At 71.9% G+C, this 57,671-nt stretch carries 45 protein-coding genes and 1 pseudogene (2 of these 46 cut by a window edge); 28 read left to right on the forward strand and 18 right to left on the reverse strand.

All coding sequences use genetic code 11. The features are described 5' to 3' along the window. The 5 genes from AB0I71_RS03560 to AB0I71_RS03580 form a co-directional block, all read left to right on the forward strand. On the forward strand, positions 1-1,469 hold the 3' portion of the coding sequence (locus tag AB0I71_RS03560; RefSeq protein WP_357581672.1) for a glycoside hydrolase 43 family protein. It extends 901 nt beyond the left edge of the window; only the last 1,469 of its 2,370 coding nucleotides appear in the window; its start codon lies off the left edge, out of view; the stop codon is at positions 1,467-1,469. Between the two features lie 150 nt (positions 1,470-1,619). After that, positions 1,620-3,968 carry a carbohydrate binding domain-containing protein gene (locus AB0I71_RS03565; protein ID WP_357581673.1) on the forward strand — a complete coding sequence of 783 codons (2,349 nt, stop codon included), beginning with the start codon at positions 1,620-1,622 and terminating at the stop codon, positions 3,966-3,968. 36 nt (positions 3,969-4,004) lie between these two features. Beyond that, positions 4,005-4,637, forward strand: coding sequence for a hypothetical protein (locus AB0I71_RS03570; protein WP_357581674.1), 633 nt, complete (start codon positions 4,005-4,007; stop codon positions 4,635-4,637). A 92-nt stretch (positions 4,638-4,729) separates the two neighbouring features. Continuing rightward, on the forward strand, positions 4,730-5,764 hold the full coding sequence (locus tag AB0I71_RS03575) for a hypothetical protein (protein ID WP_357581675.1): 1,035 nt from the start codon (positions 4,730-4,732) through the stop codon (positions 5,762-5,764). Between the two features lie 118 nt (positions 5,765-5,882). Then, positions 5,883-7,859 carry a copper resistance CopC family protein gene (locus AB0I71_RS03580; protein ID WP_357581676.1) on the forward strand — a complete coding sequence of 659 codons (1,977 nt, stop codon included), beginning with the start codon at positions 5,883-5,885 and terminating at the stop codon, positions 7,857-7,859. Here AB0I71_RS03580 and AB0I71_RS03585 read toward each other — a convergent pair. Next, the gene (locus tag AB0I71_RS03585) at positions 7,846-8,826 is read right to left on the reverse strand and encodes a helix-turn-helix transcriptional regulator (RefSeq protein WP_357581677.1); all 981 of its coding nucleotides are present in this window, start codon (positions 8,824-8,826) and stop codon (positions 7,846-7,848) included. The genes AB0I71_RS03580 and AB0I71_RS03585 overlap by 14 nt on opposite strands. A gap of 73 nt (positions 8,827-8,899) precedes the next feature. Between AB0I71_RS03585 and AB0I71_RS03590 the strand changes: the two genes are divergently transcribed. From AB0I71_RS03590 to AB0I71_RS03605, 4 genes are all read left to right on the forward strand, one after another. Continuing rightward, positions 8,900-10,120 carry an MFS transporter gene (locus AB0I71_RS03590; RefSeq protein WP_357581678.1) on the forward strand — a complete coding sequence of 407 codons (1,221 nt, stop codon included), beginning with the start codon at positions 8,900-8,902 and terminating at the stop codon, positions 10,118-10,120. A gap of 9 nt (positions 10,121-10,129) precedes the next feature. Continuing rightward, on the forward strand, positions 10,130-10,519 hold the full coding sequence (locus tag AB0I71_RS03595) for a hypothetical protein (protein ID WP_357581679.1): 390 nt from the start codon (positions 10,130-10,132) through the stop codon (positions 10,517-10,519). 55 nt (positions 10,520-10,574) lie between these two features. Continuing rightward, positions 10,575-11,456 (forward strand): hypothetical protein, encoded by an 882-nt coding sequence (locus AB0I71_RS03600; protein WP_357581680.1) that lies wholly within the window; start codon positions 10,575-10,577, stop codon positions 11,454-11,456. A gap of 102 nt (positions 11,457-11,558) precedes the next feature. Next, positions 11,559-12,092 (forward strand): AAA family ATPase, encoded by a 534-nt coding sequence (locus AB0I71_RS03605; RefSeq protein ID WP_357581681.1) that lies wholly within the window; start codon positions 11,559-11,561, stop codon positions 12,090-12,092. On the opposite strand, the gene AB0I71_RS03610 is transcribed toward AB0I71_RS03605, so the two are convergent. Then, the gene (locus AB0I71_RS03610; RefSeq protein WP_357581682.1) at positions 12,078-12,959 is read right to left on the reverse strand and encodes a TIGR03560 family F420-dependent LLM class oxidoreductase; all 882 of its coding nucleotides are present in this window, start codon (positions 12,957-12,959) and stop codon (positions 12,078-12,080) included. The two genes, AB0I71_RS03605 and AB0I71_RS03610, sit on opposite strands and share 15 nt — an antisense overlap. 97 nt (positions 12,960-13,056) lie before the next feature. Here AB0I71_RS03610 and AB0I71_RS03615 point away from each other — a divergent pair, with 97 nt between their 5' ends. After that, the gene (locus AB0I71_RS03615) at positions 13,057-13,752 is read left to right on the forward strand and encodes a class I SAM-dependent methyltransferase (RefSeq protein WP_357581683.1); all 696 of its coding nucleotides are present in this window, start codon (positions 13,057-13,059) and stop codon (positions 13,750-13,752) included. 84 nt (positions 13,753-13,836) lie between these two features. Here AB0I71_RS03615 and AB0I71_RS03620 read toward each other — a convergent pair whose 3' ends face one another. Next, a complete protein-coding gene (locus AB0I71_RS03620; RefSeq protein ID WP_357581684.1) occupies positions 13,837-15,051 on the reverse strand; it encodes a S8 family serine peptidase in 1,215 nt (404 codons plus the stop codon). 204 nt (positions 15,052-15,255) lie between these two features. Here AB0I71_RS03620 and AB0I71_RS03625 point away from each other — a divergent pair, with 204 nt between their 5' ends. After that, entirely contained in the window at positions 15,256-15,780 is a 525-nt protein-coding gene (locus AB0I71_RS03625; RefSeq protein WP_357581685.1) for an NUDIX domain-containing protein, read from the forward strand. A gap of 55 nt (positions 15,781-15,835) precedes the next feature. Further along, positions 15,836-17,056: a low temperature requirement protein A gene (locus tag AB0I71_RS03630; RefSeq protein WP_357581686.1), complete on the forward strand. Its 1,221-nt coding sequence runs from the start codon at positions 15,836-15,838 to the stop codon at positions 17,054-17,056. Positions 17,057-17,077: 21 nt separating this feature from the next. On the opposite strand, the gene AB0I71_RS03635 is transcribed toward AB0I71_RS03630, so the two are convergent. Continuing rightward, positions 17,078-18,958, reverse strand: a complete 1,881-nt coding sequence (locus AB0I71_RS03635) for a Xaa-Pro dipeptidyl-peptidase (RefSeq protein WP_357581687.1) — start codon at positions 18,956-18,958, stop codon at positions 17,078-17,080. Between the two features lie 548 nt (positions 18,959-19,506). Between AB0I71_RS03635 and AB0I71_RS03640 the strand changes: the two genes are divergently transcribed. Next, positions 19,507-20,832, forward strand: a complete 1,326-nt coding sequence (locus AB0I71_RS03640) for a cellulose binding domain-containing protein (RefSeq protein ID WP_357581688.1) — start codon at positions 19,507-19,509, stop codon at positions 20,830-20,832. Between the two features lie 135 nt (positions 20,833-20,967). Further along, positions 20,968-21,810 (forward strand): DUF4184 family protein, encoded by an 843-nt coding sequence (locus AB0I71_RS03645; protein WP_357581689.1) that lies wholly within the window; start codon positions 20,968-20,970, stop codon positions 21,808-21,810. Here the strand turns inward: AB0I71_RS03645 and AB0I71_RS03650 are convergent. The 4 genes from AB0I71_RS03650 to AB0I71_RS03665 all read right to left on the reverse strand — a co-directional run bounded on the left by AB0I71_RS03650 (position 21,800) and on the right by AB0I71_RS03665 (position 24,184). Then, complete coding sequence (locus tag AB0I71_RS03650; protein WP_357581690.1) at positions 21,800-22,207, reverse strand: RidA family protein; 408 nt, start codon at positions 22,205-22,207, stop codon at positions 21,800-21,802. The two genes, AB0I71_RS03645 and AB0I71_RS03650, sit on opposite strands and share 11 nt — an antisense overlap. A gap of 39 nt (positions 22,208-22,246) precedes the next feature. Further along, a complete protein-coding gene (locus AB0I71_RS03655; protein WP_357581691.1) occupies positions 22,247-22,621 on the reverse strand; it encodes a transposase in 375 nt (124 codons plus the stop codon). Between the two features lie 15 nt (positions 22,622-22,636). Continuing rightward, positions 22,637-23,581, reverse strand: coding sequence for an acyltransferase domain-containing protein (locus AB0I71_RS03660; protein WP_357581692.1), 945 nt, complete (start codon positions 23,579-23,581; stop codon positions 22,637-22,639). Positions 23,582-23,647: 66 nt separating this feature from the next. Next, positions 23,648-24,184, reverse strand: coding sequence for a cupin domain-containing protein (locus tag AB0I71_RS03665; protein WP_357581693.1), 537 nt, complete (start codon positions 24,182-24,184; stop codon positions 23,648-23,650). Between the two features lie 309 nt (positions 24,185-24,493). Between AB0I71_RS03665 and AB0I71_RS03670 the strand changes: the two genes are divergently transcribed. The 10 genes from AB0I71_RS03670 to AB0I71_RS03715 are packed head-to-tail and all read left to right on the forward strand — an operon-like array spanning position 24,494 to position 34,665. Continuing rightward, on the forward strand, positions 24,494-26,101 hold the full coding sequence (locus tag AB0I71_RS03670; RefSeq protein WP_357581694.1) for an ABC transporter substrate-binding protein: 1,608 nt from the start codon (positions 24,494-24,496) through the stop codon (positions 26,099-26,101). A 10-nt stretch (positions 26,102-26,111) separates the two neighbouring features. After that, on the forward strand, positions 26,112-27,197 hold the full coding sequence (locus AB0I71_RS03675) for an ABC transporter permease (protein WP_357581695.1): 1,086 nt from the start codon (positions 26,112-26,114) through the stop codon (positions 27,195-27,197). Further along, positions 27,194-28,111: an ABC transporter permease gene (locus AB0I71_RS03680; protein ID WP_357581696.1), complete on the forward strand. Its 918-nt coding sequence runs from the start codon at positions 27,194-27,196 to the stop codon at positions 28,109-28,111. The genes AB0I71_RS03675 and AB0I71_RS03680 overlap by 4 nt, the downstream gene beginning before the upstream one ends. A 1-nt stretch (position 28,112) precedes the next feature. After that, complete coding sequence (locus tag AB0I71_RS03685) at positions 28,113-29,093, forward strand: ABC transporter ATP-binding protein (protein WP_357581697.1); 981 nt, start codon at positions 28,113-28,115, stop codon at positions 29,091-29,093. Further along, entirely contained in the window at positions 29,090-30,055 is a 966-nt protein-coding gene (locus tag AB0I71_RS03690; RefSeq protein WP_357581698.1) for an ABC transporter ATP-binding protein, read from the forward strand. The genes AB0I71_RS03685 and AB0I71_RS03690 overlap by 4 nt, the downstream gene beginning before the upstream one ends. A gap of 10 nt (positions 30,056-30,065) precedes the next feature. Then, positions 30,066-31,304, forward strand: a complete 1,239-nt coding sequence (locus AB0I71_RS03695) for an amidohydrolase family protein (RefSeq protein ID WP_357581699.1) — start codon at positions 30,066-30,068, stop codon at positions 31,302-31,304. After that, on the forward strand, positions 31,301-32,974 hold the full coding sequence (locus AB0I71_RS03700; protein WP_357581700.1) for a DUF885 domain-containing protein: 1,674 nt from the start codon (positions 31,301-31,303) through the stop codon (positions 32,972-32,974). Before AB0I71_RS03695 ends, AB0I71_RS03700 begins: the two co-directional genes overlap by 4 nt. A 4-nt stretch (positions 32,975-32,978) precedes the next feature. Continuing rightward, positions 32,979-33,353, forward strand: a complete 375-nt coding sequence (locus tag AB0I71_RS03705) for a nuclear transport factor 2 family protein (protein ID WP_357581701.1) — start codon at positions 32,979-32,981, stop codon at positions 33,351-33,353. Further along, positions 33,350-33,676, forward strand: coding sequence for a TIGR04076 family protein (locus AB0I71_RS03710; RefSeq protein ID WP_357581702.1), 327 nt, complete (start codon positions 33,350-33,352; stop codon positions 33,674-33,676). The genes AB0I71_RS03705 and AB0I71_RS03710 overlap by 4 nt, the downstream gene beginning before the upstream one ends. After that, positions 33,673-34,665 (forward strand): LLM class flavin-dependent oxidoreductase, encoded by a 993-nt coding sequence (locus AB0I71_RS03715; RefSeq protein ID WP_357581703.1) that lies wholly within the window; start codon positions 33,673-33,675, stop codon positions 34,663-34,665. The genes AB0I71_RS03710 and AB0I71_RS03715 overlap by 4 nt, the downstream gene beginning before the upstream one ends. A 21-nt stretch (positions 34,666-34,686) precedes the next feature. Here the strand turns inward: AB0I71_RS03715 and AB0I71_RS03720 are convergent, their stop codons facing one another. The 6 genes from AB0I71_RS03720 to AB0I71_RS03745 form a co-directional block, all read right to left on the reverse strand. Continuing rightward, on the reverse strand, positions 34,687-36,438 hold the full coding sequence (locus tag AB0I71_RS03720; protein ID WP_357581704.1) for an ABC transporter ATP-binding protein: 1,752 nt from the start codon (positions 36,436-36,438) through the stop codon (positions 34,687-34,689). Continuing rightward, positions 36,435-38,111: an ABC transporter ATP-binding protein gene (locus tag AB0I71_RS03725; protein ID WP_357581705.1), complete on the reverse strand. Its 1,677-nt coding sequence runs from the start codon at positions 38,109-38,111 to the stop codon at positions 36,435-36,437. The genes AB0I71_RS03720 and AB0I71_RS03725 overlap by 4 nt, the downstream gene beginning before the upstream one ends. Positions 38,112-38,199: 88 nt before the next feature. Continuing rightward, entirely contained in the window at positions 38,200-39,141 is a 942-nt protein-coding gene (gene nudC / locus AB0I71_RS03730) for an NAD(+) diphosphatase (protein ID WP_357581706.1), read from the reverse strand. A 142-nt stretch (positions 39,142-39,283) separates the two neighbouring features. After that, entirely contained in the window at positions 39,284-39,487 is a 204-nt protein-coding gene (locus AB0I71_RS03735; RefSeq protein ID WP_357581707.1) for a cold-shock protein, read from the reverse strand. Between the two features lie 206 nt (positions 39,488-39,693). Then, entirely contained in the window at positions 39,694-40,476 is a 783-nt protein-coding gene (locus AB0I71_RS03740) for an SDR family oxidoreductase (RefSeq protein ID WP_357581708.1), read from the reverse strand. Between the two features lie 68 nt (positions 40,477-40,544). Next, the gene (locus tag AB0I71_RS03745) at positions 40,545-43,409 is read right to left on the reverse strand and encodes a condensation domain-containing protein (protein WP_357581709.1); all 2,865 of its coding nucleotides are present in this window, start codon (positions 43,407-43,409) and stop codon (positions 40,545-40,547) included. 137 nt (positions 43,410-43,546) lie between these two features. On the opposite strand from AB0I71_RS03745, the gene AB0I71_RS03750 reads away from it, so the two are divergent. The 4 genes from AB0I71_RS03750 to AB0I71_RS03765 are packed head-to-tail and all read left to right on the forward strand — an operon-like array spanning position 43,547 to position 54,058. Next, positions 43,547-49,150 (forward strand): amino acid adenylation domain-containing protein, encoded by a 5,604-nt coding sequence (locus AB0I71_RS03750; RefSeq protein ID WP_357581710.1) that lies wholly within the window; start codon positions 43,547-43,549, stop codon positions 49,148-49,150. Further along, positions 49,150-50,634, forward strand: a complete 1,485-nt coding sequence (locus AB0I71_RS03755; protein ID WP_357581711.1) for an AMP-binding protein — start codon at positions 49,150-49,152, stop codon at positions 50,632-50,634. Before AB0I71_RS03750 ends, AB0I71_RS03755 begins: the two co-directional genes overlap by 1 nt. Positions 50,635-50,651: 17 nt before the next feature. Beyond that, positions 50,652-53,771, forward strand: a complete 3,120-nt coding sequence (locus tag AB0I71_RS03760; RefSeq protein WP_357581712.1) for an amino acid adenylation domain-containing protein — start codon at positions 50,652-50,654, stop codon at positions 53,769-53,771. Between the two features lie 2 nt (positions 53,772-53,773). Beyond that, entirely contained in the window at positions 53,774-54,058 is a 285-nt protein-coding gene (locus AB0I71_RS03765) for an acyl carrier protein (RefSeq protein ID WP_357581713.1), read from the forward strand. 101 nt (positions 54,059-54,159) lie between these two features. Here AB0I71_RS03765 and AB0I71_RS03770 read toward each other — a convergent pair whose 3' ends face one another. The 4 genes and pseudogenes from AB0I71_RS03770 to AB0I71_RS03785 form a co-directional block, all read right to left on the reverse strand. Beyond that, positions 54,160-55,839, reverse strand: coding sequence for a CotH kinase family protein (locus AB0I71_RS03770; RefSeq protein WP_357582004.1), 1,680 nt, complete (start codon positions 55,837-55,839; stop codon positions 54,160-54,162). A gap of 12 nt (positions 55,840-55,851) precedes the next feature. Beyond that, a pseudogene (locus AB0I71_RS03775) lies at positions 55,852-56,295 on the reverse strand (chitobiase/beta-hexosaminidase C-terminal domain-containing protein); the annotation flags it as partial. Beyond that, on the reverse strand, positions 56,286-57,116 hold the full coding sequence (locus AB0I71_RS03780) for a polyphosphate polymerase domain-containing protein (RefSeq protein ID WP_357581714.1): 831 nt from the start codon (positions 57,114-57,116) through the stop codon (positions 56,286-56,288). The pseudogene AB0I71_RS03775 and the gene AB0I71_RS03780, both read right to left, overlap by 10 nt. Beyond that, on the reverse strand, positions 57,113-57,671 hold the 3' portion of the coding sequence (locus AB0I71_RS03785) for a DUF4956 domain-containing protein (protein WP_357581715.1). Its footprint extends 41 nt past the window's final position; 559 of the gene's 600 nt are visible here — the last part of the coding sequence; its start codon lies beyond the right edge, outside the window; its stop codon occupies positions 57,113-57,115. The genes AB0I71_RS03780 and AB0I71_RS03785 overlap by 4 nt, the downstream gene beginning before the upstream one ends.

A 57,671-nucleotide genomic window follows, 5' to 3' on the forward strand; every position in this document is an offset into this window, starting at 1 on the left:
GGTACGGCATGTTCTTCCGGGACACCTTCCCGATCGGCCGCATCCCGGCGCTCATTCCCGCCACCTGGTCCGACGGCTGGCCGACCTTCGGCGCCAACGGGGTCGTGGCGGTGGACGGCACCTTCGCCAAACCGATCCGGCTCAGCCCCGCCGAGGAACTGTTCGCCCGGCAGCAGAGCATCGTGCTCTCCGACGACTTCGCCAACGACGCCCCGCACAAGCCCTACCTGGACGAACAGTGGACGGCGCCGACGGGAGGCGCGGAGGAGATCGCGCCGAACGGGTCGCGGCTGGACCTGGCGTGGCAGTGGAACCACGCCCCGGACAACAGGTACTGGTCGCTCATCGACCGCGCCGGGTGGCTGCGACTCACCGCCGGCAAGGTGGTCACCGGCGACTACGTCTACACCAAGCTCGCGAACCGCGCCGAACTGGCCTGGTTCGAGGAGGCCCGCAACACCCTGTCACAGCGGACGTTCGGGCCCCGGCAGTCGGTGGAGACCAGGATGGACATCTCCGCGATGAAGGACGGCGACGTCGCCGGCCTGGCCGCCTACAACCGCGGCTTCTCGTACGTCGCGGTCAAGCGGACCGGCGGCGTCAACACCGTAGGCGTGGTGAACCGGGGACAACCGTTCGCGGTCGACCTGGACCAGGCGACGCTGGAGAACTTCCTGCCGGGCAGCACCGCGCCGCTGGGCGAGGCGACCGAGGTGCACCTGAAGGCGGACCTCGACTTCGCCGCACCGACCGGTCAGCTCTGGACCACTTTCCACTACAGCCTCGACGGGCGTCAGTGGTCCCAGTTGGGCAGCCGGGTCGGTCCGCAGACGCTCGACGGCAGTCTCGCCCACTTCATGGGGCACCGGGTCGGCCTGTTCAACTACGCGACCCAGCAGACCGGCGGCCACGTCGACTTCGACCACTTCCTGCTCAGCGACACGCTGACGGCTCAGGGACGGCCGCTGGACACCGGCCGGCTCGACGCCGCCATCGCGTACGCCGGGTCGCTGGACGAAGCCGACCACCCGGCCGACGCCTGGGCCGCGATGCTCGCCCGGCTGACCGAGGCGCAGACGGCGCGGGCCGGCGGCTTCGGCACCCAGAACCAGATCGACGCACCGGAGCGGGCACTGAGCTACCAACTCGCCCGGCTCGGCGTCCTCCGGACCGACCAGGCCGAGCTGCCGGTGACCGTCGACGCGCAGGCCCGCTGTGTCGGTGGTAGCGCATACGTGGCCGTCCAGGCCCGTAACGACCATGACGCGCCTGTCGACATCGTGCTGGAGACCGCGTACGGCAGGCGGTCGGTTCCGGACGTCGCGCCGGGTGCCCACGCCTACCAGCAGTTCAACACCCGGGCGGCGGCGGTGCCGGCCGGCACGGTGACCGTCCGGGTCAGCGGGTCGGTCGACGGCCGGACGGTGACCACCGTGCGTACCGCGAACCACCCGGCCGCGGACTGCTGACCTGCCCGACGACCACGACGGCTGGACGGCACCCGCCCCGTCGGCACCGAACCCCCGGATCCACCGCAGTGATCAAGGAGGATGTCAGTGACACATCGCGTGCGAAGGGCAGCCCTACGGCGGGCCGCCGCTGTCGTCACGGTCGGGCTCATGCTGGCCACGGGGCTCGCCGCCGCGTCGCCGGCCCAGGCGGACGACACCGACCTCGTCGTCAACGGCGGATTCGAGGACGGTCTCACCGGCTGGTTCGTCAACAACGGCAACGCCACCGACAGCGCCACACTGTCGCTCACCGCGGACGCCCACTCGGGATCGAACGCCGTGCTCGTCACCAACCGGGCGACGACCGGGTCCGGCCCGATGCAGGACCTCAGCGGGCGGGTGCAGGCCGGGCAGACCTACACCCTGACGGCCCGGATCAAGTACGAGAACCCGAACGGACCGGCGACGAAGCAGTTCTTCGCCACGATGCACTACGGCGCGGCGAACTACACGAACCTGGTGAGCGTGGTGGCCACGAAGGGACAGTGGGCGCAGTTCAACGGGACCTTCACCATCCCGGCCGGGCAGAACGTGTCGACCGCCCGGCTGTTCTTCGAGACGCCGTGGACGAGCACGCCGTCCTCGGACCCCGAGGTGCACCTGATGGACTTCAAGCTGGACGGTGTGTCGGTGGTCGGCGCCGCGCCGCCGCCCGCCCCGTCGAAGACCATCGAGGTCGTCGGCAAGCTGCCCGGCGAGCACAACCCCTTGATCGGGCACAAGTTCGGTGCCGACGGCTTCGGCTTCGTCCACGACGGCCGGGTGTACCTGTACCTGACGAACGACACCCAGGGGTACGCGCCGAACCCGAGCACCGGCGTCTCGCCGGGCATCAACTACGGCGACATCAACCAGATCACCGTGATCTCCACGACGGACATGGTCAACTGGACCGACCACGGCGAGGTTCAGGTCGCCGGACCGAACGGGGTAGCACCCTTCACCACCAACTCGTGGGCACCCGGCATGGCCAGCAAGGTGGTCGACGGTCAGGAGAAGTTCTTCCTCTACTACGCCAACAACGGCAGTTCGAGCAACGTGATCACCGGAGCGTCGCCGGTCGGTCCGTGGACCAGCGAACGCACCAGCACGCTCATCGACGGCCGCACTCCCGGCGCCGAGGACGTGGCCTGGAAGTTCGATCCGGCTCCGTTCGTGGATGCCGACGGGGAGCCGTACCTCTATTTCGGTGGTGGTCCCGCGTCGACGAGCATGCCGCCGGCCGAGCGCTTCAACAATCCGAAGAACCTGCGGTCGATCAAGCTCGGTGACGACATGGTGTCGACCGAGGGCACGGCGGCGGTGGTGGACGCCCCGGTCGCCTTCGAGGCGGCGCACGTCTTCGAGCGCGAGGGCAGGTACTACCTCTCGTACTCCTCGCACTTCGGCGGCAACGACTTCGGCGGCAACCAGACCCCGCTGCCCGGCTACCCCGGCGGCGGCCAGATCGGCTACATGATCTCCGACGACCCGATGGAATGGCCGAAGGAGACCTACGCCGGCGTGCTGTTTCCGAACCAGTCGCAGTTCTTCGGCGCCGGCACCGGCGGCAACAACCACCAGTCGGTCTTCGAGTACGAGGGTCGGTACTACTTCACGTACCACGCCCCGACGTTGAACAAGCGCATCAACGGCAACACCACCCAGGGATACCGCAGCCCGCACATCCAGGAACTGGCCTTCAATCCGGACGGCACGATCCAGCAGGTGGTGGGCACCTATGCCGGCGTCGACCAGGTGCGCGACTTCGACCCGTACCGGGTGTTCGAGGCGGAGACGTTCGGCTGGAGCAAGGGCATCGCGACCGCCAAGGTGGACGGCGGGTCCGCGCAGTTCGGCGACGCGGCACCGAACCTGGTCGTGCGAGACGTGGACAACGGCGACTGGACGGCGTTGTCGTCGGTGGACTTCGGCGACAGTGCCGGCAGCGTGACGGCGAAGGTGCGGCCGCTGGCGAGTGGCGGGGCGATCCAGATCCGGCTGGGTGAGGTCACCGCGCCGGTGGTCGCGACCATCCCGGTCGACGCACCGCTAGGTGAGTGGACGGAACTGACCGCCGAACTCGACGGTGTCGCGGGCGTGCACGACGTCTACTTCACCTACACCGGACCGGACGGCGCCGACCTTTTCGAGCTCGACACGTGGGCCTTCGAGGCCGGGGCCGGGGCCGAGGTGCCGGTCACGATCAGCGCGCAGGCGCGGTGCGTGGGTGCAAACGCGTACGTGGCGGTGCAGGCACGCAACGACCACGACACTCCTGTGGACATGGTGCTGGAGACGGCGTACGGGCAGCGGTCGGTGACCGGCGTGGCGCCCGGTGCCAACGCGTACCAGCAGTTCAACACGCGGACGCCGGCAGTGTCGGCCGGGGCGGCGACTGTCCGGGTCACCGCCGACGGTGTCGAGGGGACGACCGTACGCACCGCCGACTACCCCGCCGCCACCTGCGGCGGCTGACTCCCAGTCCTTCCACCCACGACAACGGAGCAACGGATGAGCACATGGAATCGCAAGCGGCTGGTCGCGGCCGGGGCCGCGGGCGTCCTTCTGGTCGGTTCGGCGGTGGTGCCGTCGCCGGCACTGGCCGAGCCGGGTGACAGCGGCGAGGTGAAGGTCACCGTCGACATAGAGGAGATTCAGGAGCCGGGAGTGCTGGCGATGTCGATCGCCGGTGACTCGGTGGCGTTGACCGAGGACGGATCGACGTTGCTGGTACGCCAGTTCGTGGGCGGGTTGCCGACGGTCACCGTCACCGACACGCGCACGGCGGAGGAGGCGCCCGAGGGCGCGGCGTGGGCGGTGTTGGGCAGCGCTACCGATTTCGTCGGTAGCGCCGGTCAGGCACCGATCGGTGCCGACCATCTGGGCTGGACGCCGCGGTTGCTCGACGGTGGTGCCACCGGCCTGGTCAGCGCGGGTGAGGAGGTCGTGACGGTGTTGGACGAGCCGACACAGCCGGGCAACAACGTCGGTCTGGTCGACCAGGAACTGCTGGTGTCGACGTTCGACTCGGGTGCGGTGGCCGGGGATTCGTACTCGGTCGACGCCGACCTGTTCCTGCGGACCCCGGCGGATGTCGCGGCCGGTTCGTACACCTCCACCCTGACCCTGTCCCTGTTCGAGTGATCTCCCGGTGCGGTGGCCGGGCCACCGCACTCCCCGGGGGTCGCCGCTCGGCGGCCCCCGGGTCCGCACCGTTCCAACCTCGAAGGGCCGTGATGATCCGATTTCTGCCGCGGTGGGCGTCCGTGCTGGTGGCGGTGTCGGCAATCGTGTCGAGCACCCCGGTCGCGGCGTCGGCGGAGCCGACCGGTGCGACGGTGACCTGGGCGGTGCAGCCGGCGGACGCGCGGGGGCCGGACGGCCGTCGGTGGATCGAGCACACGCTGGATCCGGGTGCGGAGGTGACCGAGCACCTGGCGGTGCGGAACTTCAGTGACGCACCTGTGGTGTTCGCGTTGCAGGCCGCCGACGGGTACCTGACCGACAAGGGGCGGTTCAACATGCTGACCTCCGGCCAGAAGTCGGTGGACGGTGGTACCTGGATCACGCTGCCCGAGTCGGTGACCGTCGGGGCGAAACAGACGACTGTGGTGCCGTTCACCATCAGCGTGCCGCGGGACGCGACGCCGGGGGACCATCCGGCTGGTGTCGCGGCCACCGTGACAAGCACCGGCGGGACGGTGGCGGTGCAGAGCCGGGTCGGGTTCCGGGTCATGCTGCGGGCCAGCGGCACGGTCACCGCCGCGATCGCGGTCGAGGACCTGGCCGTCAGGTACGAGAGGTCGTGGAATCCCTTCACCGCGGGCAGTGTCCGACTGACCTACACCGCGAGGAACAACGGCAACGTCGCGGTGACCGGCGACAGCAGGGTGCGGGTGGGCGAGATGTTCGGCCTGACGGGCCGGGACGCGTCCACCGAGGTGCCGGAACTGTTGCCGGGCGACGGCCGCCAGGTCGAGGCCCGGGTCGGCGGGGTCTGGGGGCTGGGACGGCTCACCACGACCGTCGAGGTGACACCGGCGGTGCTGTCCGGTGACCCGGCCGGCGCCCAGGTCCGGCCGACCACCACCACCGTGACCGTCTGGGCGGTGCCCTGGCCACACCTGGTTCTCACGATCCTGATCGGCACGCTGGTCCTGGGCTGGCTGACCATCACCCGCCGACGTCGCCGGCAGCTCGCCCGACTGCTCGACGAGGCCCGCGCCCAGGGTCGTGCCGAGGGCCGTACGTCCGTGCTCACCGCCGACTGATCCGGCGACGGCAGTGGCCCTCCACATCGGAATCGGCCAGAGCGGCCAGAACTTTTCCCATCTGAACAAAAAGATGACGGCCTATTGCGAAAAGCGGCGTCATCGCGAGGATGATTCGATGCGTCATCTCCCTCGGGCCCTCGGTCGCGTGGCCGCCGGTCTGCTCGCGCTGGTCCTCGTCGCGAGCGTCGTCGTTCTCGGGTCCACGCCCGCCTCGGCACACGGCACCCTGGCGACGTCCACACCGGCCGAGGGCGCCACCGTCGACGAGGCGGTGACGGCCGTGCAGCTCTACTTCACGGAGCGGGTCCGCGAGGACGCGTACTTCACCGTCACCGCACCCGGGGGCGGGCGGGTCGACAACGGCTGGACCCATGGTGAGCCCCGCGAACTGGACCGCCCGGTGCGAGAGTACTTCCTGGTCGACGGCGTTTTCGAGCCGCGCGAGTACACCATCGGATTTCCCGCTGTGGTGACCCTCGCCCACCTGCCGGCGGCCGGCCAGTACTCGGTCAGCTACCTGTCGGTGGCCTCGGACGGTGACCCGGTACGCGGCACTGTCACCTTCCGGTACACCGGAAAGCCGACGGCCGCGCCACCGAACTGGCAACCGCCCACCGGTCAGCCGGACCCGAGTCTGCTCGCCGCCGCAGAGCAGCACGGGGACACCGGATCGCAACCGGTGCCCGGGGTGACGGGCGACGCCGGAGCAACACCCGTCGCCCCGGCGGCACCGGTGCCCTCGGTGGCCGCCGCGCCGTCCAGCTCGGACGACTCGGGCGGGACCGGCCCGCTGGGCTGGGTCGCCGTGGCGGTGGCAGTCGTCGCGGTCGCCGGCTTCCTCGCCTGGCGGCGCCGCCCGGTCCGCGTCCAACAGAGTCGCAAGGCGGTACGTCGGCCCGGTGCCACCCGCCCGCGCGCCAATCCCACCACCAAGGGAGGTCGTACCACGGCAGCCGCCACGGGTCGCGGCGGCACGGCGGCCGGCCCGGCCGCCCGGCGAGGCGCGAAGGCTGGCTCGGTACCGGCGGCGGCCCCGGCCCAGCGGGCGGTGACCACCACCCCGGTGGCGACCGCCGAACCTGCGAAAGCCGCCGCAGCCGCCGTGCCCGGGACTCCAGCGGACGGCTCCGCGTCGACCGGCTGGTGGCACCGTGCGGGTGATACCCGGCTCGCGTTGCTTGTCGGTGGACTCGTGCTGACGCTGTTGGCCGGTTTCGCGCTCGGCCGGATCGGCACGTCCGACGAACCCACCTCCGTGGCGCAACCGCCGGGCGCGGCAGCGGGCGGTGGCAGCCGGGACGCGGCCCAGGCGGTGGCGGCAGGTGACGGCCATCAGCACCCGGCGGGTACCGGCCCACACACGCATCCGGGTGACGGCCAGGACCAGGCCACCGGTACGACGGTAAGCGTCGCCGGGTACACGCTGAAGCCGGTGCTGCGCTCCCAGCCGGCCGGCGCGAGCGGGGACTACCGGTTCCGGGTCGTGGGCGTCGACGGGCAGCCGGTGACCCGCTTCGCAGTGGTGCACGACAAGCCGCTGCACCTCATCGTGGTCGGCCGCGACCTCGGCGGGTACCAGCACCTGCACCCGACGATGGCGGCCGACGGCACCTGGAGCGTGCCACTGAAACTCACCCGGCCCGGCGGCTACCGCATCTACGCGGACTTCACCGTCACCACCGACGACGGACGACAGCTGCCGTTGGTGCTCGGCGTCGACCATGACGTGCCGGGCAGCTACGAACCGGCCGGGCTGCCCCCACCGCAGCCGCAGGCGATCACCGGCCCGTACGCGGTGTCCATGGCCGGCGCGCCCACCATCGGCATGACCGTTCCGCTGACCTTCCGCGTCGACCGCGAGGGGGCGACCGGTCCGGCGCAGCTGGAGCGCTACCTGGGCGCGTACGGGCATCTGGTCGTGGTGCGGGAGGGCGACCTGGGTTACCTGCACGTCCACCCGGAACCGGAACTGGTCGACGGTGCGGTGAAGTTCTGGCTGACCGCGCCCAGCACCGGCCGGTACCGGGCGTTCTTCGACTTCCAGGTCGACGGGAAGGTGCGCACCGCGGCGTTCACGATCAACCTGGCCTGACGTCCTCGTCCGCCCGGGAAGTCCCCGTGACCGGGTCACCGGCCGCCAGGGCGGCACCCCGTGGGGTGTGCCAGTAGAGCACCTCCCGCCCCGAGCGGCGCTTGGTCACCATGCCCGCGTCGAGCAGTACCCGCAGGTGGTCACCGACCGCCCCCAGGGACAGCCCGGTGAGCGCGGCCAGGTGCGAGGTGCTCAGCGGCGTGCCCAGCCGAACCAGGATGGCGGCGCGGTTCGGGCCGATCAGTCGGTCCAGCCCGTCCGGCGTGGGCGGGGACACCTCGGCGAGGATGCCACGGGCCGGGTAGACCATGCCGAAGCGGTCCTGATCCCACACCACCCAGCCCCGGGCGCAGTGCGCCGGGACGAACACCAGTTGTTCGGCCCGGTCGAGGGGCAGCGGGGCGGCGGGGTGGTCGTTTACCTGGAGCCAGCCGTCACCCAGCCAGCGCATCCCGGGGTTGAGGTCCGCGAAGAGCCCCGCCCACCCCTGGGCGCTCAGCCGCGAGGTACGGGCCACCACGTCGGCCCGCAGCCGGCGTTCCCGGTCCGGCCACTCCGGACGCACCGTGTGGGTCCAGACCCAGTCGAGCAGGTACACCACCTGCTCGGTCAGACCGTCGTGACCAAGCACCTCGGCCAGTGGTCCCGGGCGGGTCGCCCGCAGATCGGCGCGGATCCGCTCGTCGGGACGGGCGGCCACGACGGCCAGCTCCTCGGCGAAGGTCGGCGTCGCCGTCGCGGGCGGCAGGGTGAGGAAGTCAGCGATCCACCGGGGCGCGAAAGCCGCCGCCAGCAGCGCCGGGAGCACCGGCCGCCGGGCCAGCATCCGTTGGTACGCCGCGAGGTGTGGCCGCTGCCAGGAGCGTTGCCACGGATGGCGGGGGTTGTGCAGCGTCTTCAGCGCCGCCACCGTGTCGGTCATCGGCGAGATGACGAAGCGGCTGCCCGCGAGCAGATCCACTGGCACCCGCCACACCGACACGTTTCGCCCCCAGCCGTAACTCTACGCCGTCCGCGTCGACAGCCCGACGATCGTCGACGTGAGGACGTACTCGGAACTGTTCGCCGTGACCGAATTCCGCAATCTCTTCGTGGCCAACTGCGCTGCCATCGCGGCGCACACCACGTCGTCGCTGGCCCTCGGCTCACTTACCTACGCCATGACCGGTTCGGCGCTGCTCACCGCGCTGAGCATGTTCGGCGCACCGCTGGCCAGCGTGCTCGGCAGCCTGACCCTGCTCTCCGCGGCCGACAGCCTGCCGCCGCGCCGGGCGTTGACCATTGCCGCGCTCGTCGGCCTGGCCGGCGCGGTGCTTCAGGCCGTTCCCGGTCTGCCGCTGTCGGTACGCTTCGCGCTGATCCTGCTCGTGGCGTACGTCGGATCGGTAACCGGTGGTGCTCGCTGGGCGCTGATCAACGACATCCTGCCGGCCGAGGCGTACGTGCTGGGCCGGTCCACGATGAACGTCAGCGTCGGAGTCATGCAGATCGCCGGCTTCGGGGCGGGCGGGTTGCTGCTGGTCTGGCTGAGCCCGTACCAGGTGTTCCTGGTGGCCGCCGCGCTGCGCGCGCTGGCCGTGGCGGTGACCTGGTTCGGGCTGCGGGAGCGGCCGGCGCGGGCCGGGGAGCGGACCTCGACGGCCCGCACCATGCGGGTCAACCGGGAGCTGTGGGCGGATCCGGGACGCCGATCGCTCTACCTGAACCTGTGGCTGCCCAACGGGCTGATCGTCGGCTGCGAGGCGCTGTTCCTGCCGTACGCGGGCGACCGGGCCGGATTCCTCTTCGCCGCCGGTGCCCTCGGCATGCTCGCCGGTGACGTGCTTGTCGGACGGTTCCTGCCGGCCGCCGCGCGGCAGCGGTGCGTGCTGCCGCTGCGGGTGCTGCTTCCGGTGCCCTACCTGGTCTTCCTGATCCATCCGGGGCTGCCCCTGGCGATGCTCCTCGCGCTTGTCGCCTCGGTCGGGTTCGCGGTCTCGTTGCCGTTGCAGGAGCGGCTGATCGCCTGTTCCCCGCCGCGCGCCCGGGGCCAGGTGCTGGGCCTGCAACAGAACGGCATGCTGGCCGGACAGGCGGTGTTCGCGGCCCTGGCCGGTACGGTCGCCGACCTGCTGCCGACTCACCGGGCGGTGGCCGTGATGGCGGGGCTGTCGCTGGTCACGACGCTGGTGCTCACTCGGGGACTACGGCTCACCCGGCGGGCGGTGGTGGTGGGTCGGCTGAGTACGCCGACTCAGGCCGCGATCCGCAGCCGGCGGTAGCGTTCGGGCATGCCGGGCGAGATGAGCTCCGATGTTCCCCCGCCCGTGCGGCCGCGCACCGGTGCCCCGCCGGTAGGACGGGCGGCCGCGGTTCTGGTCGGCTGGTACGCCGTCGTCCTGGTCGGCTTCGCTCTCTGGATCGCCATGCTCCCGACGGAGAACACCGACGGCTCGTGCGAGGGGATCGGCTTCGGCTGCACCCCGGCTCCCCGTGACGGGGCACTGCTGCTGGCGATCTTCTACGGCCTGCCGCTGCTCGCGGGGAGCTTCCTGGTTTCGCTTATCGCGCTCGGGATCGGCGCTGCGGCACGGTTCCGCTCCGCTGCGGTGGCGGGCACCCTCGCCGCGTTCGTCGGTCTCGTCCTGGCCGCGTCAGTGATGGTCGCCCTGGCGGGCTGACCGTTCGGATGGCGGTGGGATGCAACCGATCCGGATCCTGCCACGTCCGATCGGCATGAGCATTCGTCGAAGCGGACGACTGGCGGTCGTCCCCCTGCTGTTGCTGACGTCCGCGGCCTGTGGCCAGCAGGCCGGCGGCGTCGTATCGGGCGGGGAGGACGCACCCGAGCGGTCCTACTCCGTCGAAACTGTGGTGTTCCGGATGGACCACACAGGCGGTTTCGTCACGCCGGCCATGCTGGCCACCCGGCTACCCGCGATAAGTGTCTACGGTGACGGTCGGGTGATCACGCCGGGGCCGGTGCCGATGATCTATCCCGGCCCGGCGCTGCCCAACCTTCAGGTGGGCACGATCAGCGCCGCTGAGGTGGACGAGCTGGTCAAGGCGGCCCGAGCCGCAGGGGTGGGCGGCGCGGCGGACCTGGGCACGCCACCGGTTTCCGACGCCCCCTCGACCCGCTTCACCATTCTCGGTGACAACGGGGTCGAGGAGTTCGAGGTGTACGCCCTCGCCGAGTCCGGCGGCGTGGAGACCGGCCTCACCGCCGACCAGCGGGCGGGCCGGGACAAGCTGCGCACGTTCGCCGAGTCGCTGACCGCCGAGTCCGGTCCGCTCGGCGCCGCGCAGGCGGACCAGCAGCCGTACGCGCCGACCGCCGTCGCGGCCGTCGCGGAGCCCTGGGTCGCCAACTCCGAGGCCGGCCAGCAGCCCGAGGTGGTCTGGCCCGGGCCGGCGCTGCCCGGTGCCGATCTCGGCGAGGGCGTGGGGCTGGGCTGTGTCACGGTGACCGGTGACGAGGCGCAGCAGGTGCTCGACGCCGCGGCGGCGGCGAACGCGGCGACCCCGTGGGCCTCGGCCGGCAAGCGGTGGACGGTGACCCTGCGGCCGCTGCTGCCGGACGAGACCGACTGCGGCGACCTGGCCACCAACCGCTGAGCCCGGATCCGGGCGGTCGGTCACCGGCCACCACCGGACGCCTCCGGCGGGCCCGGTGGTGGCGGCCAGCCCGCTGGTGCCGGCCGGTTAGGCTGCCGCGCGATGAGCAAGAGGCTGTCTCGCGTCCTGGTCTACGGGGTCCACGGCTCCGGCAAGTCGACTCTTGCGCAGCGCCTGTCCGAGCGGCTCGGGCTGCCCTGGTACCCGGTCGACGACCTGCTCTGGGAACCCAACTGGGTCGAGGTGCCGGTGGCGCGGCAACGCAGCCGGATCGAGGCGATCTGCCGTCGGGACCGCTGGATCCTCGACGGGGCCTACCACGGTTGGCGGGACGTGCCGTTGGCCCGCGCGGACCTGGTAGTCGGCCTGGACTACCCGCGCGGGTTGTCCTTCCGGTGGTTGCTGCGGCGCACGCTGCGCCGGCTGTCGACGGGCGAGGAGATCTGCAACGGCAACCGTGAGTCGCTGGGCAGCGTGCTGTCCACCGAGTCGGTCCTGATGTGGCACGTGACCGAGTTCGGCCGGGAACGGCGTCGGCTGCGGGCCTGGCACGCCGATCCGAGCGGGCCGCCGGTGCTGCTGCTCGATTCTCCGCAGGCCCTGGAACGCTGGCTGGCCGGACTACCGCCCCGGTGAGAGGTCGGCCAGCCGGTTGACCACCCGCCGCTCGGCCAGCCGTTCGGCGAACTCGACCGGGTGCCGGTCGGGCATCGTCTGCACCTCGGTCACCCCGAGGGCCGCGTACTCGGCCACCTCGGCGACGAACGCGTCGACGTCGTCCAGCGGCGGACGGGTGACCAGTACGGTCTTGGCGACGCTGTCGTAGTCACGCCCCTCGGCGGCGCAGTGCTCCCGCAGCACGTCGAGTTTGCGCGCCACCTCGGCCGGACTTGTGCCGAAGAGGTTGCACAGGTCGGCGTGGCGGGCCACCAGCCGCAGGGTCTTCTTCTCCCCGCCACCGCCGATCATGATGGGCGGATGCGGCCGGCTGATCGGCGCCGGGACGTTCAGCGTCTCGGTCAGCTGGTAGTGCCGGCCGTCGAAGCGGCCGTTGTCGTCGCTCCACATCTGCCGGCAGATCCGCAGCGTCTCGTCGAGACGCTCGAAGCGTTCCGCCACGGGGACGACAGGCACACCGAGGCCGCGCTGCTCCCGCTCGTACCACGAGGCGCCGATGCCGAGCCGGGCGCGCCCGCCGGAGAGCACGTCGAGCGTGGTGACAATCTTGGCGAGCAGGCCCGGATACCGGTACATCACGCCGGTGACCAGGACCCCGAGGGTCATCCGTTCGGTGCGGGCCGCCAGGTAGCCCAGCGTCGTGTACGCCTCCAGCATCGGCTCCTCGGCCGACGCCATGCCCTCCATCTGGAAGTAGTGGTCCATGACCGTGAACGCCGAGAATCCGGCCTCCTCGGCGATCTCGGCGGTCCGTGCCAGCGTCGGAGCGATCTCCGACGGCGCGTCCGGTGTGGAGAAGTTCCAGTAGTGCAGGCCCAGCCTCATCGCCTGTCCTCCCCGTCGGTCGTCGACCACCCAGCGTACGGCGGCAGTGGCGGGCGACGTACCTGTGCGGCAACGGGCCTCGTGACACCATCGTCCGGTGAACCACCGAGGCCAGCCGATGTACGAGCCGTTCGCGGCCGAGTTCGAGGCACACGCCCGCGATAGCGCCTACAACGCCCACTACGACCGACCTGCGGTGCTCGATCTGCTCGGCGACGTCACCGGAGTACGGCTGTTGGACGCCGGCTGCGGGCCGGGCCTGTACGCGGAGGAACTGCTCGCCCGGGGTGCCGCCGTCACGGCGTTCGACGCCAGTCCGGAGATGGTGAGGCTGGCCAGGAGGCGCCTGGGTGGGCGGGCGGACGTGCGGGTGTGGGACCTTGAGCGGCCGCTGACCTGGTTGCCGGACGCGACGCAGGACATCGTTCTCATGGCCCTCGTGATCCACCACGTCGAGGATCGGCCCGCGGCGCTGTCCGAGCTGCACCGCGTGCTCCGCCCGGGCGGTCACCTGGTCGTCTCGACCACTCACCCGACCTGCGACTGGCTGCTCACCGGGGGCGGCTATTTCGACCGGATGCGGGTGGAGGAGACCTGGCAGACGCGGTGGCGGGTGCGCTACTGGCGGCAGCCGCTTCAGGCGTGGTGCCGGGAGTTCACCGACGCGGGATTCCTCATCGAACGGCTGGTCGAGCCGCAGCCGGCCGGGACCATGGCAACCCGTCATCCCGAGGCCCACGACCGGCTGGTCCACTCGCCGGGTTTCATCGCGTTCCGACTGCTCAAACCGTGAGGCCGGGGTGCGAACCTGTCCCGGACGCGGCAGGGGACCGCTGCCGCGTCCGGGACGGTTCCGATCAGGGATCGCCGTAAGGCGCTAGAGGTTGCGCTTGTTGAGCAGCAGGTTCGGGGTGCCGGAGAGGCTGCCGGTGATCACCCCGCTGACCCCGTTCGCCACGATCCAGTTGTGCACCGTGGCCTGGCTGGCATCGCCGTAGGTCGCCTTGTAGAGCGCGGCGGTGCCGGCGGCGTGCGGGGTGGCCATCGAGGTGCCGTTCAGGCTGGACGTCGTCGAGGTGGGGTAGGTCGACACGATCGCCGACCCGGGAGCGTAGATGTCGACGCACGATCCGGTGGACGAGTAGCTGGCCCGCGCGTCGGTGTTGGTGGTCGCGGCCACGACCAGCGCGGCGGAGAGGTTGCGGGGGAGTCGGTCGCACGAGTTGCCGCCGGTGTTGCCGGCGGAGGCGGCCAGGAAGACCCCGCTGTTCATCATGTTCGTCAGCGCGGTGGCCAGCGTGGAGCTGTAGGTGTAGTTCCAGGAGGCGTTCGCCACCGCCGGCTTGTTGGCGTTGCGGGTCACCCAGTCGACGGCACCGACGGCGGCGGAGAGGGTGCCGCCGCCCGAGCAGTTGAGCCACTTCACGCCGTACAGCCGGACGTTCTTGGCGACGCCGTGGCTGGTGCCGCCGATGGTGCCGGCCACGTGCGTGCCGTGGCCGTTGCAGTCGGTGTTGTTGCTGTCGATGGCGTTGTGGGCGAACTGGGCCCGCCCGCCGAAGTCCGGATGGTTGGCCTGGATGCCGCTGTCGATGATGTACGCGTGCACCCCGGTACCTGTCGAGTTGTAGGTGTAGCTGCTCGACAGTGGTCGGCTGGTCTGGTCGATCCGGTCGAGGCCCCAGGACGGCGGGTTGCTCTGGGTGGCGTCGACCACGTCGTGCTGGAGCACGTCGCGCTCGATGCTCAGCACGTTGGCGTTGTGCGCCAGCTCGGTGACCTGGGCGGTGGTGAGCCGGGCGGCGAATCCGTTCACCGCTCGCTCGAAGTAGGCGGTGGGGGTCGCCTTCAGGGCCCGTGCCGGGACTGTCGCGTCGGTCCCGGGCTTCATCGTGACGACGTACGCCCCGGAGATGACCGCGACGTCGCCGGCCGCTCGGGGGGTGGTGATCGGCAGGGCTGCGGCCCGATAGGGTCCGCCCGCGGCCATCGCGGGTTGCGGCAGCGCGACCAGGGTGGCGGCGACTGCCGCCGTGGTGATGCCGGCGGCGATCGTGGCGCGCCGCAGGCGCGGTAGGCGTGCTTGTGACACGGAGCCTCCTCAACAGCGGACCATCCGGCAGGGATGATCAAAAACGCTGAACGGAGGTTATATAGATCAACGAGAAAATATAAGTATGGGAATGTAACAAGTTCGTTCCCCGTTCCGCTCGTGGTCCGGCACGGCGTGACGGCGGGCCCGGGACGCTCGAGACGCGGCGGACGTGACGGACCCGACCGGCGTTACGGTGGGCAGATGGACGAACTCGTGGCCCTGTACCTGGCGGGTGACACCTCGGGAACCGTCACCGGTGCCGCCCCACGCAGTGCCGTACGCGCCGGCAACCTGCCGCACGCCGCCACGGCGGTGTTGCTACGTGACGAGCGGGACCGGGTCTACGTCCATCGCCGTACCGACACGAAGGACGTCTACCCGGGCATGCACGACGCCTTCGCCGGAGGTGTGGTGCTGGCCGGCGAGGACCCGGCCGAGGCGGCGGCCCGGGAACTCACCGAGGAACTGGGCGTCACGAACTGCGAGATTCAGCCCTGCCTGCGGTACTGGTACGCCGACACGCGCACCAGCTACCTCGCGTACGTCTTCGAGGCCCGCTATGAGCGGCACCGGTGCGGTCCGGTGGTGCATCAAGCCAGCGAGGTCGCCGACGGCTGGTGGCTCGACCTGGCCGAGCTGGTCGACCGGCTCGCCGATCCGGGCTGGTCCTTCGTCCCCGACGGGCGGGTCACCCTCGACCACTACCTGCGGCAGGTGCCACGCTAGGTCGAGCTTGACCAATCGTCACGACTGCGACGGCCGCAGCGGTGAAGATGGGCCCATGGGGCTGTTTCTCCGCGGGCGCGTAGAGGTGACCACGGAGAGGCACCGGACGACGCGGTACGAGATCTTCTTCGATCTGGTGTTCGTCTTCGCCCTCACCCGGATCACCGCCTACATGGCTGGCCAGGCCTCGCCACTGACCCTGCTCAAGGGCCTGGTCGTCCTGCTGCTGCTGTGGATCTCCTGGCTGATCTACGCCTGGCTGGGTAACCAGGCCCGCGCCGACATCGGGCTGATCCGGGCCGGCACCACCGCTGTCATGGGCCCGATCTTCCTCATCGCCGTGGTGATCCCGAACGTCTGGGAGTTGGGCCCCGGCCCGCGCCTGATCCTGGTGCTGTCGTACCTCGTGGTGCGGGTGGTCCACCTGGCCCTCTATCGCCGCGCGGCTGAGGGCGACCGGCGGCTGCACCGTACGCTCCGCATCTACACCGCGACCACCGCGCTGTCCTGGATCCCGCTCGTCCTCGGTGCCGTGTTCGGCGGTCGCGCGCAGTTGCTGCTCTGGACGGCGGCGGTCGCCGTCGACTTCGCCGGCGGACTTATCGCCTCCATGTTGAGCGGGTGGCCGCTGCGCAGTTCGGAGCACTTCACCGAACGGCACGCCCTCGTGGTGATCATCGCGCTCGGCGAGACGCTGATCTCGGTCGGCGCCGGCATCGGCTCTGAGATGATCAATGGGCCGACCCTGCTGGCCATGCTGCTCACGCTCGTCGTCACGGTCTGCCTGTTCCGGCTGTACATGCTGAACTCGGTGGCGGCGGGAGAGGCGCTGATGACCGAGCAGGGGCCGCGCCGGGACCGGCTCGCCGCCAATGCCTACAGCGGCGGCCATTTCGCGTTGATCGCCGGAACGATCTACCTGGCGCTCGGGGTCCATGAGGTGATCGCCCCCCTGGCACATCACGAGCCCTGGGACGCCGCCGGGTCGAGCCTGGCCTGGACCCCGGCCGCCGCGCTGTTCGGCGGGGTCGCCCTGTATCTCGCGGGCGAGGTTCTGTTCCGTGGGCTCAGCGTGCGATCGGTGACCCCGGCGCAGCTGCTCGCGCCCGTGGTGGCGTTGGCGCTGCTGCCGGCCGGGCGGTACCTGCCCGGCCTGGTCGCCCTCGGCCTGCTCGCCGCCTTCCTCGTCGTGCTCGTCGGCTACGAGCGGGTCTTCGGTGCCGGCCGTGGCTCCAGCCCTCCCGCCACCGCGCGGCGCGACCCGGGGGCGCGCTGAGCCCGGGCCCGCGCATCGGGGTCAGAAGCCGAGGGCGGTCCTCCCGCCGACCACCGGCAGGCGCAACTCGCTGCGGTGCGGCGCGACCCGCAACCGGGTGCCACCCAGCGGCAGCAGGGTGTACTCCTGGTCGCTGGAGAAGATCACCAGACCGATTCGGTGGCCCGCCGGGAAGACGTGGTCCTTGGGCTCCAGGGTCCACCGCAGGTCGTACAGGCTGCCCTGGCGCAGCGGGTCGGTGCGCGACGCACTGCGGCGGTTCTGGGGGTCCGTCCAGCCCCGGGTCACCACTGTCGGTGCGGCGGTGGAGCCGGCCGGCCCGTAGTCGACCAGGTACGCGGAGAGATTCGCGTCCGGCTTGTTGTCGATCGCCAGCCGTAGTCGTAGCTCCGGACGGCCGGATACGCGGACGTCCCGGGTCAGCGTGGGGGAAAGGTAGGCCAACCGGTGGGGACTGGGTGTGCCCGGATCGGCGACCAGGGTGTCCGGGTGGATGGTGCGACCCTCGTCGACGAAGCGGTGTTCGACGGCGCGATTCGGCGCCCGGGCGGAGGTGAGCGCGCCGACCGGGGTGGCGTCGGTGGCTGCCAGCCGCAGCGACACCTCTCGGCTGGCCGGGTCGGGCCAGTTGGCGTACGTCGCGTAGGAACGGTCCTCGCGCTGCACCACGGCGGTCGGCTCGTCCATGATCCCGTTGGGCACCTGCCACAGCCAGTGGTCGAACCAGCGGTTCTCGGTCTGCTTCCAGGTCCAGGTGCGGCCGTCGGGCAGGGTCACCGAGGCCGTGTTGCCCGGGCCGCCGTGCCCGCCCTGGTGCAGCCAGATCCGGCGCGGTACGTGGTGTCGGGTCAACTCGTCCCACCAGCCGGCGAAGTGCTCGGTCTTCACGTTCCAGTCGTTGAGGCCGTGGACGACGAGCACGCTGGCCCGTACCTTCCGGGCGTCGCGGTGGTCCCGGTCTCGCCAGAACGCCGAGTAGTCGCCGGTGACCCGGTCCTGCCGGGCGGTCAGCTCGGCGATCTCGTCGGCGCAGCGCCCCTCGGCCCGGGTCTGGCCGGCGGTGAACCCGGCCAGCACGTCGGTGTCCTCACCCTGGTACGTCCCGGGCGCCACCACCAGGCCGTTGGCCCGGTAGTAGTCGTACCAGCTGCTGATGGCGGCCACCGGCACGATGGTCCGAAGTCCCGGGACGCCGGTGGCGGCCACCTGGTTGGGCAGCGTGCCGTTGTAGGAGACGCCGGTCATGCCGACGGCCCCGGTGGTCCAGTCGGCGGTGACCGGCGCGCCGGCCGCGTCGTATCCCTTCGCCCGCCCGTTCAGCCAGTCGATCACCGCCCGGGTGCCGAGCGTCTCGGCCTGGTCACCGCTGGTCGGGCAGCCGTCGGAATCGCCGGTGCCGACGCTCTGCCCGAGCACGACCGCGTATCCCCGGGGCACGTAGTAGTCGTCCAGCGAGCCGGGCAGGTTGGCCTTCGCCGTCGCCCGCTGCACCGTCACGTCGGACGTCCGCTGGCCGGACCGGCGACCGACGCCGTTCTGCGGCAGCTCGTCCACCAGCACGCTCGGGTACGGCACGTCGGACCAGACGTCCTTGCGGTACGGGCTGTGCTCGAAGATCACCGGCACCTTGAAGCCCTCGGTGGCGGTCTCCCGGGGTCGGGATATGTCGATCGCCACCCGGTCGAGGCGGCCGTCGTGGTCGGTGTCCACCGTGGTCTGCACATACACCCGTTCCTCGATCGCGTCGGCGAGCGAGAACACCGGTTGGGTCATGCCGTCGACGACCACGATGCCGGGTGTGGCGGTGGGCGTGGGTCGCGCCGCCGCCGGAGCTGCGGTCAGCGTCAACGCGCCGGCCAGACCGACGCCGAGCAGTGCAAGCAGGTGGGGGGACCGACGCACGGGCGTCTCCCTTCGGTGCCGGTGTCCGCCAGGGGGATGGCGACCATCGACCACATGCTATGTCGTGCGGCGTCGGAGCGGTGACCGCTCGGTTCCGGCCGGCGGCCCCGTCCGCCGATGGCTCGGTCCGGCCGCGTGGGTCGTACCGATCGACGGCGTCGACCCGGAGCAAAATCAAGACATTTACATCTTGCGATGTTATCGCTCACAGGTTACGTTGCGGAGGCAGGAGCGAAGGGCACGCTCCGACGTCCCCCGCTCGGTCGGTGACCGGGCGAGCCGCGGCGCGTTGCGCCGGCTGACGGGCACTGCGGGCCCCGTGCGGGACGGGTCAGCCGCCGGTCCAGGGCGGCTGACGGTACGTCGCGGGAGCCGTGGCACACGTCGACAATCGCCGCTCCGGGCCACCCACCTGACCTGACAGCCCGGACCGGTGTCGCACCGTATCCAGGCGCATCCCTGCGGTACGCCGGCCGTTCCCGGCGATGCCAACACCGCGATGCGCCGCACCGCCGCGCGTCCACAGCGGGCGCGGAATGGAGTACACGATGTCCAGGCGTAGATCGATCTTCGGGCCTGTCGCGCTCGCGGCCCTGATGGTGCTGGCCGCCGCCGGCACGGCACTGAGCGCAAACCCCGGCAGCGTCCCGGCCGCCCAGTCCGGCATCCTGGCCGCCACCGCCGGCTGCGGCAAGGCACCCACGCTGCGCAGCGGTACGCACACCATCCAGAGCGGCGGCAAGAACCGCAGCTACATCCTGCGGGTGCCGGACAACTACAACAACAACAACCCGTACCGACTGGTGTTCGGGTTCCACTGGCTCAACGGCTCGGCGACCGACGTCGCCACCGGCCAGACCGTGCAGCGCGATACCTGGGCCTACTACGGGCTGCTGCCCCTGTCGAACAACAGCACCATCTTCGTCGCGCCGCAGGGACTCAACAGCGGCTGGGCCAACTCCGGCGGCGAGGACGTCACCTTCGTCGACGACATGCTCCGGCAGATCGAGGGTGACCTCTGTGTCGAGACCACGCAGCGCTTCGCGCTCGGGTTCAGCTACGGCGGTGCGATGAGTTACGCGGTCGCCTGTGCCCGGCCGAACATCTTCCGCGCCGTCGCCGTCTACGGTGGTGCGCAGCTGAGTGGATGCAGCGGCGGCACCCAGCCGGTCGCCTACTTCGGGGCGCACGGTATCCGCGACAGCGTCCTGAACATCTCCAACGGACGGTCGCTGCGGGACCGGTTCGTTCGCAACAACGGATGCACCGCGCAGAACCCGCCGGAACCGTCGCAGGGCAGCCTCACCCACCGCAGCACCACCTACTCCGGCTGCGCGTCCGGCTACCCGGTGGTCTGGGCGGCGTTCGACGAGGGACACATCGCCGCACCGCAGGACGGCGCTCCCGGTGACAGTGGCTCCCGGACCTGGCTGCCGGGCGAGACCTGGCGCTTCTTCACCCAGTTCGGCGGCACCACGCCGCCGCCGAACCCGACCACCCCGCCGCCGAGCCCGACCACCCCGCCCCCGAGCCCGACCACGCCGCCGCCCGGTGGTGGGGCGTGCCGGGTCACCGCCGAGGTCAACGCCTGGAACAACGGCCTGACCGAGCAGATCACCATCACCAACACCGGCAGTTCCACGATCAACGGCTGGTCGCTGGTCTTCACGCTGCCCAGCGGGCAGACCATCACCGGCGGCTGGAACGCCAGCTACTCACCGACCTCCGGGCAGGTGACCGCGCGGAACGTCTCCTACAACGGCACCATCGCCCCGAACGCGTCGGTCGGCATCGGCTTCCAGGCCACCCACACCGGCAACACCGCCAGACCGAGTTCCTTCACCCTCAACGGCGCGGCCTGCACCGTCAGCTGATCCGTACGTTGTCCGGGCGCGGATCCCACCCGGGGTCCGCGCCCGGCCGCCGCCGGTGCGGACGCCGCCGACCCGTCGTACCGAGCCGGTCGCGGGCCGACGACGGCGCGGACGACAAGCCCTATGCTCCGCCCCGTGCCGTTGACCTTTCCCTCGCATCTCGCGCCGGTGCTGGCGCTGAAGTGGTGGCGGCCACGGTGGTTCGATGGCGTGGCGCTGAGCACCGGCGCGATGTCGCCGGATGTCGCCTACCTGGCGACCGGCCCAACCGGACGAGGTTTCGCCGACACCCATTCCTGGCCGGCCTTGCTCTGGTGGTGCCTACCGGTGGCGCTGGCGTACGCGGCGATCTTCCGGGCCGGCGCCGGCACCATCCTGGCTCACCTGCCCGGCGACCGATTGTTCGGCTGGAGCGGCTACGGCTCCCTGACCCGGCGGCCGCATCGCTGGTGGATCACGATCAGCTCGGCGCTCCTCGGCGCGGCGAGCCACCTCGGCTGGGACTGGCTCACCCACACCGACGGCTGGCTTCGAATGGTGTTCGGTCTCCACTGGTCGAGCGTCACGGACGTCGCCTGGTGGACGGTCTCGGACCTGACGAGCACCCTTGTCGGTGCATTGGGTGCCGTGCTGCTCGCCGCGCGCCTCGGCCGGCGGGAAGCGCCGAGGGTCGGTGTCTGTCGGGTCGCACCGCCACGTCGGCGTCCGGCGCTGTTCTGGAGCGTTGCCGCGCTGGTGACCGCTGCCGGCCTGGCGCTCGTGCCGCTGCTCCCCGGTGCCACCGCCCTCGCCGCGACCATCGTCCGGGCGCTGCACGTCGTAGGTCTGGCCCTGCTGGCCGGCGCCATCGCCGTCCGGACCCGGTCTTATGCTCCGCCGTCTCACCCGAGGCGAACCCGCCACCCGCCACCCGTCAACGATGCCGCACCTTCGACACACCCGACTGACAGCTCTGTGAAACGCGCTCTCAGTCCATGACGGCGGTGGCCTCGACCTCGACGAGGTAGTCGGGGCCGGCGAGGGCGCTGACGCCCAGCCCGGTGAACGGCGGGACCGGAGTGACGTCGAGTTTCGCGGCGGCCCGGGTGATGCCGTCGATCAACGGCGTCATCTTGTCCGGGGTCCAGCCGACGAGGTAGACGGTGAGGCGTACCACATCACCGAAGGATCCACCGACCCCGGCCAGGGCCTTGGCGACGTTGAGGTAGCACTGCTCGACCTGCGCGGCGAGGTCTCCGGCGCCGACCGTGCCCCCGTCCGCGTCGACGGCCACCTGGCCGGCGATGAAGACCTGCTTCGCGCCGGTCGCGACCGCGACGTGCCGGTACAGGTCGGTCGCCGGTAGTCCTTCGGGATTGACGAACGAGACGGCCATGGTGCGCTCCTTCCGAAACAGTCGCCGATCGGCGACTCCTCAAAGCTCGGCCTGCCGGTCGTGGGCCAGGCGGACCCGTTCCCTCAGCTCGGTGAGGATCCGCTCGGTCACGCCCTTCCTGTTGAGGCGTTGGAGGTGGGAGTACGCGGTCTGCCAGGGCGGGAAGTCCACCGGCAGGTACCGCCACGCGTGCCCGGTCCGCACCACATACAGGATGCCGTCGACGACCGCCCGGCGGGAGTCCTTCTCTGGTTTGCCCATCCACTGCGGCGACGGCAGCGTCGGCTCCACGATCTCCCACGCGGCATCAGTCAGATCGGACGCTCCGGGTGACAACCACACCAGCCGCGGGACCGGCGGGTCGGGAGCCGAAGCCGGATCGGCGCACTCGCCGAGACTGCACCGACCCGCCACCGGCCGGTGAACCGGCTAGATCGGGAAGCGGCCGTTGCGCCACTGCCAGTGGCGACCGGCCTTGAGGTGGTCGACGACCGCGCGCTGGAGCGCGGTGTGGCGCGGCAGTTGGTCGAGCGGTGTGGTCAGGCTGCGGAACACGAAACGCCGCACCTCGACGTCGGCGTCGATTCCTTCCGGCTCCTCGTAGGGCTCCAACTCGAACCTGCGCTGGAACCGGACGATGTTGGAGTCCTCGGGCAGGTACTCCCGCAACTGCGGGTCGAGCAGCCACGAGCCGCAGGCGAAGGCCGTGTAGTGCTCGTCCGGGAAGTGGCGCGGGAAGAACGCCCGGGCCTCGTCGAGCGACGCGTCGATCGCCTCGGGGGTCATCGGCCCAGATTCGGGGATGTGCAGGCTGATGGCGGTCCCGCCGCGATGGTGCTGGAGCCGGCCCAGCTCGTAGACGCTGCCGCGGGCGTGCAGTGTCAGCCAGCTCTGCATCACCGGCCAACCCTCGCGGTTCATCCGCCTGTCGATCGCAAGGTTGCGACCCAGGTCCGCGAGGGTGACCCAGGAGACGGTGTCGGGGATCCCGTGGTCGCGGTGATACCCCGTGGCCACGTCGACCAGGGCCAGGTAGGCGTAGACGTAGAGATGCCGCCAGGCGGGACCCCGCTCGCGGGGCAGCGCCGGACCGGGCGGTAGCCACTCGTGGCCCCCGAGATCCGCGCGGACCAGGGCGATCGAGCGGTCGAGCAGCCAGCGCAGCTCCGGGGTCCACAGCGTGGAGTCGGGGTCGGGCCAGCCCGCCATGATCTCGGCGGCGTCGTCCGGGCGTACCGCGAGTCGGTCGAGCAGCGCGGGCGCGTCGGCTCTGGCGGGCACCGGTGCCGACGGGCGGTCGGCGGCGAGCCGGTGCACGCGGTCGACGTCCTCGACGGAAACTCCGAGCCGGGCGGCGATGTCGTCCAGATTCACGCGGACGACACTAGCGACAGGTGCGGGAGTCGCGACAGGCCCGGCCCGCGCTGTGCCGGAGCCTGTTCAGGGGTTGGGCGGGGTGACCGCGATGATCAGGTGGGCCGGCTGGTCGCTGGCATTGCGGTAGAGGTGAGCCAGGCGGGAGTCGAAGGTGACGGCCTCGCCGGCGGCGAGGGTGTACGCCTCGCCGCCGATGTCGGCGACCACCTCGCCGCTGATGACGATGGCGCACTCGGTGGAGGGGTGCGCCCACGGCTCGGCCGAACTGGCGTCGCCGGGGGCGAGATGGGCCTGGAGCACCTCCAGATCACCGCGACCCGGGGTGAGGCGCTCGTAGGTGATCTGGCCCGGGGGAGCGGTGAGCAGGCTGCGGCTGCCCGACCGGCTGACGTGTACCGCCGGCGCCTCGGGTTCGGAGAAGAGCTCGGCGATCGAGGTGTCGAACACCTGGGCGAGTTTGCGCAGGGTGGCCAGGCTCGGGTCGGTCGCCCCGTTCTCGATCTGACTCAGCAGAGCGGGTGACACGTCGGCGGCTGTGGCGAGCTGCCGCAGCGTGAGGGAGTGCTGCTGGCGCAGGACGCGGAGCCGGTCACCGAGCATGTGAACCTCGATCCGATAACAGTGTGGCTAAAAATGTTTGACCAAGCTACACGGCCGTGTTTAGGGTGGTCAAACAAAACTGCGGCAGTGTTCGGTGCTGGTAGACACGCCGCGTCCAGACACGAACCGGACGAACGCGAGTCCGGCTACATCCAACCCTGCGACGACGCACCCCGAGAACCCGACGCACCCCCGAGAACCCGGAACACCGTCATTGGCCGTCTGGGCCCGGCCGGTGGTGGTGCCGCCGGACGTCGATGCCCCGCGGTTCCCGCGCAGCGGGCCGCGCCATACGAAGGTAGGAACAGCATGTCGGTGTCCCCCCGCCGGCTCCGCGCCGGAGCACTCGCTCTGGCGGCGCTGGCCATCATCTCCACCACCGCCTGCACAGCCGGCGGCAGCGGTGGCAACGCGAACGGTGGCGCGGCCACGACCCTCACCGTCAACACGTCGTTCGTGCTCAAGACCCTCGACCCCGGCCGCGTCTACGAAGCGACGGGGCTGACCGCCGTGCACGCCCTCTACGACACTCTGCTCACCTTCGAGGGCTCCGACGTCGGAACACCCGTCCCAGCGCTGGCCGAGTCGTACGAGACCTCCGCGGACGCGAAGACCTTCACCTTCAAGCTGCGTTCCGGGGTGACCTTCTCCGACGGCAGCCCGCTCACCGCTGACGACGTGGTGTTCTCGCTCAACCGGCTGAAGAACATCAAGGGCAGCCCGGCGGTCACCGTGAGCGAGCTGAGCGTCAGCAAGACCGACGACAGCACCGTCGTGGTCACGTCGGCCACGCCCAACCCCAACGTGCCGGTGGTGCTGGCGATGCCGTCCACCGGCGTGCTCAACGCCAAGGTCGCCCAGGACAACGGCGCGAAGGACGGCGAGGACGCCGCGCAGGGCGACACCGCCCAGCAGTACCTCGACACCAACTCGATCGGCAGCGGTCCGTACGTGCTCAAGTCCTATGAGCCGGAGTCGCAGGTGGTACTGGAGGCCAACCCGAACTACTGGGGTGACAAGCCGCAGTTCGAGCGGGTGGTGCTGCGCAACATGGACGTACAGACCCAGAAACTGACGATGCAGCGCGCCGAGAGCGCCGAGATCTCACTGGACATCTCCGGCAAGCTGCTCGACGGTCTGCCGGCGAGCCTGCAGACCTCCGGCGTGCAGGACACCGTCTACTTCCTCTTCCTCAACGCCGACCCGGCCGTGTCGGCGGTGACCTCGAACCCGAAGTTCAACCAGGCGTTGCGCGCCGCCATCGACTACCAGGGCATCGCCGCCCTGTACGGCGAGGGCGCCGCCCCCGGCGCGGGACTTGTCGCGCCGGCCTTCCCCGGCACCCTGCCCGAGAGCGAGGCGTCCACCCGGGACGTGGCGAAGGCGAAGGCGCTGCTCGCCGAGGCGGGACTGACCAACCCGACCGTCACGTTCAACTACCCGGCCATCACCTACAAGGGCGTGGACCTGGGCACCGTGGCCACCAAGGTGCAGGGTGACGCCGCCGAGGCCGGCATCACGCTGGAACTGAACCCACAGCCGCTGACCACCTTCCTCGACGAGATGCGCGGTGGTAAGTCGCCCCTGGGCTTCACCCCGCAGAGCCTGAACTACCCGGTCGCCGACTCGCTGATCAACAACATGGCACCCGGCCAGGCCACCGCGCTGCGGTCGGGCTGGACCGTCGAGCGGGCCGAACCGGCGATCGTGGCCGCCGGCGAGAAGGTCACCGAGACCCTCGACCTCGCGGCCCGGGCCACCGCCATGCAGGAGTGGCAGCGCCTGATGAACCAGTCCTCCCCGTACATCGTGCTGGCCAGCAACTCCTCCACGGTGGTGGCGACCGCCGACCTGACCGGTGCGGACTACTCCGCCGCCGGTTGGCAGGTCGACGTCGCCGCGGTCGGCCGCAAGTAGTCGGAGCACCATGACGACGGTCCACAACGGCGAGCCGGGCGCGGTCACCACGACCGCGTCCCGGCCCCGCCGCACCCACCCATTGCTGGCCTTCCTGGCCAAGCGGCTGGCGATCACCGCCGGACTGCTGCTGGGCGTCACCGTGGTGACGTTCGGACTGGTGAACGTGGTACCCGGTGACCCGGTCACCGCCAACCTGTCCGACCAGGCGCTCAACGACCCGGCCACGGTGGCCGCCTTCCGCGAGAAGTGGGGGCTGGACCAGCCGCTGTGGCAGCAGTACCTGCACTACCTGGGCAACCTGTTCCGCGGCGACCTGGGCATCTCCCAGCAGACCGGCCGGGCGGTCCTGGACGACCTGGTGCGGTACGTGCCGGCGACCATGGAACTGGCCATCCCCACCATGGTGCTGGCGTTGCTGATCGGCACCGGGGTCGGCATGCTCGCCGCCGTCCGCAACGGCCGGCTCACCGACCAGTTCGTCCGGGTCGGTGCCCTGCTCGGGCTCTCCACCCCGCCGTTCTGGCTATCCCTCGTGGTGCTCTACGTCTTCTTCTACCAGCTCGGTCTGGCCCCCAGCGGCGGACGGCTCTCCACCGGATTCAGCCCGCCGCCGACCGTCACCGGGATGTACACGGTGGACGCGGCGCTGGCCGGTCAGTGGGATGTGGCCTGGGACGCGGCGCAGCATCTCACCCTGCCGGTGCTGGTGCTGACCTCGCTCACCGTGGCGCTGCTGGTGCGCTTCGTCCGCTCCGCCATGCTGGAGGTGCTCCAGCAGGACTACATCCGGGCCGCGTACGCCAAGGGTCTGCCGACCCGGGTGGTGCTACGCCGGCACCTGCTGCGCGCCGGACTGGTCCCGGTGGTCACCGTGTCCGGCCTGGCCTTCGCCTCACTGTTGTCCGGAACGGTGCTGGTGGAGAGCATTTTCGGCTGGCCCGGCGTCGGCCAGTACGCCTACCGCAGCGCCACCGCCCTCGACCTGCCATCGATCCTCGGCGTCAGCCTGTTCGTGGCGCTCGTCTACACGCTTGTCAACCTGACCGTCGACCTGCTGTACGGGCTCATCGACCCGAGGATCCGCCTGTCATGACGATGATCGCACCCGATCCGGTGGCTCCCGACCCGAAGGTGGACCGGGCGCTGACCCGCCGCCGCTGGCTCGGTCGGCTGCGCGGCGGCTCGACCGGCCGGCCGGTCTGGCGACAGCCGATCGCCGTGGTGGCCCTGACCATTCTCGGCGGCTGGCTGCTGGTGGCGATCTTCGCCCCACTCGTCGCCCCCTACGACCCGCTCGCCCAGAGCGTCGACACCTACGCGGCACCGTCGGCGACCCACTGGTTCGGCACCGACTCCCTCGGCCGGGACATCTTCAGCCGGGTCGTCCACGGCGCGCGGCTGTCGATCCCGCTGGCCCTGGCCATCGTCTCGCTGGCCCTGCTGATCGGCGGACTGCTCGGACTGATCGCCGGGTACCTGGGACGCTTCGCCGACGAGGCGCTGATGCGGCTCACCGACCTGGTCTTCGCCTTCCCGCAGATCATCCTGGCCATGGCGGTGACCGCCGCCTTCGGCCCGAACACCCGCAACGCGGTGCTGGCGCTCGTCATCGTCTCCTGGCCGGTCTACGCCCGGGTCATCCGCAGCGCCGTACTCAGCATGCGCGGCGACGACTACCTCAACGCCGCCCGACTGCTCGGCGTCGGACCGGTCCGGGCGCTGCGCCGCGACGTGCTGCCGAACAGCATCGGCCCGGCGATCGTGCTGGCCACCCTGGAACTCGGCAACGCGGTGCTGCTGCTCGCCGCGCTCTCGTTCCTGGGACTGGGTCCTCGCCCACCGGCGGCCGAGTGGGGCTCGATGGTCGCGCTCGGCTCCCAGGACCTGTCGATGTGGTGGGTGAGCGTCTTTCCGGGCCTGGCCATCCTCACCGTCGTGATGGCCTTCAACGTGCTCGGCGACGCGCTGCGTGACCGGCTCGACCCCCGCTACGCGAAGGGACGCTGAGATGGCGCCGCTGCTCGACGTCGACTCCCTCGCCGTCACCCTGCCTGGCCCGCGCGGACCGCTGCCGATCCTGCACGACGTGTCGCTCAGCGTGGACGAGGGAGAACTCGTCGGCATCGCGGGAGAGAGCGGCTGCGGCAAGAGCATCACCGCCCAGACCCTGCTCGGCCTGCTTCCCGCCGGTGCGCGGACCAGCGGGACGGCACGATTCGCCGGCACCGACCTGCTCGGCCTGGACAATCGTGGCTGGCAGCGGATCCGGGGCGCGGGCATCGCCATGGTCTTCCAGGACCCGACCGCCGCCCTGCATCCGATGCTCACCATCGGCCGCCAGCTCACCGAACACATGCGGGTGCAGCTGCGAATGGACCGGCGCTCCGCGACCCGCCGGGCGGTGGAACTGCTCGACCAGGTCCGGATCCCCGACCCCGAGCGCGCCCTGCGCGCCTATCCGCACCAGTTCTCTGGCGGCATGCGGCAACGGGCGGCCATCGCCATCGCCCTGGCCGCCCGACCCCGACTGCTGATCGCCGACGAACCGACCACAGCTCTCGACGTCACCGTGCAGGCCGGCATTCTCACCCTGCTCGACCGGCTGCGCGCCGAGACCGGGCTGGCCGTCGCCTTCATCACCCACGACCTGGGGGTGCTCAGCGCGTTGACCACCCGTGGCTACGTCTTCTACGCCGGCCGCGTGGTGGAGACCGGTCCCACCGGCTCGCTGCTCACCGCCCCCACCCATCCGTACACTGCGGCGCTGCTCGGCGCCCGACCGCACGGCACCCAGGCCGTCGGCACGCTGCGGCCCATCCCCGGCAGCCCGCCGGCACCGGGCGAGGCACCACCGGGTTGCCCGTTCCAACCCCGCTGCCGGTACGCCGAGCCGACCTGCGGCGCGGCACCACCGCCGCTGGCTCCGGTCGGTGCCGACCGGTCGGTGGCCTGCGTGGTCCGCCCACACCTGGAGGTGGCAGCCCGATGACCGGCCTGCTGGACATCAGCGACGTCGAGGTCGAGTACCGCTCGCGGGGCCGCGGCCGGGTGCTCGCGGTGGCCGGGGTCAGCCTGGACGTGGCGTCCGGGCAGATCGTCGGCCTGGTCGGTGAATCCGGCTGCGGCAAGTCGTCGCTGGCCCGGGCCGCCGTGGGGTTGACCCCGCCGAGCGCCGGTGTGGTCCGCTTCGCCGGGCAGCCGGTCACGCCGCTGGGCTGGCGGCGCCGGCCGGACACCGAGATCGGCCTGCAGATGGTCTTCCAGAACCCGTACGCCTCGCTGAACCCCCGGCGCACCATCGGCGCGCAGCTGCTCGACGGCGTGCCGGCGGCGCTGAACGCGGCGGCCCGCCGGGACCGGGTACGCGAGTTGCTGGACCGGGTCGGCATGCCGGCAACGGCCGCCGAGCGGTACCCGCACCAGTTCTCCGGTGGCCAGCGGCAACGTCTGGCCATCGCCCGGGCCCTCGCCCCGCAACCCCGCATGATCATCGCCGACGAACCGGTCACCGCCCTGGACGCCTCATCCCAGGCGCAGGTGGTCAACCTGCTCGTCGGGCTGGTCCGCGATCTCGACATGGGCATGCTGTTCATCTCCCACGACCTCGCCCTGGTGCACGAGATCGCCGACGTCACCGCCGTGATGTACCTGGGCCGCATCGTCGAGAGCGCGCCCACCCGCGAGCTGTGGCGGAATCCGCGACACCCCTACACCCGGGCGCTCATCGACGCGGTGCCCCGCATCGGCCCCACCCCACGGCTGCCCGCCACCCTGGCCGGTGAGGTACCCGACCCCGCGAACGCCCCCACCGGCTGCCGGTTCCGGCCGCGCTGCCCGCACGCCTTCGCGCCCTGCGGCGACCAGCCGCCAACCCTCGACCTCGGCGGACGTAGCGCCGCCTGCTGGCTCAACGACCCCACGATGGCCACGGCCACCGTGCCCGCGAACTGAGGACGTCGTCATGCACATCGCCACCGAACAGGTCCTGGTCAACCTCGCCCTCTACGACGGCGTCGCCGACCACCTCCAGCCCGACCGGGGAGTCTGGGTCGGTGCCGACGGGATGATCAAGGCTGTGGGAGCGGTCGACGACGTGCTCGCCGAGGCCGGCGACGTACCCGTGGTCGACCTTCGCGGCGACGTGGTGATGCCCGGCCTGACCAACATGCACGTACACCTCTCTCTCGGGCTGCCCGGCCACCTCGCCGACACGGTGCACCGGTCCAACCTGGCCGAACTGGTGCTGCTGATGGCCGACTCGGCCCGGCGTACCCTGCACGCCGGGGTCACCACGGCCCGGCTGGTCGGCGAGGGTCGCTACGCGGACTTCGCGCTGCGCCGGGGTATCGAGGCCGGCGCGGTCGACGGTCCCCGGATCTTCACCGCCGGACACGCGTTGTGCTGCACCGGCGGCCACGGCTGGGAGGCCGACGCCCTGGAGGCCGACGGCGCCGACGGCTTCCGCCGGCTCACCCGGGCCCAGATCCGGGCCGGCGCCGACCTGATCAAGGTGTGCGTCTCCGGCGGCATCGCCGGTCAGTTCGAGGCGATCGACACGCCACAGTTGCTCGACGACGAGATGGCCGCCGTGATCCGGGTCGCCCACGACTGGGGGCGCAAGGTCACCGCGCACGCCGGCCCGGCCGACACCGTACGCCGGGCTGTCGAACTCGGTCTCGACTGCGTCGAACACGGCTACGAGTTGACCGACGAGGTCACCCGACTGATGGCCGACCGGGGTGTCTGGTACGTACCCACGATCGTGGTGAGCCGCTGTGAACAGTTCTTCCGCGACTCCGGGGTACCCGGCTGGCTGATGGAGCGGGCCCTGGCCGCCGGACCCCGACACTGGGAGAGCCTCCAGCACGCCATCCGCAACGGCGTACCGATCGCACTGGGCAGCGACATGCCGCCGCACGCCGGCTACGACGAGACCACCGCCACCGTCCGCGAGCTGGAGTTCATGGTGGACGCCGGGATGCCGGTCGCCGACGCGTTGAAGGCCGCCACCATCCGGCCCGCCGAATGGCTCGACCAGGCCGACACGCTCGGCAGTGTCGAAGCCGGCAAGCACGCCGACCTGCTGGTGCTGCGGGACGACCCGACCAGGTCGGTCTCCGCGTTGCGTACCCTGCACACGGTCATCAAGGGCGGCGTCGTGTACCGCGACGACCACCACCGCTTGCGGGTACCCCGATGACCGGCATCACCACTGTCGCCGACGGATACCTGCACGCCCTCGCCGCGCTCGCCCCGGAGGCCGCCGAGGCGACCGGGCGTACCCCCGACTGGCGACTGGCGGACCTGTCGCCGGGAGGGTTCGACGCCCGGGCCGAGCTGTCCCGCGCGACCGCGACCGCCGTGGCCACCGCCACCGTGACCGGCCCGGCCGAGCGCGCCCTCGCCGGTGCCCTGGCCGATCGGCTGGCCAGCGAGGTGGCGTTGTACGACGCCGGTTTCACCACCCGGCTGCTCGCCCCACTGGCCACCCCGGTGCACCTGGCCCGGCAGGTCTTCGACAACCTGCCCCGGTCCACCGCCGACGACTGGGCCGCCGTCGCCGACCATCTGCACCGGCTGCCCACCACGCTCGACCAGTACACCGCCACACTGCGCCGTTCCGCCCAGCGTGGCCAACTGGTCGCCCGCCGGCAGGTGCTGACCGTCGCCGAGCAGTGCACCGCCTGGGTCGACACGAACTTCTTCGGTGGCCTCGTCGCCGGTCACCCGGGTGGGCCGCTCGCCGAGCGGCTGGCCGAGGGGACACGGCTGGCCACCGCCGCCACGGCGGGGTTCGCCACCTTCCTGCGTACCGAACTGGCTCCCGCCGCCGCCGAGGCGGACGGTGTGGGTCGCGACCTCTATCAGGTCACCGCCCGCGCCTTCCTCGGTGCCACAGCCGACCTCGACGAGCTGTACGCGTACGGCTGGGCGGAGCTGACCCGCACCGCCGCCGAGCTGCGGGCGGCGGCGCTCGACTGCGGCCATCCGGACGTGGCCGCCGCGCGGACGGCGCTGGACGCGGATCCGGCCGGGCGGGTGCCGGTCGGTCCGGCGCTGGAGGAATGGCTGACCAGACGCACCGCGCTGGTGACCGACCTGCTCGACGGGACACACTTCGACATCCCACCCGCCACCCGGCGGGTGGTGTGCCGGATCAGCCCCGCCGCCTCCGGGGTCATGTACTACACACCGCCCGACGCTAACCTGACCCGCCCCGGCGGCATCTGGTGGTCGGTGCCGCCCGGCGAGTCGACGGTGCCGGTGTGGCGACACGTCGGCACGCTCTGCCACGAGGGGCTGCCCGGCCACCACCTTCAGCACGCCATCACGCTCACCACCGCCGACCTGCACCCGTGGCACCGCACCCTGTGCCAGGTGCACGGGTACGCCGAGGGCTGGGCGCACTACGCCGAACGTCTCGCCGACGAACTCGGCCTCTACGCCGGCCCGGCGGAACGGCTCGGCATGCTGGACGGGCAGCTGTGGCGGGCCGCCCGCGTGGTCATCGACCTCGGCCTGCACCTCGACCTGCCGATCCCCGCCGGCAACGGGTTCACCGACGCGCCCCGCTGGAGCCACCGGGTAGCCGTCGACCTGCTCACCCGGGTCGTCGGGCTGGACGCCGCGACCGCCCGGTTCGAGGTCGACCGCTATCTCGGCTGGCCGGCGCAGGCTCTCGCCTTCAAGGTCGGTGCGCGGCTGTGGCAGCGGGCCCGCCAGGACGCCGAGCGACGCGCCGGCGCCGCCTTCGACCGCAAACGGTTCCACCACACCGCGCTGGCGCTCGGGCCGATGGGCCTGGATCCGCTGCGCGAGCGTCTCGCCGAGACGTTCCGACCCGCTGCCGCCTCCCTCGACCGGAAGTGACCCGATGAGCATCGACGAACTCACCACCACGATCACCGACATGTACCAGGCACTGGGGGATCGGTCCGCCTTCGACGCCCACCTGCATCCGGACCTCACCATCTGGGAATCCGACGCCGATCGGCTGCTCTGCGGCCTGGCCGCGCTGGACGCGCTGCGGGACCGCCGGGCCGCCGAGGCCACCGGACCGGCACCGGTCACTGTCGCTCCGGAAGAACTGCACGCCGACGCGTGGGACGACACCGGTCTGGTCCGGTACGTGCTGCGGGCCCGGCACGCCGACGACCGCCCAAACGTCTGCTTCCGGGTCACCGACGTGCTGCGGCGCGGCGACGCGGGCTGGCGGATCGTGCACCACCACGCGGAGGCCGTGCGATGAGCGACGACCAGCCCACCACCGATGTCTACGACCTGCGGGTCGTGGTGGAGCGCATCGAGGGACGCTCGGTGTGCGGCATGAAGCCGGGCGACCACGTCGACCTGACCGAGTCGTGCCGGTTGCGCATCCCCGAGGGCCAGCACTTCTGCCTGTACGCGCTGGCTGCGTGCCTGCCGCTGCTGCCGGCCAAGCAGCGGGCCCTGGACGACGGGGACTGGATGGCCCGGGACAGCCACGTCGCCTGTCCCGACCCGGAGGAGCGGCTCATCATGCGCATCGAACGCACTGCCCGGCGGCAGATCCCCACCGAGGAGCTGACGTGAGTTCTCCCGATCGCCTGGTCGGCATCGGCCTGCAGTCGGACAAGTCCGCCGACGAGTACGCCGTGCTGGCCGAGATGGCCGAACGGCACGGCTTCGACGTGCTGTCGGTCTTCGGCGACCTGATGTACCAGCCGCCGCTGTTCCCGTTGCTGGTGGCCGCCCGGCACACCCGCCGGATCCGGCTCGGCGCGGCCTGCCTGAACCCGTTCACCCTGCACCCGGTGGAGGTGGCCGGTCAGGTGGCCGCCCTCGACCTGGCCTCACACGGCCGGGCCTACCTCGGCCTGGCCCGGGGCACCTGGTTGCAGCAGGTCGGGGTGGCGCAGGCCCGGCCGCTGCGGCGCATCGCCGAGACCGTCCAGATCGTCCGGCGGCTGCTCGCCGGTGACGACGGCGGTTTCGTCGGCCGCGAGTTCACGGTGGCCCCGGGCACCGCGCTGCGGTACGCCCCGGCCCGGCCGGACGTGCCGGTGCTGGTGGGCACCTGGGGGCAGCAGACCGCCCGGTCCGCCGCCGCGTACGCCGACGAGGTGAAGGTCGGCGGGTCGGCGAACCCGGCGATGGCCAAGACGATGCGGGCGTGGCTGGACGAGGCGGCTTCGGGCCGGGACACCGGGGTGGTGCTCGGTGCGGTCACCGTCGTCGACACCGACGGCGCGCTGGCCCGGCGGATGGCCCGTACCGAGGTCGCCATGTACCTCGCCGTGGTTGCCGCCCTCGATCCCACGGTCGAGGTCGACCCGGAACTGCTGGCCCGCATCCAGCACCACGTCACCCGGCGCGAGGACGACCGGGCCGGTGCGCTGATCGGTGACGATCTGCTCGACCTGTTCGCGTTCTCCGGTACGCCCGAGCAGGTCGCCGCGCAGGCCGCGGCGGTCTTCGACGCCGGGGCCAGCCGGGTGGAGTTCGGCACGCCGCACGGGCTGACCCCGCAGCGCGGTATCGACCTGATCGGCCGACGGGTGCTGCCGCTGCTGCGCACCTGACGGCCGTCCCGGGGCACCGGGTCAGCGCCGCCAGGCCGACCAGAGTTCGGCGTACCGGCCGCCGGCCGCGACCAGTTCGTCCGGGGTGCCGAGTTCGACGATCCGGCCGTGCGCCATCACGGCGATCCGGTCGCAGGTGTGCGCCTGGCTGAGCCGGTGCGCGACCACCACAGCCGTGCGGCCCCGGATCAGGGCGGCGCTCGCCTGTTCGAGCTGCCGGGCGCCCGCGCTGCCGGCCTCGGCGCTGGCCTCGTCGAGAACGACGACCGGCGGGTCGAGCAGGGCGATCCGGGCCAGCGCCACCTGCTGCGCCTGGCCGGCGGTGAGCGGGTGTTCGCCGTCGCCGACCCGGGTCGACAGCCCGTCGGGCAGAGCGGTGGCCCAGCCGTCGGCTCCGACCAGCCGCAACGCGGCGTGCAGGTCCTCGTCGGAGGCGTCCGGCGCGGCCAGCCGCAGGTCGTCGGCGAGGGTGCCGGCGAAGACGTGGACCTCCTGGGTGACCACGCCGACGGTGCGGCGCAGTTCGGCCGGATGCAGCTCGCCGATCGGGCGGTCGGCCAGCCACACCTCGCCCTCGGCGGCGGGGAAGACGCCACCGAGGATGGCCGCGAGTGTCGTCTTGCCGGCGCCGCTCGCACCGACGATCGCCAACGACTCACCCGCCGCGATCTCGATCGAGACGTCCTGCACGACGGCGGGGCCACCGGGGTAGCGGTGCCAGACCGACTTCGCGGTGACGCCTGTCGGTAGCCACCCGGAGACCGGTCCGGCCGGCCGGGTCGTGGGCACGTCGAGTCCGGAGATGCCGACGAGCCGCGCGAGCGCCGCGCCGGCCGACTGGATGTCGTTGAACGACATCAGCAACATGCCGAGCGGGCCGAAGAGCCGATGGAAGAGCAGTGCCGCGGCGGTGACGTCACCGACCGTGCTGTCGCCCGCGCGGACCAGCAGGAAGCCGGTGAGCAGCACGGCGGTCAGTCCGAGGGCCTCGGCGTAGTTCATCGTGTTCGCGAACCAGAGGAATCCGCGAACCGCTCGCAGCCGCGCCACGACGGCGTGGCGGGAGGCCTGCTCGACCCGTCGACTCTGACGGTCCTGCATGCCGTACGCGTGCACCGTCCGGGCACCGGTGAAGGTGTTCAGCAGGCTCTGCGTACGCACCGCGGCCGCTTCGCGCTCGGCGGCGTAGAGCCGTTTCGCCTGGGGCACGAACCGGCGCAGGCTCACCACGTACACCGGGAAGACGATCAGGAACGCGGCGGCGATGCGCCAGTCGAGCGTCGCGAAACCGGCGAAGGTGATGACGACAGTGACGAGCGCGGTGAAGATCCCGGCCGCCAGCCGCACCGAGTCGGTCACCCGCTCCACGTCCTCGGTGACCCGGGAGGCCACGTCACCGGACCCGGCGCTCTCCAGCCGTGCCGCGTCCATCCGCAGCGCCCGGTCGAGCACCTCCTCGCGGAGGTCGGCGCAGGCACGCATGCCCCACTCGGTGACCAGCCAGTTGGCGGCGCCGGTGAGGACCGCGGCGGCCAGGCCCGCGCCGAGGATCAACGCCGAGGTCAGCAGCAGTGATTCGACGGTGCCACCGGCCACCACCAGGTCGACGAGCCGGCCGAGCAGGATCGGCACGACGACGGCCGCGACGCTCGCCGCCGTGGCCGCCGCCACCGAGGTCCAGGCGAGCAGCGGGTAGCGCCGCAGGGCACGCCAGAAGGCGGTGAGCGTCACCCATCCGGTCGCGACCGGCAGGATCGGGACGCTGGGGCTCATCGCAGCACCACCTCCGCGTACGACGAGTCGGCGAGCAGGTCGCGGTGGCGACCGACGGCCGCCACCTGGCCGGCGCGGAGGAAGACGACCCGGTCGCACCGGTCGAGCAGCGGTGCGCTGGTGGTGACCAGGACTGTCGCCCGGCCGTCACCGCTCCGGTAGGCGCGGATGCCGTCGGCGATGGCGTGCTCGGTGACCGCGTCGATCGCCGTGGTCGGGTCGCGGAAGACGGTGACCGGTCGGTCGGCCAGCAGCGCGCGGGTCAGGGCGAGCCGCTGCCGCTGACCGCCGGAGAGGTTCAGGCCGTGGTCGACGAGTTCGCGGTCGAACCCGGCGTCGTCGGCGAGCAGGTCACCGACGCAGGCCGAGGCCATGGCGGTACGCAGGGCGGCGTCGTCCCGGTCGTCGCCGCTCTGGAGCACCTCGCGCAGGGTGCTGCCGAACAGGTCGACCCCGTGCGGTTCGACAAGCACGGTTCGCCGTAACGAGACGAGGTCCAGCTCCCGCATCGGCGTGCCGGCCAGCCGCACCTCGCCCCGGTCCGGCGATCGCGCACCCGCGAGCAGCTCGGTGACGTCGTCGGCGGTGCCGGTCTCTCCGGTGACGATGCCGAGCAGCTCACCGGGGGCCACGGCGAGGTCGACGCCGGCCAGGCCGGGCGCGTGCACCGTGTCGAGGGTCAGCGTTCCCGGCTGGGCCGTACCAGTCCCGGACGGAACCCGCTCCGGGGCGGCGAGCACCTCGGCCACGCGGGCCGCGCTGGCTCGTGCCGTCGCCAGTCGGAAGACGCAGTCGGCGAGATTGAGCACCGGGTCGGTGAGGAAGGTGGCCAGTCCGACGATCGTGATGAGCTGTCCGACGGTGATTCGCCCCTCCAGGGCGAACCAGCCCGCCAGGGCGGCCACCGCGGTGATCAGCAGGCCGGTGGTGAAGGTGGACGCGCCGATGAAGGTGGCACCGGCCTTGACCGTGCCGATGCCGGCGCGCAGCGACGTACGGCTGGCCGTGCGGTAACGGCTGACGGCCTCGTCGACGCCACCGAAACCCCGCAGTGGTCGGAGCCCACGCAGCAGGTCCGACGCCGTGGCGGCGGCCCGGCCGACCGCCTGCTGCTGCGCGGACGTGCGGCGGCCCACGACCGGACCGAGCGCGTTCAGCCCGAGCACCAGGATGGGTACGCCCACCACCAGCCCGAGTCCGAGCGACCAGTCGATCCGCAGCAGCACGACCGTCGACACCGTCAGACCGACGAGCGCGCTCACCCCCCGGGTGCCCAGTTCGAGCAGTTCGGCGGCGGACTGGGTGTCGGAGGTGGCGATCGAGAGCAGCTCTCCGCTCTGGCGTCTGGTCCGGATCCCCTGTCCGCCCACCACGCGCCGGACCACCCGCATCCGCAGCTGGTGGGACTCCTCGGTGACCGCCCTGGAGAGGAACCAGAAGCCCGACCGCCAGCCCATCGTGAGGGCGGTGAACAGCGCGAAGATGCCCAGCACGGACCAGGCCATCGCCGAGCTCGACCCGGTTCCGACGGCCTGGTCGATGACCAGGCCGATGGCCACCGGGACAAGGGCCTCACACACCTGATGCAGTGACCAGAACGCGGCGCACAGGGCGGTGTCGCGACGCTGTCGCCAGAACATTCGGCGGATCAGTCGCCCCGTGGTCTGTGTCATGCCCCCGCCTCACGTTCGATGAGTTAGGGCAGGCTAACCTGCTGGCCTCGCCGAACGCCATTCGCGGGCGCACCGCGCTGGCCAGGTGTCAGACCTCGGCGTGCGGGGGCAGCGGCTGATCGAGGCCGGCCCAGGATCGCAGCAGCCGCCCGCCGATGGAGTCGGCAGGTCCTGAGCCGGGACCGTCGAGGACGCGTTCGACGATTTCGGCCCGGGTGAACCACCGGGCCTCCAACAGTTCGCGCCCGTCCACGGCGATCGTCTCGTCGACCGCCCGGGCGACGAAACCGACCATCAGGCCGGCGGGAAACGGCCATCCCTGGGAGCCCTGGTAGGTGACCGCACCGACGGTCACGCCGGCCTCCTCGCCGACCTCGCGGCGGACGGTGCCCTCCAGGCTCTCGCCGATCTCGACGAAACCGGCGAGCAGCGAGAATACGTCCGGGCCGGCACCGTGATGGCGGGCGAGCAGGCAGCGGGGCTGCGGGCCGGGGGCTTCCACGAGCACGATGACGGCGGGTTCGATCCGGGGAAACAACTGCCTACCGCAGTGGGGGCCCTGGCAGACCCGCAGGTGACCGGCGTCGGCGCTGACCGTGGTCGCACCGCAGGTGCCGCAGTATCTGGCGTGTCGGTTCCAGTAGAGCAGCCCGCGCGCGTACGCCAGGGTGGCGGCAAGGGGCCCGGGCAGGGTGGTGGCCAGGCCGCGTAGGTCGGCGCTGGCGTGTGCGGCACCCAGCCGCAGCGCCTCGGCTTCCTCGACCGCGCTGAGGTCGGCGGCGAAGGTCGCCGTGGTGCCGTCGAAGCCAAGCAGCGCGGTCTGACCGGCCGCCGAGACCAGGGTGCGGGCGGGCTTACCGGTGAGCCGCACCGGCCTGCCGTCGGCCGTGAGCAGAGGCCGGCCGCGCCACATCGGCAGCACCTGGCTGTCGTCGCGGTCGAGCAGGTCGGCGACCCGGCCCGGGTCGGCGCGCAGGCCCGCCGCCCGGTCGTGCGGTGTCGCGGTGTACGCGAGCCCGTGGAACACCATGCTGCCGATCGTGCCGGACGCCCCTCATGGCGCGATCAGCGGCTCCGTGTGAGCGGAGGGGCATCGTCCGAGCTCGGTGGAATTGCCTCCCGGGTACGGCGGTCCGCTGAACCAGTCGGCCCGTCGTACCCGGGAGTCACTCTCAGAGGGGGCGGATGTTCTCCGCCTGCGGGCCACGCTGCCCCTGGGCGATGTCGAACTCCACTCGCTGGTTCTCCTCCAGGGTGCGGAAGCCGCTGGCGGAGATCGCCGAGAAGTGGGCGAACACGTCGGCTCCGCCGCCGTCCTGGCTGATGAAGCCGAAGCCCTTGTCCGCGTTGAACCACTTGACCGTGCCGGAAGCCATGTCTTCTCCTCGCAGGCTGTCGAAGCGCCACACGGTGCGGCCCTTCGTGGTCGCCGCGTTGATCACCCGTGTCCGGACAGGACGAGAAAACAAAGAGCGCCCGGGGTTTGGATACCCTCAGGCGCTGGCAACGTCTACGGAAATCAAAACTGCAACAGAGTTCACCGTAGCACGGAAAACGGGCCAAGAGTCCCGGGACCGTGTGGTCAGGGCAGGATGGCGTCGACGTAACCGCCGTCCACCCGTACCGCCGCGCCGGTGGTGGCCGAGGCCAGCGGGGAGGCCAGGTAGACGACGAGGTTCGCGATCTCGGCCGGCTCGATGAGGCGTTGCAGGAGCGACTGCGGGCGGTGCCGGAGCATGAACTCCCGCTGGGCCGCGTCCCAGGGCAGGTCGTCGCCGACGAGCGAGCGGACGAACTGCTCGACCCCGCCGGTGTGGGTCGGCCCGGCGATGACGCTGTTCACCGTGACACCCGAGCCGGCGGCCTCCTTGGCGAAACCCCGGGACACGCCCAGCAGGGCGGTCTTGGAGACCCCGTAGTGGATCATCTCGGCCGGGATCACCACCGCGGAGTCGCTGGCGATGTACTGGACCCGGCCCCAGCCGCGCTCGCGCATCCCCGGCAGGTACGCCCGGGTCAGCCGGATCGCCGCCAGCACGTTCACCTCGAAGTACCGCCGCCAGTCGTCGTCGGTGATCTCCAACGCGGGCTGGGCGCCGAAGATGCCGAGGTTGTTGACCAGGATGTCGACCCGGGGGAGGGCCTCGACCGCCGCGATCGCCCCGTCGGCCGTGGTCACGTCGGCGGGTACCGCGACGAAGTCACCCTCGCCCAACTCGGCCAGGGCCCGGTCGACCGAGTCGGACGAGCGTCCGTTGACCCCCACCCGGGCTCCGGCCGCGGCCAGCCCGGCGGCGATGGCCCGGCCGATGCCCTGGGTCGAACCGGTGACGAGCGCCGTCCGGCCGGCAAGATCTATTCGCATACCGGCCATTCTGCCGAACGGCGACGGCATCGGCAGCCGGTCGCCTGGCGGGCTGGAACGCCGCCGCGTCAGGGCGACGGCGACGCCGATCGGGCCGCGTCGGTCTCCGCCGACCACGGCCACGGCACGTCGCGGAAGGCCGCCTCCACCAGCAGTCGCTCGACGCCGCGCAGCAGGGGTTCGACCCGGTCCGCCGGGAGGTACCGGCTGTCGGCGGTGACGACCAGCTCGACCGCGCCGGGGGCGTCGAGCACCTGGACCCGGCAGCGCCACGGAAACCGCTCCAGCTCCGGCAGCCAGCGGAACTCGCTGCGGGACCGCGCCGCCCGCAGGTCCGCCTCGGTCAGGCCGCCCGCCTCCGGATCGACGTCCCGGGCGAGCCGGGCGTCGTTGAGATAGCAGTACCCCGCCAGGAAGCTGCGATGGTCGTGTCCCAGTTCGGTGACGGTGCGCTCCCAGCAGGCCGGGTCGTAGTAGGCGTGCCGGTAGGCGTCCAGGGCCGCGCTGCGGGCCCGGCCCAGCAACTCCCCGAAGCCGGGCCGGTCGGCCAGGTCGACTCGGCACAGCCCGATCTGGTTGAGGCTGCCGATCGCCCTGTCGTGCCCGGGCTGGAACCGGTTGTTGGCCATCACCACGATCCCGCAGGACTGCCGCTCGGCGTCGCCGGTCAGTACGGCGGCGGTCGCCGCCAGCAGGGCGTCGGCGGTGCTGACCCGATGCCGGGCCGCCACCGAGTGCGCGGCGTGGTGCACCGCGGCGGAGACCAGCGAGCCGCGCCGGTGACGGGCGGAGGCGGCCGGTGCCACCGCCTCGGACAGGCTCGGCGTGAGGCCCGACAGCCGCCGGATCCAGTAGTTGATCGCCCGCTGCGAGCGTGCTGACTCGACCTCGCGCTCCCGCTCGGCCAGGTCGAGCGCCTGTAGACCCGCCGGGGCGGCGAGCGATCCGTGGATCAGCAGGCCCCGCAGGTCGCGCAGGACGAGTTGCGCGGCGTGGACGTCGACCGTCGAGTGGCTGAACACCACCACCACCTGCCGTACCCGCTCCTCGACGGCGACAAGCGCGACCCGCACCGGCCACTCGGCGACGTGGTCGAAGCGGGGTGCGTGCAGTCGTGCGCTCAGCCGCGCGGCGGCGGATCGGCCGTCGGGATCGTCCGCCGGACGGGACACCCGGTGGACGACGACCGGCAGTTCCCCGGCCGCCGTGGTCTCCTGGTGCACCTCGTCGTCTCGACGACGGAACCGGGTACGCAGCGACTCGTGGCGGTCGAGCAGGGCGCCGACCGCCCGCACCGCCTGCGGTACGGCCACCGCCGCCGACGCGGGGACGGTGAGCGTTCGGGGGAGGCTCAGCGCCCGGTACGCGGCCGGCGACTCGAACTCGTCCACGTCGCGCCACATCGCCCGTTGCCCCCAGGTCAGCGGGGCGCTCGCGGCGCGTCCCCCGGTGAACTGCGCGTACCGCACCTGCTCGGTGTCGTCGGCCGGCTCGACCGGGCGGCCGGTCCCCGCGGGTGAGGTGCCGGTGGGTGCGGTGCCGACCGGTGACCACGGCCACGGCACGTCGGTGAAGGCTGCCCTGACCAGCAGTGCCTCCAGGCCGCGCAGGAACGGTTCGACGGAGTCCAACGCGAGGTGACGGGTGTCGACGGTGAGCGTGATGCCCACACCGTCCGGCTCGTCGACCACGTGGGCCAGCAGGTGCCAGGACGCCTGGTGCAGCCCGGCTGTCCAGGAGAAGGTGCTGCCGTCCGTCGCGGCCCGCAGGCGGGCCGGGGTGGTCTCCGGCGCCGTGGCGACACCGCCGACGGGCAGCCGTACGTCGTTGAAGTAGTGGTGCGGCAGGAAGGCCCGGTCGTAGTCCACCCCCGCGTCCTCGAAGGCCCGGCGCAGCGCGACCGGTTCGTAGTAGGCGTGCCGTAGACCGTTGAGCGAGGCGGCCCAGACGCGGGTCAGCACCTCGGTGAAGTCGGGACGCCCGGCCAGGTCGACTACGCAGAAGCCGATCTGCCCCAGGTTGGCGACCGCGTTCGCGTACTCGGCGCGGAACCGGTTGTGCGCCATCGGGAACAGGCCGCTGAGTTCCCGTCCGGAGTCGCGTACGGCCATCACCTGATATGCCGCCGCCAGCACGGCGGAGACGCTGACCCGGTGCCGGGCGGCGATCAGCCGGGCGGCCGTGTCCACGGCGGAGGAGACGAGCACTCCCCGGCGTAGCGGTGGGTCGAGACCCGGCCCGGTCGGGATCAGCGGTGCGTGGGGGAGTCGCCGGAACTCCCGTAGCCAGTGCCCGACCGCCCGCTCCGAGCGGCGCCGGTCGGCGCCGTGCTGCAACCTGGCCACGTCCACCGACTGCGGACCGGGTGGCGTGGGCAGGTCACCGCGTAGCAGGAGCAGCCGCAGGTCCCGCAGCACCAGCTCGGCGGCGTGTGCGTCCACTGTGGTGTGACTGAACACCACCACGACCTGCCGTACCAGGCCGTCGACGGTGACCAGCGCGATCCGCAGCGGCCATTCGGTGGTGTGGTCGAAGGCCACGTCGCCGAGCCGGCCCGCGGCGTTCCGGGCGGCCCGGGCACCGTCGCCGTCGCCGACCTGGAGCAGGAGCGGCAGCACCCCGACCGCCACCGTCTCCTGGTGCGGCTCGCCGTCGAGCACCCGCAGTCGGGTGCGCAGCGCGGAATGCCTGCCGACCAGCGCACCCACCGCCCGTACCGCACGGGTCACGTCCACCCCGGCCCGCCCGGACACGGCGACGGTACGGCGCAGGTTGAGGAACCGGTGATTCGAACCGAACCGGGTGATCGACCGCCACAGCACCTGCTGCGCCCAGGTCAGCGGCGTGGCCCCGCCGTCCGCGCCGGCGAACTCGGCGTGCGCCAGCGTCTCCGACGCCCACTCGGCAGGGATGACCACATCGGCGAATCGCATTCCCGACGGTACGACGATCCGTTCCGGCACCGGATCGATCGATCGAGTCTTACACAGTGGACCGATCAGCCGATCCGAGGTGTTGCAGGTGGCATGCAGACTACTGACTCCTGTCCGTCATCGGAGTGAGGCTCTGCGTGACCAACGTTGACGTACCGGCCCGGAGTGCCGCCATCTCGCCGAATGCCACAAATCCCGCCAGGAACCCCCGACTGTCGTTCGGCCAGGAGCGGATCTGGTTCACCGAACAGCTCACCCCCGGCACGGCCGCGTACGTCATCCACGCCACGGTACGACTGCGCGGGCCACTGGAACTGGACCTGCTGCGGGCCGCTGTCGACGCCACCACCGCCCGGCACGACAGCCTGCGGATGCGGTTCACCGAGAACGCCGACGGAGAACCCGTCGGGCACGTCCAGCCGGCGGTGCGGGTACCGGTCACCGTCACCGCCGCGTCGACGGAGTCCCACGCCCGCGACCTGATCGCCGCCGCGGTGCACACTCCGTTCGACCTCGCCGTCGCGCCCCTGCTGCGGGTGCTCGTCGTCCGGCTCGGCGAGCACGAACACCTGGTGCACGTCGCAACGCACCACATCGTCGGTGACGGCTGGTCGCTGGACCTGCTGCTGCGCGAGATCGCCGCCAGCTACGGCGCGCTGCGCGACTCGGGCCCGCCGCCGGACGCCCCGACGATCAGCTACGTCGACTACGCGGCATGGCAACGCGACCGCCTCGACGGGCCGGCGACCGGTGACGGGTTCGCCTACTGGACGCGGGCGCTGGCCGGCGTACCCCCGCTGGAACTGCCCACCGACCGCCCCCGCCCGGCCGTGCAGTCCCACGCCGGAGACACCTGCCGCTTCGCGTTCGACGGCGAACTGACCGACGCGTTGCGCCGACTGAGCCGCACCCACCGGGCGACGCTCTACATGACCCTGCTCACCGGCCTGCAGGCGGTGCTGTTCCGGTACAGCGGCCAGCGGGACTTCGCCGTCGGTTCACCTGTCGCCGGGCGGGTGGTGCCCGAACTGGAGAATCTCGTCGGCCTGTTCGTCAACACCCTCGCCCTGCGCGCCGACCTGTCCCCGGTCGCCGCGACCGCCGACGTCCCGGAGACCGAGGCCAGCTTCTCCACCCTGCTGCGGCGCACCCGCACCACTGTCGTACGCGCCCTGGCCCACCAGGAGATTCCGTTCGAGCGCCTGGTCGCCGAACTCAACGTGCCCCGGGACGTCAGTCGCACCCCGGTGTTCCAGGTGCTGTTCACCCTGCAGAACTACGCGCAGGAGGGCGGCCGCTGGCCCGCCGGGCTGCGCGCCGAGGGGTTCGGCACCGACGCCGCAAGCGCCCGGTTCGACCTGTCGCTGTACGTCGGTGAGAGCGCGGACGGACTGCGTGGCATGTTCGTCTACAACACCGACCTGTTCGACGCGGCCACCGTACGGCGACTGGCGGCGAGCTTCGAGACGCTGCTGCGGGCCGCGGTCGCCGACCCGGACCTGCCCGTGGTCGACCTGGACCTGCTCATCCCCGCCGAACGGGACCGCACGTTGGCCCTCGGTCGGCCCGAGCGCGACGACGTCACAGGCGTGACCGGCCCGGCGCGGACCCTTGCCGACCTCATCGCCCCGCACGTCGCCGCGACCCCGGACACCCCGGCCGTGGTGTGCGGCCCGGACACCCTCTCCTACCGGGAGCTGGACCGCCGGGCCAACCAGCTCGCCCACTGGCTGCGTACCCGGGGCGTCGGCCCGGACCGACTGGTCGGCGTGCTGCTGGACCAGTCGGTCGAGCTGGCCGTGACCCTGCTCGGCGTGCTGCGGGCCGGCGGGGCGTACCTGCCGCTGGACCCGGAACAGCCCACCGGGCGGCTAGGCCTGATGCTCGCCGACGCCCGCCCGACCCTGGTGCTGACCGGCGGCGGGCTGCGGGACCGGCTACCCGCCGAGGTGGCGGCGGTCGACCTGGCCGAGATCGACGTCACGAGCCGGCCCGCCGACCGGCCGTCGACCGCCACGAGCACCGACAACCTCGCGTACGTCATCTACACCTCCGGTTCCACAGGCGTGCCGAAGGGCGTGGCCGTGGCGCACCGGCAGGTGCTGCGCTACCTGGACGGGGTCGCCGACCGGTTCGCGGTGGTGCCGGCCGCCCGGTACGGGCTGCTGCAGTCGATGTCGTTCGACTTCAGCGTCACCGTCTTCTATCTGGCCCTGGCAACCGGCGGTACGGTGCATCTGCTGCCGCGCCGGTGCACCGGCGCGGAACTTGCCGAGGCGTTGCGCAGCCACCAGATCGACTACCTCAAGATCACCCCATCGCACCTGGCTGCCCTGGCGGTCGACGCCGGTCCGGAGGGACTGCTGCCGGCCCGCGCGTTGATCCTCGGCGGTGAGGCGTCCGATCTGGAACGGACGCGTCCGCTGGCCGCCGCCGGTCGGGCCCGGGTGTTCAACCACTACGGCCCCACCGAGGCGACAGTCGGCGTCGCCACCTACGAGGTGACCGCCGATGGACCGGACACCGGGCCGGTGCCGGTCGGCCGCCCCCTGCCGTACGCCCGGGTGTACGTGCTCGACGAGCGGATGCGTCCGGTGCCGGTCGGGGTGCCCGGTGAGCTGTACCTCGGCGGCGACCGGCTCGCCCGGGGCTATCTCGGCCGGGACGAGTTGACCGCCGAGCGGTTCGTGCCCGACCCGTACGGCCCACCGGGCGCACGTCTGTACCGCACCGGCGACCTGGGCCGCTGGCGCGCCGACGGGCAACTGGTCTTCCTCGGCCGCCGGGACCACCAGGTGAAGATCCGCGGTTACCGGGTCGAACTCGGTGAGATCGAGGCCGCGCTGCGGGACTGCCCCGGCGTGGGGCAGGCGGCGGTGCTGCTGCGTGACGACCGGCTGGTGGCCTACCTGGAGCCGGTGCCCGGTGGGACCGGGTTGGAGCCGGCGCGACTGCGTCACCACCTGGCCGACCGGCTCCCCGACCACATGCTGCCCAACCGCTGGGTGCACCTGGACCGGTTGCCGTTGCAGGCACACGGCAAGGTGGACCGGCAGGCCCTGCCCGCTCCCACCGACGAGCCGCCGACCGGCGAGCGGGTGGTGCCCACCGGGCCGGTGGAAGCCCTGGTCGCGGGGATCTGGCGGGAGGTGCTCGGCATCGCCGAGGTCGGCGCCACCGACGACTTCTTCGACCTGGGCGGGCACTCCCTGCTCGCCACCCAGGTGGTGGCCCGACTGCGCCGGGAACTGCCCGCCGTGGTGGGCGGCGCCGCGCCGGCCGTCAGCGTGATGGACCTGTTTCGCCACCGCACCGTACGCGACCTGGCCGGTCTGGTCGCCGGGGACGGAGCGGGCGCGGTCGGCCTGCTGCACGAACTGACAGCGCCGATGCCCGTCGCCGCGCGGATCGCCACAGTGGTCTGTGTCCCGTACGGCGGCGGTAGCGCCGTGGTCTACCAGCCGTTGGCCGATGCGCTGCCGCCCGGGTACCGGTTGCTGTCGGTGGCGGTGCCGGGGCACGACATCGGCCTGGCGGACGATCCGGCGCCGATCGACGAGGTCGCCGCCGAGGTGGTCGCCGAGGTGCTGGCGCAGGTAACGGGGCCACTGATCCTGTACGGACACTGCGGCCCCGGCGGGGCGCTGGCGGTGGAGGTCGCCCGGCGGTTGGAGGCCGCCGGCCGGGACCTGACGGCCGTCTACCTCGGCGCGGTCTTCCCGTTCGGCCGGCCCACCGGCGGTCTGCTCGGGTCGCTGCTGCGACTGCGCCTGGCCGAGCGGCTGCGCAGCGACCGGATCTACCGCACCTGGTTGCAGGCGCAGGGCACAAACATCGGAACGCTGGCCCCGGACGAGGTCCGGTTCCTGATCCGCGCGATGCGCCACGACGCCGAGGTGTCCGAGGAGTACTTCACCGAACTCATGCGGCAACGGGTGACTCCGCTCCGCGCGCCGATCGTCTCGGTGGTCGGTGAGCGCGACCGCAGCACCGACTTCCACGAGGAACGCTACCGGGAGTGGCACTTCCTCAGCGACCGCACCGCACTCGCGGTGATCGATGAGGCCGGCCACTACTTCCTCAAGTACCGGGCCGCCGAACTCGCCGAGATCGTCACCGGGGTACACCGGCACCTCGACGCGCCACCGACCGGCCCGGTGCCGGCCGGCGGCCCACCCGACGCATCGTCCCCAGTGCCCCGGCCGCCGGTCACGACCGGCCGGAGCGCCGCGCGGTCGACCGGGCCGGATCCGCGTACCGCGCTCGCCGCACCGCCCGCCTGGCAGCTCGCCGGCACGTCCCGGCAACCCGGCGACGGCCCACCGACACCCGGCGCGCGGACGGCGCTGGATACCGCGCCGCCGCCGAGTCTGCGCCGCTTCGGCCTGGTCGCGGCGGGTCAGATCGTCTCCGGCATGGGCACCGCGCTCACCACCTTCGCGGTACCACTGTGGATCTACACCCAGACCGGATCGCTCGCCCGGTTCGCCCTGTTCGCCGTGCTCGCGGTGCTGCCCGGCCTGCTCGTCGCGCCGCTGGCCGGTGCGCTTGTCGACCGCTTCAGCCGACGCCGCGTCCTGGTGGCCGCCTGCGTCGCGGCGGGGAGCGCCAACGCGGTGCTGGCCGCGCTGGTGCTTGTCGACCTGGTCGAGGTCTGGCACTTCTACCCGTTCACCGCGTGGTTGTCGGTGGCGTTGGCGTTCCAACGGCTGGCCTTCGTCTCGGCGGTGCCACAGCTGGTGCCGAAACGCTTTCTCGGGCATGCCAACGGTCTCGCGCAGACCGCTGTCGGCCTCACCCAGTTCACTGTGCCGCTGCTCGCCGTGGCGCTGCTCCAGGCCGTGGGACTGCGCGGCATCCTGCTCATCGACGTCGCGTCGTACCTGTTCGCGCTCGGTGTGCTGGCCGTGGTGAGGTTCCCCCGTACGCTGGCACTGCGCCGCCGGGAGGGCATCGGCGCGGAGATCCTCGCCGGCCTGCGCTACTCGCTGCGGCGGCGGGAGTTCCGCGCCATGCTGGCGTTCTTCGCGGCGCTCAACTTCTTCCTGTTCCCCGTGCTGTTCCTGCTCTCCCCGCTGGTGCTGGGTTTCGCCGAACTCGACGACGTGGCCCGGGTGGCGCTGACCGGTGGGGTCGGCGCGGCAACCGGCGGGCTGGTCATGCTGGTCTGGGGTGGCCCGCGCCGCCGCCGGATGCGGGCGGTGCTGTTCGGCACCCTCGGCATCGCGGCGGCCGCCGTGGTCACCGGGCTGCGGCCGAACCTGCTGCTCATCGGCGCCGGGGCGTTCGGCATGTACCTGGCCCTCGGCATCGTCAACGGCGTCTACAACACGATCATCCAGACCAAGGTGCCGCCCCGGGTGCACGGCCGGGTCTTCGCGCTCAACCAGATGGTCGCGCAGTCCACCCTGCCGCTGGGCTGGGGACTCGTCGCACCGGCCGCCGCCCGGGTGGTGGAACCGATGCTGCTCGCCGACGGCGCGTTGGCCGGCAGCGTCGGCCTGGTCATCGGCGTCGGTCCGGGGCGCGGTCACGGGCTGCTCTATGTGCTCTTCGGCGTCGGCATCGCGCTCATCGCGCTGGTGTCACTTGCCACTCCGGTGCTCGCCCGCTTCGACGACGTGGTGCCCGACGCCCCACCGGACGACCTCGTCGGCATCGAGGAACGCCGCACGAGGGCCACCGGGACGGTGGGCGGGCCGGCGCTCGTCGCCGCGTCCGGCGAGCGGGTGGGCCGCTGATGAGCACCGTGCCCCGAACCGTGCCCGACCTGCTCGACTGGCGAACCGCGCTGCATCCGGACCGGGTGGCCGTCGAGGTGCACGGCGTGGCCAGTCTGACCTTCGCCGAGTGGTCCGCCGGGTCCCGCTCGGCCGCCGTCGCCCTGCTGAACCGGGGACTGCGGCCGGGTGACCGGGTGGGCCTGCTCTTCGGTGCCCGGGACTGGACGCGGTTCGCCGTGGCTTACTGCGGGGTGCTGCGGGCCGGCGGGGTAGCCGTGCCGCTGTCCGACCGGCTCGCCGCCGGACAGCTCGGGTACGCGCTGACGCACTGCGCGGCCACCGCCGTCGTACACGGCGACGGCACGCCAGCCCCGTCCGTGCCGGCCGGACTGACGGTCCACCGCAGCGGGGAACTGCTCGCCGAGGCGTCCACCGGCCCCGCCGCCACCGCCGGGCCCGCCGACCTGGCGCAGATCCTCTACACCTCCGGTACGACCGGACGCCCCAAGGGGGTGGCGGCCAGCCACGCCAACCTCACCACCGGTGCACCCCACCATCCGCGCCGGCTGGCGCTCGCCCACTCGGAGCGGTTCCTGCACGCCTTCGCGATCGGCACGAACGCCGGGCAGACCATGCTGCTCAACGCGCTCACCGCCCGGGCCGCCGCGCTCACCCTTGCCCACTTCACGCCGGTCCGGTTCGCCCGACTGATCGAGGCCCCCGGCACCGGGACGCTCTTCGTCGTCCCGTCGATGGCCCACGAACTGCTGGACTCCGGGGCGCTCGAAGGCCGCGACACCCGTGGCGTACACCTGATCGGCTCCACCGCCGCGCCGCTGCCACCGGCGGTCGCGGCCCGGCTGGCGGTGGCCTTCCCGACGGCCACCATCGTCAACTACTACACCTCCACCGAGGCCGCGCCGGCCCAGACCACGATGGTCTACGACCCGTCGCGGCGGGACTCGGTCGGTCGGCCGGTCGGCGGCCAGCTGATGATCGCCGACGCCGACGGCGCGCCACTGCCCGTCGGCACCACGGGTGAGGTCTGGTTGCGCGCCCCGCATCCGCGCTCCTACTACCGCGACGACGCCGCCAACCGGGCCACCTTCCGGGCCGGCTGGGTCCGCATGGGTGACATCGGGCGCGTCGACGCCGACGGCTACCTGTACCTCACCGACCGGCACCAGGACGTGATCAAGACCGGGGCGTTCAAGGTCTCCACCCTCGAGGTCGAGGCGGCACTGCACGAGCATCCGCTTGTCGCCCAGGCGGCGGTGGTGGGCGTACCGCACCCGGTGCTTGGCTCGGCCGTCGCCGCGGCAGTCGTACCCCGACCGCAGGCCGATCCGGACGGCCTCGCCCTGCCGGCGCTGCGCGGCTTTCTCGCCGACCGGCTGGCCGACTACCAGCTGCCAGCCCGGCTGCTGCTGCTCGACCGGTTGCCCCGCAACGAGGGCGGCAAGGTGCTCAAACGGCAGCTCACCGACCTGTTCGACAACTGACCACCACCAGCACAACCATGGGAGCGCATGTGGGCACCGCCGAGGCGACATACGCACAGCACGCAGTCTGGTTCACCGAGCAGGCCGGGGTCGCCGGCACCGCCTATCACATGGCCCTGGGCATCCGGTTCGCCGCCGGACTGGACCGCCGGGCTCTCGTCGCCGCGTGCGCCGCGCTGACCGAGCGGCATCCGATCCTCGCCGCCCGGGTCACCGGCGACGACGACGGCAACCCACGGCTGGTGCCCGCCGACACCCGACCCTCGGTCGCCTCCGGTGAGCTGACCGACGCGCGGATCGCCGAGGAGATCGCCCGGCCGTACGACCTGCGGACCGGCCCGCTGGCCCGGTTCACCCTGCTGGCCGGTGCCGACGGCACCCACCTGCTGCTGGTCACAGCCCACCACCTGGCCTTCGACGGCATGTCCAAGGATGTGGTGGTCCGGGACCTGGCCACCGCGTACGCCGCTGCCCGTGCCGGCGAACCGGTCCCGCCCGTACCCTCCGCCGACGGGTACGCGGGCCTCGCCGCCGCTGAACAGCATCGCGTCGCCGTCGACCTGCCCGCCGCCCGCGCCTACTGGGCACGGCACTGGACCGGCCCACAGGACGTGCTGCTGCCGGGCCTGCGTCGGCTGCCGACCGGCGCCGAGCCGGGTGCCGCGGTGACCGTCGAGCTGCCCACGGAGGTGACCGAGGGGATCGGGCGGGCCGCCCGGTCGCTCGGGGTGACCCGCTTCGAACTGCTCTTCGCCGCGCTGCACGCGCTGCTCGCGCGGTACGGCAACGGGGCGGTCCCGGTGGGGGTGTCACTGTCCACCCGGACCCCGGACCAGGCCGACCGGATCGGGTTGTTCGTCAACGAACTGCCGGTCACCGCCGACCCGCCCGAGGGCACCTTCGGTGCGTACGTGCGCGCCGTCCGGGCCCGGGTCCGCGAGGTCTACCGGCACCGTGCCGTGCCGCTGGCCCAGGCGGTGTCCGGTCTGCGGCCGGCCCCGGCACTGACCCCGGTCAGCATCGGCTACCGGCGGCGTGGTGAAGAGCCGGCCTTCCCCGGGGTCGCCAGCCAGGTCGACTGGACCCTGTTCTGTGGTGCCGCCCGCAACGCGCTGCACGTGCAGATGGTCGACGCGCCCACCGGGCTCACGATCAGCCTCCAGCACAGCCCGGCAGCCATCGACACCGACGCCGTACGCCGGATCGGCGGTCACCTGCGTACCCTGCTCGCGGCGGCGGTCGCCGACCCCCACCGACCGGTGGCGGAGCTGCCGATCCTGCCGGCCGACGAGTTCGACCTGGTCACCGCCGGTTGGAACGACACCACCCGGCCGTATCCCGAATCGACGGTCACCGCCCTGTTCGCCGCCCGCGTGGCCGCGGACCCGGACGCACCGGCCCTCGTCGACGGCGACCGTACGCTCAGCTACGCCCAGCTCGACGCCGCCGTCGCCCGGCTCGCCGAGGTGCTGCGGCGGCACGGCGTGACCCCGGGTGTGCTGGTCGCGGTGGTGCTGGACCGGTCCTGGCCGGCGGTGGTCGCCATGCTCGCGGTGCTGCGCTGTCGGGCCGCCTATCTGCCGATCGACCCCGGCAATCCGCCGGCCCGTCGGGACATGGTGCTCACCGACGCCGCCCCGGCTCTGGTCGTCACGGGCAGCGCCGACGCGTCGGGATGGCCCACCCTGGCTCTCGACCGGATTGACCTCCTCGACGGCCCGGAGCCGGCGCGCCCCGTCGACGAACCGACCGCGCAGGACCTGGCGTACGTGCTCTACACCTCCGGCTCGACCGGCCGGCCCAAGGGGGTGGCGGTACGGCACGGCGCGCTGGCCAACCTGCTGCGCGGCGTAGGTGATCTGCTGGGCAGCGGCCCGGCGGACCGGTGGCTGCACCTGACGTCGCTGTCGTTCGACATCTCCACGGTCGAGGTCTTCCTGCCGCTGGTCACCGGGGGTCGGGTGGTCGTCGCCTCGGGAGTCAGCGCCCTGGACGGCCCGGCCGTGCTACGGCTGCTGCACACCGCCGGGGTGACCCACGCACAGGCCACCCCGTCCGGCTGGCGGGTGCTGCTGGAGGCCGGTCTCGGCACACCCGCGTCGACGGGCGACGGCACCACGCCGTTGCCGCTCGTCGCGATCGCCGGGGGCGAGGCACTGCCGGTCACCCTCGCCCGGGAGCTGCGGGCCCGTACCGCCCGGCTGGTCAACGGGTACGGGCCGACCGAGGCGACCGTCTACGCGACGATGGCCGACATCCCGGCGGACGAGGTGACGATCGGACGGCCGTTGCCGAACGTGCGGGCCTACCTGTTGGACACCGCCCGCCGTCCGGTGCCGGTCGGACTGCCCGGCGAGCTGTACCTGGCCGGCGCCGGGCTCGCCGAGGGCTACCGGGGACGCGGCGACCTCACCGCCGAGCGGTTCCTGCCCGACCCGTTCGGGTCGGCTGGCGGTCGGCTCTATCGCACCGGTGACCGTTGCCGCTGGTTGCCGGAGGGGCGGATCGAGTTCCTCGGGCGCCTCGACGACCAGGTCAAGATCAGGGGACACCGGATCGAGCTGGGTGAGGTCGACGCCCGGCTGCTCGACCATCCGGACGTGGCCGGCGCGGCGACCGTGCTGCGGCACGACGCCGGTGAGGCGTCGCTTGTCGCGTACGTGGTGTGCCGGGCGGGCGTCGTCGTGGCCCCGGCCGAGCTGCGTCGACACCTGGCGTCGAGCCTGCCGCCCGCCGTGCTGCCCAGCGGTTACGTGCTGCTCGACCGGCTGCCACTGAACCCGAACGGCAAGGTGGACCGGGCCGCCCTGCCGGCTCCCGCCGCGGCGCTGACGCCGGCCGTCGCCGCCGTCCCGCTCGCCGCCGCCACCGCCGCCGACGACTCGGCCGTGGCCGTACCGGGTGACGACCCGGTGGTGGCACAGCTGCGGCTCATCTGGCAGGAGGTGCTGCGCATTCCCGACATCGGCCTGCACGAGGACCTGTTCGACCTGGGTGGGCACTCGCTGCACATCACCCGGATCAGCGGCCGGATCCAGCAGCGGCTCGGCGTGGAGGTACCGCTGGAGGCATTCTTCGACACCCCGACCATCGCCGAGATCGCCCAGCTCGTCCGGCAGTCCGGAAAGGAGTTCTGAGCATGGCCGCCACCGAACGGCGAACACACCTCGCGGAACTGGTCAGCGCGGCCACCGGCGGTGACGTCACGGCAGCCGACGTGCTCGCCGGCGACTCCATGATCGCCCTGGGCGTCGACTCGCTAGCGCTGCTGCGGCTGGTCGACGCCATCGAGTTGGAGTACGGCGTGGAGGTCGAACTGGCCGGCACGGGCCGCCCGGTGGACAGCATCGACGACCTCGTGGCGTTACTGGGCGACCAGGACGACCGGGCCGGGGAAGCTGGCCCACGAGGCGCGGCTCACTGAGACGTGGATCGCCCGGCACCAGAGCGACAGTGGTCTGGTGCCGGGCAGGTCCGCTCCGACGGGCGGCACAGCGTGGCGGGCAGTGGCCCGGGGCGCCTCGGTCAGCTGGCCGTGCAGGTTGGTGTCGGTGTGCTGGGCGTACCGGTGGCGGAGCCGAGGAAACCGAACGTGGTGCTGGCGCCCGCGGCGAGACTGCCGTTGTAGCTGACGTTGCGGGCGGTCACCGCCGACCCCTGGCTGGTGACCGTCGCGTTCCAGGCCTGGGTGACCGTCTGCCCGGCCGGGTACGTCCAGGTCACCGTCCAGCCATTGATCGCCGAGCCGCCCGCGGTGACCCGCACCTCGCCCTGGAAGCCGCCGGACCACTGGTTGGTCACCGTGTAGGTCGCGGTGCAACCGCCACCGCCGGGCGGCGGGGTGGTGGGCGGCGGAGTGGTGGGCGGGGGCGTGGTGGGCGGCGGCGTCGTCGGCGGCGGCGTGGTCGGTGGGGGCGTGGTCGATCCGCCCCAACCGGCGGTCGAGTCGAGCCAGGCGGCACGGCGCAGCATCCAGTCCCGCATGAACTCGACCTGCCCCTGCCAGGTCGGCGAGGTCGGCGTGATGAAGGGCCCGATCATCCGGGTGCTCAGGTTGGGCCAGCGCTGGAAGTTGCGTTGCGCTGCCGCCGTCAGCGGTGTGCTGAGGTTGTTGATGCGGGCCTGCAACGACGCGTCGGAGAGCGGGCCACGGCGTAGCGTCTGCCAACGCAGCCGGACCTCGTTGACGAAGGCCGGGTCGCGCATCAGCTGCGTGAACCAGTCGTTGGCCACCGGTTGGCGGACCTGCTGGTACTGCCAGCCGGAGGTCTGGTCGTTCTGGAAGAAGCCACCCACCCCGAAGCTGAGGTCGTAGTCCCAGAGCGGACCGGCGAAGATCTTGGTGTCGCGGTCCTTGTAGAAGTACGCGCTGCGGATGTAGGAGTCCATCTCCCGGCTCAGTTCGTTGATGATGAGCTGGTCGATGAACGAGCCCACGTCGATGTACGCCCGATAGCCACTGACCGGGTCGGCGAAGTTCGGCGCCCGCAGCACGTTGTGGAACTCCTGGATGTGGTTGCGCAACCAGTCGCGCTGCTCGGGTTGCAGTGGCGACGGATCGGCCACCTCGAGGTAGTTCCAGCAGCTCGCCGCCGGTCCGGTGCAGGGCAGCGTCGGCTCCTCGGCGGCCATCCACTCGAACTTCCAGATGTAGCCGCCGGTGATCCTCGGCAGGGTCCGGTCATCGGAGCGGAGCTGCTTGAGGTCGAGACGGTTCTTGGAGTTCTTGATCGTCTCGACGATCATGTAGACACCCATGTAGTCGTCGGCCCCGACCGGGCCGGCGTCGGTGTTCAGGTAGAACTCCGCGAAGGCGTACCGGGGCGCCGGCAGGCCCATCTGCCGCCCGAGGTCGTAGACGAACGCCTCCCGGATCAGGGCCTTGTCGCTGAACGGCCCGCGTAGCACCCAGTCGGAGTCGGCGGGCATGCCGAGCACCGGGTAGTCGGCGTCGTCGTCGGCGTTGTCCCAGAATTCGAGCCGGAACGGCGTCTTGGCGAACATCGCCGACGACTGGCCGCGCAACCGGAACCCGGCCCGGGTCGCCACGGTGGGGGCGGCGGCCAGGGAGGTGCTTCCGCCACCCGGTTCGAAGATCATCGTGGTGGCGTCGAAGTACTCCCGGTCAGGCCGGCCGGCGCCGTACGAGTCGATCAGGACGACCGGCAGGTCGTGCGCGGTGCTGGTGTTGCGGGCGACGTACATGGCGGTGCCGGGTGCCCCGGAGGCGGTCTGTCCGACGAACGCCTGGGCCCGCAACTGCGTCGTACGGGTGAACCGCAGCGCCGATCCGGAGTAGAGCGGCGACTGCGCGTTCGGCAGGCGTCCGTCGGTGGTGTAGCGGATCTGGGCGCCGCTGACGGTGGTGCCCAGCGACACCGACACCTCGCCGGAGAAGGTGCCGCTCGGTACGGAGAAGGTGATGTCACCGACCAGGTCCTCGGCGGCGGCCGCGGCCGCGACGGCGTCCGCGGCGGTGCTGGCACCGGTGGTCCTTTCGACCTGGCTTGTGGAACCGCTGGACGTGCCGGCGACGGGCTCGGCGCCGGCCGGTGTCGGCGGCGGGACGAGGATCCCGGTGACCAGCACGGCGACGGCCGCGATCCCCGCGATGCGCAGGGGTGCCGCCGAGGTGCCGGCGCTGCGGTCGGTCAGACGCACGATGCCTCCTGAACGGGACGGTGGGTGGTGGCGGTCGGTGCCGTGCCCACCGACGGGGTGGTGCGGAAGTGGCGGCGCAGGGTCCGTCGCCAGGGCGAGTCCGGCAGGTCCGGACGCAGCGCGGCCAGACCTGTCGCGTACTTGGAGATGCGGGCGGGCCGCAGCCCTCGTTGCCACAGCAGCCGGTCGGCGAGTGACGCGGCGGCACTGGTCTTGGTCTCGACCACGGCCAGGCTGGGCAGGTGCAGCGAGGTGTCGCCGGCCTGCCAGGCGAGTCCGGTGTCGATGGTGACCCGGCTGGCGGTGGCCGGCAGCAGCAGGGTGGCCCGTCGGTAGGTGGTGACCAGGACCGGGTCGAGCGCGCTGCCGGCGGGCGGGCAGATCGCCTCCCGTACCAGCGCCTCGTCGACGAAGTCCTGGCCGGGGCCCACCGTCGTGCGGTCGCGCGGATCGTAGGGCAACCGGTGTTTGGTGATGCTGTCGCGGGCCCCGCTGATCTTGACTTCGAGCCAGCACTGGGCCGAGTCGAGATAGGTGCGGGTGCGCACCTTGAAGCGCCGCCGCCGCCGGTAGGCCGCGCAGTGATAGCTGGCCAACCGCGCGGTGTCGAAGTACACCGACTCGTAGCGGAAGCTGCGCGCACCGTCGATCTCCAGCACCCTCGCGTACGGGGTGAGCTGGTCCAGCAGCTGGGGCAGCCGGTCGAGTGGGACGAGGTACTTGCGGTCCACCCTGGTCTGCAGCGCGGCCCGGTCGATGAGCTCGGCCAGCCCGATGGTGTCCATGACCGCCAGTGGCGCGGTTATCGGTTGGCTGCTCATCGGTGGGCTCCCGCCTGTGCCGGAGTGGCGGCGGCCCTGGCGGCGCGACCCTTGACCGAGTACCGGACGTCGACAACTGTGGTCTCGTTGACCAGGTCGAGTCGCTGCACGGTGGCGACGTGCACACGTGCGCCGAGCAGTTGCTCAAGCTGGGCGACGAGGGTGACGTGGTCGGTCACGGCGGAGTCGAGCACCATGATCTGGTGCCGGTAGTGGCGGAGTAGCCGGGGATGGTCACCCAGGAACATCACCACGAGGATCAGGCCCATCAGTCCGCCGCTGAGCCAGACCGAGGTGGTGCTCAACGCGCCGAGGATGCCCAGCGCCAGCGCTGAGAAGTAGTAGGCGACCTCGTGCTGGTCGAGCTCCGTCGACCGCAGGCGAATGATCGACAGTACGCCGAACAGCGCCAGCCCGAGCCCGAGCCCCGCGCCGACGTTGCTGGCGCTGAGCGCGCTCGCCACCGCGAGGACACCGACGTTGACGCCGAGGTAGGCGACGACGAGGTCGCGGCGGCGGTGCCTCGGGAAGTAGAGCCCGAAGACGAGCAGCACC

Origin of the sequence: Micromonospora sp. NPDC049891, from assembly GCF_040660295.1 — a bacterium.
Classification (GTDB): domain Bacteria; phylum Actinomycetota; class Actinomycetes; order Mycobacteriales; family Micromonosporaceae; genus Micromonospora.

Excerpts from the sequence above, each read along its gene's own strand:
- AB0I71_RS03565 (WP_357581673.1), top strand. The coding sequence starts at position 1,620 with ATGCTGGCCACGGGGCTCGCCGCCGCGTCGCCGGCCCAGGCGGACGAC.
- AB0I71_RS03570 (WP_357581674.1), top strand. The coding sequence starts at position 4,005 with ATGAGCACATGGAATCGCAAGCGGCTGGTCGCGGCCGGGGCCGCGGGC.
- AB0I71_RS03575 (WP_357581675.1), top strand. The coding sequence starts at position 4,730 with ATGATCCGATTTCTGCCGCGGTGGGCGTCCGTGCTGGTGGCGGTGTCG.
- AB0I71_RS03580 (WP_357581676.1), top strand. The coding sequence starts at position 5,883 with ATGCGTCATCTCCCTCGGGCCCTCGGTCGCGTGGCCGCCGGTCTGCTC.
- AB0I71_RS03595 (WP_357581679.1), top strand. The coding sequence starts at position 10,130 with ATGCCGGGCGAGATGAGCTCCGATGTTCCCCCGCCCGTGCGGCCGCGC.
- AB0I71_RS03600 (WP_357581680.1), top strand. The coding sequence starts at position 10,575 with ATGAGCATTCGTCGAAGCGGACGACTGGCGGTCGTCCCCCTGCTGTTG.
- AB0I71_RS03605 (WP_357581681.1), top strand. The coding sequence starts at position 11,559 with ATGAGCAAGAGGCTGTCTCGCGTCCTGGTCTACGGGGTCCACGGCTCC.
- AB0I71_RS03610 (WP_357581682.1), bottom strand. The coding sequence starts at position 12,959 with ATGAGGCTGGGCCTGCACTACTGGAACTTCTCCACACCGGACGCGCCG.
- AB0I71_RS03625 (WP_357581685.1), top strand. The coding sequence starts at position 15,256 with ATGGACGAACTCGTGGCCCTGTACCTGGCGGGTGACACCTCGGGAACC.
- AB0I71_RS03630 (WP_357581686.1), top strand. The coding sequence starts at position 15,836 with ATGGGGCTGTTTCTCCGCGGGCGCGTAGAGGTGACCACGGAGAGGCAC.
- AB0I71_RS03640 (WP_357581688.1), top strand. The coding sequence starts at position 19,507 with ATGTCCAGGCGTAGATCGATCTTCGGGCCTGTCGCGCTCGCGGCCCTG.
- AB0I71_RS03650 (WP_357581690.1), bottom strand. The coding sequence starts at position 22,207 with ATGGCCGTCTCGTTCGTCAATCCCGAAGGACTACCGGCGACCGACCTG.
- AB0I71_RS03665 (WP_357581693.1), bottom strand. The coding sequence starts at position 24,184 with ATGCTCGGTGACCGGCTCCGCGTCCTGCGCCAGCAGCACTCCCTCACG.
- AB0I71_RS03670 (WP_357581694.1), top strand. The coding sequence starts at position 24,494 with ATGTCGGTGTCCCCCCGCCGGCTCCGCGCCGGAGCACTCGCTCTGGCG.
- AB0I71_RS03675 (WP_357581695.1), top strand. The coding sequence starts at position 26,112 with ATGACGACGGTCCACAACGGCGAGCCGGGCGCGGTCACCACGACCGCG.
- AB0I71_RS03680 (WP_357581696.1), top strand. The coding sequence starts at position 27,194 with ATGACGATGATCGCACCCGATCCGGTGGCTCCCGACCCGAAGGTGGAC.
- AB0I71_RS03685 (WP_357581697.1), top strand. The coding sequence starts at position 28,113 with ATGGCGCCGCTGCTCGACGTCGACTCCCTCGCCGTCACCCTGCCTGGC.
- AB0I71_RS03690 (WP_357581698.1), top strand. The coding sequence starts at position 29,090 with ATGACCGGCCTGCTGGACATCAGCGACGTCGAGGTCGAGTACCGCTCG.
- AB0I71_RS03695 (WP_357581699.1), top strand. The coding sequence starts at position 30,066 with ATGCACATCGCCACCGAACAGGTCCTGGTCAACCTCGCCCTCTACGAC.
- AB0I71_RS03700 (WP_357581700.1), top strand. The coding sequence starts at position 31,301 with ATGACCGGCATCACCACTGTCGCCGACGGATACCTGCACGCCCTCGCC.
- AB0I71_RS03705 (WP_357581701.1), top strand. The coding sequence starts at position 32,979 with ATGAGCATCGACGAACTCACCACCACGATCACCGACATGTACCAGGCA.
- AB0I71_RS03710 (WP_357581702.1), top strand. The coding sequence starts at position 33,350 with ATGAGCGACGACCAGCCCACCACCGATGTCTACGACCTGCGGGTCGTG.
- AB0I71_RS03720 (WP_357581704.1), bottom strand. The coding sequence starts at position 36,438 with ATGAGCCCCAGCGTCCCGATCCTGCCGGTCGCGACCGGATGGGTGACG.
- AB0I71_RS03725 (WP_357581705.1), bottom strand. The coding sequence starts at position 38,111 with ATGACACAGACCACGGGGCGACTGATCCGCCGAATGTTCTGGCGACAG.
- nudC (WP_357581706.1), bottom strand. The coding sequence starts at position 39,141 with ATGGTGTTCCACGGGCTCGCGTACACCGCGACACCGCACGACCGGGCG.
- AB0I71_RS03735 (WP_357581707.1), bottom strand. The coding sequence starts at position 39,487 with ATGGCTTCCGGCACGGTCAAGTGGTTCAACGCGGACAAGGGCTTCGGC.
- AB0I71_RS03740 (WP_357581708.1), bottom strand. The coding sequence starts at position 40,476 with ATGCGAATAGATCTTGCCGGCCGGACGGCGCTCGTCACCGGTTCGACC.
- AB0I71_RS03745 (WP_357581709.1), bottom strand. The coding sequence starts at position 43,409 with ATGCGATTCGCCGATGTGGTCATCCCTGCCGAGTGGGCGTCGGAGACG.
- AB0I71_RS03755 (WP_357581711.1), top strand. The coding sequence starts at position 49,150 with ATGAGCACCGTGCCCCGAACCGTGCCCGACCTGCTCGACTGGCGAACC.
- AB0I71_RS03760 (WP_357581712.1), top strand. The coding sequence starts at position 50,652 with ATGGGAGCGCATGTGGGCACCGCCGAGGCGACATACGCACAGCACGCA.
- AB0I71_RS03765 (WP_357581713.1), top strand. The coding sequence starts at position 53,774 with ATGGCCGCCACCGAACGGCGAACACACCTCGCGGAACTGGTCAGCGCG.
- AB0I71_RS03770 (WP_357582004.1), bottom strand. The coding sequence starts at position 55,839 with ATGTACGTCGCCCGCAACACCAGCACCGCGCACGACCTGCCGGTCGTC.
- AB0I71_RS03780 (WP_357581714.1), bottom strand. The coding sequence starts at position 57,116 with ATGAGCAGCCAACCGATAACCGCGCCACTGGCGGTCATGGACACCATC.